This window comes from Luteolibacter flavescens, assembly GCF_025950085.1.
GTDB classification, from domain to species: domain Bacteria; phylum Verrucomicrobiota; class Verrucomicrobiia; order Verrucomicrobiales; family Akkermansiaceae; genus Haloferula; species Haloferula flavescens.
The window spans coordinates 57,672-115,342 of sequence record NZ_JAPDDS010000016.1; the positions used below are offsets into that span (position 1 = coordinate 57,672).

The window sequence follows — 57,671 nt, forward strand, 5'->3', positions numbered from 1 at the left end:
GACCGTGGCATCGGCAGCCACGCTGGATCTCTCCGCTCACGCCGGCGGCGGGAATGCGGGCACGCTGGCAATTTCGAATCCGAACGGGAACTTCACGCTCGCGGGCACCCTGCTTGGCAGCGGTGGCAGTGGAGGGATGGATGGCAGCTTCTCGCTCGATACCTCGGTGCTGCCTTCCTTGTCGGGCCTCGCCGCCAGTTTGAGAAATGCATCCTTCACGGGTTCGCAGGATTTCCGTGTCCGCAGTGGCGACGTCACGCTCGATGGGCTCTCGGTGGCGCGGGACTTCGTGCTCTCCGCGGATCGTGGCGGCATCACCGTCACGGGCACTGTCGATGTCTCGGGTGCGACGGGTGGCAGTATCCGTCTCGCGGCCAATGGGGATCTAGTCCTTGCGGCGGGATCGCGTCTCGATGCCTCCGGCGATGATTTCAGCAATGCGGGCAAGGGCGGCGCGATCACGCTGGAAGCCGGATCCTCGCGCGATGGCGCGGCGGGACCGGGCGCGCTCACCTTGCGCAGCGGCTCCTCGATCGACCTCTCCGTGGCTGCGAACAACGCGGGCAGCGCCGCGCAAGGGAAGTTCACGGGCAAGCTCCACCTCCGCGCGCCACAGATCGCGGGCGATATGGCGGTGACCTCGCTGGACTCCACCGTGACCGGTGCCTCCTCGATCCTCGTCGAGGGCTACAAGATCTACGATCTCACTAGTACCAACGGGACAATCACCACCGCGGTCCAGAACGAGATCAAGGCTGACGGGGAGAGCTTCCTCGGTGCCGCAGGCACGGCCAGCGCCGCCTACATCTCGATCTCCAATCGACTGCTGGCGAACAACGCGGGCCTCGCCTCAGTTCTCGTGCTCGCGCCCGGAGCGGAGATCGTGCACCGCACGGGCAATCTCACGCTTGGCACCAGCACCTCCACGAACACCTCGGACTGGAACCTCGCGAACTACCGCTTCGGCGCGAAGGGCGCGGCAGGCGTGCTGACCCTGCGGGCTGCTGGAAACATCACGCTCTTCAATGCGATCAGCGACGGCTTTGTCTCCAGCGCCTACAATTCACTGCTGCTACCGGACAATGCCACGCTGCCGGTGAATACCCGCAGCTACTCGTATCGCTTCGTTTCCGGTGCGGACCTCGGTGCCGCCGACCATGGACGGACCCTCGCGCTGGATGCCCTCGCTGCGGGCACCGGTTCGCTGCTGCTGGGCAAGAACAACACGAACAACTTCTCCAACAGCAACGGCTCCACCAACAACCCGGGCAACAACGCGACGACCGCGCTCGCCGTGGGGAACCGCTTCCAGGTGATCCGCACCGGCACTGGCGACATCGACATCCGCGCGGGCCGCAGCGTGCAGTTGCAGAATCACTTCGCGACGATCTACACCGCGGGAACGGTGGTCGCGGACCCTACGATGGGCGGCACCTTCGACCTGCCCATCCTCGACCAGACGGGCGGGAATATCACGCTCGGCGCGATCCAGCAGAGCCCGTCCTATCCGGCGCAGTACACGATGGCGGGCGGCGATGTCTCGATCTTCGCGGGGCTGGACATCGAGCACATCTCGCGGACGAACCAGAACGTGCCGATCGCGGACTCGCAGCGCCAGCTTCCAAACAACTGGCTCTACCGCCGTGGCTACGTCGATCCTGTCACGGGGCAATTCGGCACGTCGCGCTTCGGCGATACCGCCTCGACCACGTGGTGGGTGGACTTCAGCAATTTCTTCCAAGGCGTCGGTGCCCTCGGTGGCGGCGACGTGAGCCTCGTCGCCGGTCACAACGTGAACAACGTGGATGCCGTCATCCCGACGAATGCCCGCATGCCGAAGGGAACGCCGAATGCGGCGAATCTTGTCGAGCTCGGCGGCGGTGACCTGATCGTGCGAGCCGGGAACAACATCGATGCCGGCGTTTACTACGTCGAGCGTGGTCGGGGCACCCTCGATGCCGGAGGCAGCATCGTCACGAATGCCACGCGCTCTCCGTCCATCCCGCAGCTCAGCGGCGCGGCGAATACCTTTGACCCGCACACGTGGCTGCCGACGACGCTCTTCCTCGGCAAGGGCGGCTTCGAGGTCACCGCGCTCGGCGACCTGCTGCTCGGCCCCGTCGCGAACCCCTTCCTGCTGCCTCCGGGAGTGAACAACACGTATTGGCTGAAGTCCTACTTCAGCACCTACTCGCCGGAGAGCAGCGTCAGCGTTTCCTCGGTCGGTGGCTCCGTCACCTTGCGGAATGGCACCACGCTGCCGGTCTCCGGGGCGGGCAGCTCGACGAATATCCTCTACGCGTGGATCGACCGGCAGCAGGTCCTCCGCACCACGCCGGCCTCCGCATCGTACTACCAGCCGTGGCTGCGCATCGCGGAGACTTCCGCGGCGCCTTTCAGCACGCTCGTATCGCTGTTGCCGCCGACGCTTGATGTGACGTCCTTCAGCAGCGACATCAATCTCGCGGGGAATGTGACGCTTTTCCCGTCCGCCACGGGCAATCTCGAGTTGCTCGCCGGGGGCGCGATCAATGGCCTCCAGCGCAATGGTCGCGTGACCTTCAATGGCACCAGCACCTCGTGGGGCAGCTCGCGCATCAATGTCTCGGATGCCGATCCCGATGCGATCCCGGGGATCACGTCGCCGTATGGCTACACCGCGCTCGTCGGCTTCGACCAATCGCTGGCCCGCTCGACCCGCAGCGGCTTCCTCGACTTCGTGAACAAGCTCTTCCGCGAGACCGGTGCGACGCAGGGTTCGCAGGCCATCCTGCAGGTAAAGCAGGCGCTCCACGATGCGGGGCTGCTGCATCGGGACGACGAAGAGCCGGTGCGCCTGTATGCGGGCTCCGGAGATATCTCCGGTCTCACGCTTTTCTCTCCGAAGGAAACGCTGGTCTATGCGGCGCGAGACATCGTGGACGTGTCGCTCTATCTGCAAAATGTCCGCGCGTCCGACACGAGCGTGGTGGCCGCGGGCCGCGACATCATTCCGTCGAATGCGAATTCACTGCTGAGGCTCCTAGCCAATGCCGCGGGCAACGTGGTGAACAACGACAGCTCCGCGAATGCTGGCGACATCCAGATCTCCGGACCGGGGACGCTGCAGGTGCTCGCAGGCCGCACGCTCGACCTGGGAACCGGTGCGGAGCTCGCCGACGGAACCGCGGCGGGCATCACCAGCATCGGGAATGCGCGCAATCCCGCGCTGTCCGCGACGGGGGCAGGCCTGATCGTCGGCGCGGGTGTCAGTGACGCTACGTCGCTGGTGGACAGTTCGCTCGATTTCGCGGCCTTCATCGCGCAATACGTCGATACCGCCGAGGGTGCGGCCTACCTCAAGGAGCTGGCTCCGGGGGTGAATTTCGCATCGCTCGACGCGGAGAATCAGGCGCGTCTCGCGCTCGGTGTCTTCTACCTCATCCTCCGCGATGCGGGCCGCAACTATGCGGAGGATGGCAACTATGACACCGCGCTCGCGGCCATCAAGGTGCTGATCGGTGAGAACCGGGCACCGGGAGACATCCTCACGCGTGGACGCAGCATTCGCACGACCCGTGGCGGCGCGATCAATCTCATCACGCCCGGCGGTGGCCTCACGCTGGCGAATACCGCGATCGGAAATCCGCAGTCGCCTCCGGGCATCATCACGGAGAGCGGCGGGGACATCTTCACCTACGCGAACAACGACGTGAACATCGGCATCGGCCGCATCTTCACGCTGCGGGGTGGCAATCAGGTGATCTGGTCCACAAAGGGCGATATCGCCGCGGGCTCATCCTCGAAGACGGTGACGTCAGCGCCGCCGACCCGCGTGCTCATCGATCCCCAGAGCGCCGCCGTGCAGACGGACCTTGCGGGCCTCGCGACCGGCGGTGGCATCGGTGCCCTCGCCACGGTGGCGGGCGTGCCGCTTGGCGACGTGGATCTCATCGCTCCGGAAGGAACCGTCGATGCGGGCGACGCGGGCATCCGGGTCTCGGGCAATCTCAACATCGCGGCGAACCAGGTGCTCAATGCCGGCAACATCGCCGTCGGCGGCTCCAGCGCCGGAACACCGGCTGCCCCGTCCGCGCCGAGCGTCTCCACCGTGACCAATGCCTCCACTGCCGTGGCCGCTGCCGGGGAAACCGCGACGGCTCCGCAGCAAACCGCGCCGACTCCCGAGAACGAGCCCGTGGTGGAAGAGATCGAGACGGTTGTGACCGTCGAGGTGCTCGGCTATTCCGATGACGACGACGAGGAGGAAGAGGACGGAGAGGAAGATTCGCAGTGAATGAAAGCTCCACCGCGAGGCTGCCGTGCCGGTGGCCTCGCGGCGTCTTCAGATCTGATAGGCCATTTCCGGAGTCCGGTAGCTGTCCGTCGGGGGCGTCGTCTTCTGGGGCCTGGCAGCATGCTTGAGCACGCTTGTGGCGGTCTCGGCGGCACGCAGGCGCAGCTCCGGTACGGCGGTGCATTCCCAGTAGCGGGCGCGCAGCATCGGGCCGACGTAGTAGATGCCGCCGATGACCGAGCCGTCTTCTTCCACGAGCCGGAAGTCGGATGAGGTGTCCACGCCCAGGCCCAGCTCGTCCTCGCGGATCCAGCCCTTGCCGAGCAGGTCGTCCAGCAGCGGGCTGTTAGAGCCTGCGAGGCGCGCGGTGAATCCGGTGGCATTGATCACGCGGTTGAATTCACGGCTGCTGCTGCCGGTCGCCGGGCTGGTCCATTCCGCGAGGTAACGTCCGCTTGGCAGGCGCTCCAGCTTTGCGATGCCGCCGCGGTGGCGTTCGAGGATTCCAGCCTGTCGCATGCGCTCGACGGCCTCCATGACCGCGGGGGCGATGCGGTGCCGCACGGCTTCCCAGTAGGGCTTGATGTGCCTCTTGAAGCGCCGGCGCTCGCGACCGGGCAGCGCGGCCCAGATGCTGGAGGTGACGGGGCGCAGCGCATTGATCACGTCGCGCCAATCCATGCCCGCGGCCTGCGCTTCCCGGATGGCATCGCGGACCCGGCGGCAGAGGCGGGTGACCTTCATCGGCTCGCGCGCCAGTTGTTCGCGGAAGCCCTGGGCATCGAATGCCGGGCCTCCGGCGGCGGCATGCGGCACGTGGCTGGCAGGCAGCAAGCCGCGGCGGGAGATCGCGACGATCTTCCCGCGATGGCCGCGTGCGGAGAGCTCCGCCAGCACGTCCATGCAGGTCAGGCCGGTGCCCACGATCAGCACCTCATCGTCCGGGCGGACTTCATCGAGGGCGTTGGATTGCCATGGGTCCGCCATCGCGGGCCACTCTTGTCCGGCGGGGAAATTCTCACGGCCCGGCGGTGTGCCGATCGCCAGCACCACGGCCTCCGCCTGCAGCGCGCCGCCATTCGTGCTCAGCACCTGGAAGTCGCCGTCGTGGCCATCGATGCGCTCCACCTGCTCGGTGCGGACCTCCAGCCGGGCGCGGGAGTAGAGCGCCGCATCCTTGAGGATGTCGCCGAGGTATTCGCCATACCAGGTGCGCGGGGCGAAGTCGCTGGCGGCGACCTGGCGGCCCTTGCGCGCGCACCACTCGTGGAAGTGCCCCGGGGACTCGGGGAAGGCGGACATGCCACCGGCAGGCACATTCAGCAAGTGGGTCAGGCAGCGAGTGCCGTAGGCCACGCCACGGCCTACGTCCGGCGCGGCCTCGTAGAGCACCACGCGGGTGTCCGGCCCGCACTCGCGCAGCAGATGTACGGCAGTCATCGTACCTGAGAATCCCGCGCCCACCACGGCGAAGGTCCTCAGCCCCGCCTCGGCATTCACCGTGGCGTCCACGTCGTAGCAGCGCTGGATGCTGGTGCCGGAGTGCGTGAGATTCACCCCGTAGACGTGGATGGAGACCGTGGGCGTCATGTCGTCATTCGACACCTGGTGGATGTCGCCCGGAGGGTGGAGGAATTCCACCTCGCCGCGATAGCACACGGAGCTCTTGCCCGCCACGAGGCGTCCCTTCGCATCGCGCGTCCACAGCGTCTCCACCTCGCGGCCTCGCCATACGCCGAAGCAGCACCAGCAGCGGTGATCGTGCACGGGCGTGCGGTGACCCGGCAGCCAGATCAGCGCGGCGATGGAAAAGCGTCCCGCGGGATCGACGTGGAGGATCTCCTGCCGGTAGGTGGCGAAGGGTGCCGCGGGCAGCTCACCGGTGATCAGGTCGTCATCGGACAGCGCGCGTTGCAGCGCGGACTTGATGTTGCCCTCGGCCCACTCGGCCGCGCCATGGCTTCTGTCCAGCGCTGCGGAGATCTCCTCCGCCAGCTTGGCGATCCCTGGTCCCACACAATCCGGTGACGCGAATGCGGTTGGCATTCCTTCCTATCCCTTCCTCGAAGTGGGAATTCAATGGGCAAATCAAACCTGAATAAAAGGAGTATTTCAGTAAGGATTAAAGGAGCGTTTTTCCCGTAAAATGGCCGATTTTGCGAAGTGATTCTTCTGGCCATTGCTGGATACCCCATTTGGTCGGCGAATAATCCCACAAAACGATAGGAATAAGGGGCCTCAAGAAGAGTGGTGGAGAATCATGCGGACCTGAAGGTGCCGAAGTATGATCGCCGAGTTCCACAAGTGGTGGCGGCGCATGCGAGATACTTATGGGTGATGTGCGACCCCTCCCTTGGCAGGCACCACAACTGCTTTTGGTAAAGATCGCCTGACATCGAACGCGGATCCACTCCGTCCGATCACATTCCTTTCCTCGCAATGCTCTCTCTCATCCACCATGGCGCGGTGATCTCCCGGATCGCCGAAGTGGAGCCTGCCCGTCCGGAACTCTGGACCCGCGGGCAGATCGTCTATTTCACCATCGATGCGCCTCGCCTCGGCGACGACGTCGAGGATGCATTCCTCGTGAATCGCGCGGGCTTCGTGTGGCATGTTGAGGTCCTCGCCTCGGGTCCGCCCCGCGACTCGGCTTCCCCTGCGATGGCGGGAGTCATCGTGCGCATCCTGCGGAAGACGGAAGCGACTCCGGCGCTGATGCATCTGGTCGGCAGCGGACAGGCTCCGACCCTCGTGAGCATTCCCGCGATCTACGGTGGGGACGAGATTGCCGCGAAGGCTTCTTGAAGGAACGCCGAACTGGTCAGTCGGCGCGGAGAAGATTCTGGCGGGCTTGAGCGAGGGTCTGGAGCATTTCGCTCTGGCCTTCGACGATAAGCAGCGATCCGCCGATCTGCTTGGAGATGCGGTCGAGTTTCATCGGCGGCATGGTGGCGAAGGTGAAGAATCTCTGACCGCTGACGGCGGACTCGGTGCGGTTCGCGAGCTTGCCGGTCGTGGCAGCGACGAAATTCTCGAGCTGTTCGGGCTCGAGGAAGGTGGCGAGGCCGGCGACGAAGGCGGGGTCCTCGCAGGGATTCTCGGCGCCGAATTGGATGGGGCTCGCGCTACCGTCGATGTTCACCGGATTTTCCAGTGCGGTGAGATCCGGCCCGAAGTCGCGGCGCAGGGCCTCATACGTTTCCACCGGCATCACGCCGCGGGCGCAGGCATCACCGGCGAGGAGGATTTCCATCGCGGGGAGATTGTTTCCGGCGATGCGATCCAAGGCTTCGAGCTTCGATGCGGCGATCGCGCGGAGCTTTTGGAAACTGAGTGCCGCGAGTTTCTGCCGCTGCTCGATGGTGAGCTGGAGGTCGGGGCTCATCTTCGCGGTCAGGGGCAGGTATCCCTGTCGCTCATAGGCGGGGAGGATCTGCTCCGTCAGCATGGACTGGGTGCCGCGGGAAATCTGGATGGTCTGCTCGATGAGCGTCTGGGAAAGCGCGGTCTCTTCCACGCCATAGGTGGCTTCCAACCGGCGGCGCTCGACTGCGGCAGTGGAGCTGCTGGAGACCGTGCGGGTGCTGCTTTCGAATGCCGTGCTACCGAGGGCTCGTCGCCTTTGAGGTTCGGCGAATGCGGTGGCCTGGGGCGAAGGATCGTGCGGAAGCGGCGCAAACAAGGCGACCGCCGCGACGAACAGCAGAATGGTAGCCACGATGGCCACGGGTGACTGGAAGAAGGAAAGGATCAGCCCGACGATCCCGGAGGCCCCGGCCGTGGGTGCGGCGCGCAATGCCTGCGTGGCCAGGCCGGGCGCGAGCAATGCCGCCGCTTGCGCGTCGCTCGCAAATCCCGCGAGCAGGACAGCCCCGAGCGAGGTGCTCGTTGCAACACCGTGGCGGGAAAGCTGGTGGCGCAGCCGCTCCATCGCGCGGTCGATCCGCTTCTGCGCGGCGTCCACGCTGATGGCCATCACCTCGGCCACCTCGCGCACGCTGAGCGAGCGATAGTAGCGCAGCAGGATGGTCTCGCGATCCCGGGTGGAAAGCGCGCCGAGCGCCTGGTCCAGCACCGGCTGGATCTGCCGCCACGTGCTCGCCGGGGCGGGGGACGCGCCTGCGTTGAGATAGACGCCCAGGTTGCGCAGCTTGTTCGCCTCGCGTTTGCGGAGTTGCAGCAGGTTCTTCACCTGCATGCGGGAGGTGACGTGCAGCCAGCCGCCGAGCGAGTCGCGGCGGGAGAGGGAGGACGCCTTCCGCGCAAGGGTGATGAAGGTGAGCTGCGACGCCTCTTTGGCCATCGCATCGTCCGCCCCGGTGCGCTTCGCCGTCATGTAGACGAGACCGGCGTAGCGCTCGACGATCATGCGGAAGCCCGCTTCGGAATCGGTCTCCAGCCAGCTTGCGAGCAAGTGAGTATCAGAGGGTGCGTGCATCCTTCCTAGGTTCCAATCGGGGTAGTCCTACCGGTTTTCACCGCGGAGGACAGGAGATTATCGGCACCCGCTGAGCCGCATTTTCCACGCCAGCTTTCCGATGAATGTGAATCGCTTGGGTGGTCGGGATCGGGCGCTCGAAAGATTGTTGAAAATTTTTTGTCCGGTCTCTGCCGTGGCTCAACAGTGTAATGCGAAACCCCGGCTGGCACGGCGTCACGGCGCGGCCACCGGGGCCTGATGCGGACGGGCGCGTGCCCGGTCCTCGCCCCATGTGCAGGGCGTCCGGCTCCCCTGGATGGAGCTGTCACCCCGGTATCCCCGGAGAATCACGACGCCGTGCACCTGACGCTCACTGTCCCTTCCCATGCCCCTCAATCCATCAATCCCATGAAGTGCAAGTCCACGTATAAATTCCTAGCGGCACTCTTGCCGACGCTTCCCCTCGCCACCCTCCATGCCGACAACCTGCTCTGGTCGGACAACTTCGACGTGCCGGACTCCGGCAGCTTCGACCTCGCCGGCTTGGATGGCCGCTTCTCCGGTTTCCTGGCCGAGCAGGCGGTCGCGCGCTCAGCGGCCCAGCAGCACTCGATCGTCTCCGGCATGCTGAATCTCGCCGGTGGTGCCTCGGCGGCAGGCAACGGGCGCATCCGCTTCGAGCAGGCTCCGGGCGGGGCTCCGGTGATGAGCTTCGACTTCGCATCCGGGGATGCCCTGCCCTACATCCTCAGCGGTGGCGGGATCCGCGTGGAATTCGACGCCTACACCACGAACACCACTCTGAACGCGCCCTTCGCGACCGTGTGCATCGGCTTCCCCGCGATGAATCTCTACGCGGAGCCGACCGGCCAGCGCTCGTCAAACATCGAGACCGACTTCGCCGTCCGCCTGCGGAACAGCGGCACCAGCCAGATCGTGAAGAACGGCGCGCTGACGAATACCTCAAGCCACACGCCCACGATGGAAAAGCGCCGGGTGGTGGTGGACTACGGCTTCACCAGCCTCGCGAACGATAGCCCCGTCACCATGAATGTCCGGGTCAATGGCATGCAGGTGGTGCTCAATGAAACGCACAAGTGGACGAACAACTCGAACCAGTTGCTGCTGGAGATCGGCGAGGCGGTCAGCGGCTCGCGGATCGACAACCTGCAGATCTTTGACAAGAGCCCCCTGCGGCTGGAGATGAAGTTGACGGGAGAGTTCCCCTTCAAGTCCGACATCACGGCGGGCAGTGAGATCGGCACGCTGAGCGCCAGGCTGGGCGGCGTGACGGACAATGTCTCCTACGAGCTGGTGGCGGGCGAGGGGGACACGGACAATGCGAAATTCCAAATCAGCGGGAATTCCCTGCTCACCGCGTCCTACAGCTTCATCGGTGCGAATTCGACCGAAGGGCAGCAGTTCTCCGTGCGGGTGCGCGCGACCAGCACCACCGGCGGCGGAGCCACGGCGGACAAGGTGCTGCTGCTGGCCGTGACGAAGGAAGACGACTCGGACGGCCTGCCCGATGCTTGGGAAATCGCGAAGGCAGGGAACATCACCTCGCTTAGTGGCAATGGAATCGCGGACTTCGACGGGGACGGATTCACGGACCTAGAGGAATACGAGATCAGCCAGGGCACCTCGTGGCTCTACCCGACCGCGCTGCCGGCCCTGAATCCCGCGCTCGCCGACAGCGATGGCGACGGCCTGAACGACCGCGAGGAAGTGGAGCCCGGATTTGCACTCCCGTCGAATGCCCGCCCGCCGACGAATCCCACGCTGGCGGACACCGATGGCGACGGGCTGAACGACTTCGTGGAAACCGCGACCGGGACCTATGTCTCCCCGACGAACACGGGAAGCGACCCGCTGATGGTGGACTCGGATGGTGACGGTCTCAGCGACGGCTTCGAGGTGACCTACGTTGCCGACGGCTACCTCCCGACCCGCGACGACTCGCTGCTCGATACCGATGGCGACGGGCTCACCACCGCCCAGGAAGTCTCGCTGGGCACCAGCGTGGTCCTCACGGACTCGGACGGGGATGGATTGCGGGACGATGTCGAGCTTGCGGGCACGGCTGGATTGCGCCCGCCGACGAACCCGGCCAAGGCAGACACCGATGACGATGGCCTGAGCGACTTCGAGGAGTCGAATACCGGCGTCTATGTGAATGGCTCGGACACCGGCACGAATCCGGTGAAGAACGACACGGACGGTGACTTCATCCGCGACGGCATCGAGATCGCGGCAGGCAGCAATCCCTTCTCTGCAACCAGCCGCCCCGCCATTCCGGCCAGCGTGAAGATCGTCCCTCTGACCACGGACGCCAGCACCGGCATCAGCACGGCGAAGACCTACACGCACATGATCGCTCCGGGGAATTCCGTGATCATCAATGGCAAGTCCATTGCTCCCTACCACAACCCTCCACCGGTGCCGGTGCCCAATTTCACTTGGGCATCCTACACTCCGACGGGCGAAGTGGCGGACCGCCTGACCATGAGCAGCAATGGATCCTGGTTGCCCGCCGATGGCGGCGTGACGGGCACCGGGCTGAAGGAACTGCTGCGGGGATTCGCCTACTCGAATGGAGGAGCGGGCAACGGAGGCGCGGGACCCGGCAGCAAGCAGACCTTCACGCTGAGCGGACTGACCCCGGGACAATACTATGACCTGCGCCTCTATCAGCGGAGCTGGGTCGTGGATGGCTCCGGCTCCGGTCGTCCGATCGATCTGGTCTTCACGAATGGCACTGAAGTCGTGGCACCCTTCCAAGGGCTCGGCGCGGACCGTCCGGACGTGATGCTGCGCGGCGGCAACATGCATCAGGCGTATTATATCAGTTTCCGCTACTTCGCCCAGTCCACGAGCATGACGGTCGATGCCATCGTGCCACTTGGCAGCCCGGCGAACAGCGGCAGCTATCACTTCTACGGCCTGACCAACGAGGTGGCAGTACCGCCGAACCTGGCGATCACGTCCGTGCAGCGCGATCTGCAGGGGAACGTGGTGATCGACTTCGTCGGATCTCCGAACACCACCTACCGCGTCACGAAGTCTCCGGACCTCGCGACCTTCTTCGGTGAACTCACCACGCCCATGACCACGGTCACGAATGCGAGCGGGGTGGGCGAGGCGATCGTCCCGGCGTCCGAGGCATCGGAGGAGAAGGAATTCTACCGCATCGAGGACTGAGGCCCCTGGATGTCGGTTGATCGCAGGCCGGTGCGTCACAGCGCCGGCCTGCGTTTTCATTTTCCGGCGACGGCTTCAGTCCTCGGCAGGACTGGCGCTGGCCTGGAGATTCTCGGTCATGCATTCGAGGATGAGCAGGGAGCCGTCGGTTCGCTTGGCGAGGCGGCCCAGCTCGATCGGAGGCATCATCGCGAGCGAGGTGAATTGGTGCCTTGCCACCGCGTCCGCGGCCCGGGCATCGAGGCGTGCCTGCGTGGCGGCCACGAAGCTGGCATACTGGTCATCGCTGAAGACCGAGCGGAGCCCGGTCATGAAGGCCTCGTCGGAAAGCGGGTCCTCGGTGCCGAGTCGCACGAGTTCCGTCTCCAGATCGACCGGGTTTTCCAGCGCGGCGAGCTCCGGGCCGAGACTCGCCCTGAGACTTTCAAAGTTATCCTCCATGGAGAGGTCGCCGCGCGCGCACGCATCGCCCGCGAGAAGGAACTCCATCGCCGGGAGAGGATTCGTGCGGATCTGTTCCAGCGTCTCCTTTCGCGAGGAGACGAGCCGCTTCATGTGGTCGATGGTCAGGTCGCGGACCTCTCGCCGCTGCTGCGGGGTGAGATCGAGCCCGGCCACCTCCGGGAGCAGGGCATGGCGCTCGATGCCGGGCAGCACTCGCTCGGTCAGCAGGCTCTGGCTAGTGAGCGAGATGCGGATGCTCTGCTCGACGATGGCCTGCGAGAGCGCGGTGTTTTCGATGCCGTAGGTGGCTTCGAGCACACGGCGCTTTTCTCCCGCAGGAGAAAGCGGTCGCGCGCCAAGAGTGGCGGCGGAGGGTTGCCGGAGCGGAGCCTCGTTTCGTGCGATCTCCGATGATGCTGCATCGCCATCGCGAGTGATGACCTTCGTGACCGCCGCGAGCGCGAGCACGGCAACGGCGGTGAGCGCGGCTTCCTTGCACAGGAGCGAGCGGAGGAAAGCGGCGGCAGCGGGTGATCCTGCGGCAGCCGCGGATTTGAGCGCCCTCTCCGCAAACGCACCCGCCAGCGGGGCGGCGGCCTGCACGTCGCTGGCAAAGCCCGCGAGGAGCAGCGCTCCCAGCGATGTGCCCGCAGCGACGCCGTGGCGGGAGAGCTGGTGGCGCAGCCGCTCCATCGCGCGGTCGATGCGTTTCTGCGCTGCCAGCGCGGTGATGCCGAGGATGCCGGCGATCTCGCGCACGCTGAGGGTGCGATAGTACCGCAGCAGGATGGCTTCGCGGTCGTTCTTGGAAAGCCCGGCCAGCGCCTCGTCGAGCACCGGCATCACGCGGCTCCACGCTTCCGCCGGCCGGCCCTGCGGCGCGGTATTCAGATAGACGCCGAGGGTTTCCAGCTTGATCGCCTCGCGCCTCCGGTGCTGCAGCAGGTTCTTCGCCTGCATGCGGGAGGTGATGTGCAGCCACCCGCCGAGCGAATCGCGGGAGGAGAGGGAAGACGCCTTTTTCGCGAGCGTGATGAAGGTGAGCTGTGCCGCCTCCTCCGCCATGGAATCGTCCGCTCCCGCACGCTTCGCCGTCATGAAGACGAGCCCTGAGTAGCGCTCGACGAGCATGCGGAAACCGGCCTCCGAATCGGAGTCGAGCCAGCTTGAGAGCAAGTGGGCGTCTGATGGTGCGTGCATCCTACAAAGGGGGAAGTCGAAGCTATTTCCGGGGGAGTGGACAGGAGTTTTATCGCCCCTGCAGGGGTGCATTTTTCAGGCCAGCTTTCGCGGATGAAAATTTTGTGTCTCATCCGGTCTCCGGCCCGACAGTATATTGTGTGACCTGTGCCCATGCCGGGCGGAGGTCATATTCCACGGATCGGCCGACAGTCCCGGATGGGGCCGGCGATTCACTCCGGAGCTCTTCTTGTTCCGGTATCGCACCGCTTGCCCATGCTCCCTAAGAGCGTGGCCGTCATCCATGATGACGGGCGGGCACCTGGCTGCACCACGGCCCGGATCGCGCGATGCCGTCAAAGGGGAGGGGGCCGGATGGAATCCACTCCCGCCATGCATTTCCGCCTTCAGCCCCTCTTCCATTTCCATGAAGTTCAAGATCCTCGCCGCGCTTTTTCCCGCCCTGCCCCTCGCTCCGATCCACGCTGAAAACCTGCTGTGGTCGGATAATTTCGACGCGCCGGATTTCGCCAATTTCGATACTGCGGAAACCACCGGCCGCTTCAATGGCTTCCTGGTGGGGGATCTTGTCCCCCGCTCTGCGAACCAGCAGCATTCGATCTCGTCGGGGACGCTGAATCTCGCCGGAGCGCCCTTGGTCGTCGGCTCGGGGCGGCTGCGGTTTCTCGCCGCGCCTGTCGGTTCGCCGGCGAGGAGCTACGACTTCGCCGCAGGACGGGCGGGGGCGCACATCCTCAGCGGAGGCGGGGTGCGGGTGGAATTCGACGTTTACCCGACCAATACGACCTCGCTCAACGGGATCTCCATTTCCACCGGATTCCCGTCGTCCCATCTCGTGGCGGAGCCGACCGGCTCGCGGGCGACGAATGCGAACACTGACTTCGCGATCCAATTGGGAAACAGCGGCCGCATCAGCATCCAGCGGAACGGCCAGCTTCACACGGCGTATAACAATTCCGTGGGCGCGGTGGTGCCCCGTCGCGTGGTGGTGGATTACAGCTTCACCAGCTTCGAGGACGGCAGCCCGCTCTCCGTGTCGGCCACGGTCAATGGCGTCTCGGTAGTGAGCAATCGCACGCATACCTGGTCGAACAATTTCGGGCAATTCCTCATCGAGATCGGCGAGTCTTTCACCGGCACGCGGATCGATAACCTGAAGATCTATGACAAGAGCCCGCTGAGGATCGAGACGACGCTTTCCGGAGATGCCCTCTTCAAGTCGGACATCGCCACCGGCACCGCGATCGGCACGCTGGGCGCGCGCCTCGGCGGTCTGCCGGACCAGGCAAGCTATGAGCTCGTGGCGGGGGAGGGCGACGCGGACAACGGGAAATTCCAGATCACCGGCAATTCGCTGCAGGCGGGTGGATACAGCTTCATCGGCGCGAATTCCGCGGAGGGCCAGGTCTTCTCCCTGCGCGTGCGTGCGACCAGCGCGGACGGCCAGACGACCGGGGAGCGGGTGATCCTTCTCAAGGTGGAGAAGGAGGACGACTCGGACGGCCTGCCGGATGCCTGGGAAATCCGGCATGCGGGCAATATCACCTCGCTGAGTGGCAATGGAGTCGCGGACTTCGACGGCGATGGGCTGACGGACCTGGACGAATACCAGATCAGCCTGGGCATTGCGGATGCCTTCTTCGGGATCAAGCTGCCCGATCTCAATTCGGCGCTGGCGGACACGGATGGCGATGGCTTGAATGATCGCGAGGAACTGGAGCCGGGCTTCCGTCTCGCAGGCAATGTCCGCCCGCCGACGAATCCGACGATTGCGGATACCGATGGCGACGGTCTCTCGGATCATGCCGAGTCGGCCACCGGCGTCTATGTCTCGCCTGCGAACACCGGCACGGACCCCATCTACCATGATACGGACGGCGACGGGCTCTCGGATGCCTTTGAAACCGCCCACGTCAGCGAGGGCTACAATCCGACCCGGGATGACTCCGACCTCGATACCGATGGTGACGGCCTCACCACCGCGATGGAAATTTCCTACGGCACCAGCGTGCTGCTGGAGGACACGGACGGCGATGGCCTGCGCGACGACGAGGAAATCTATGGCAGCGCGGGACTGCGCCCGCCGACGAATCCCACCCTCGCGGACACCGACGGCGACGGCTTGAGCGACCTCGTGGAAACGAACACCGGAACCTACGCCAGCGCCTCGGACACGGGCACCAATCCGGCGAAGAACGATACGGATGGCGACTTCATCCGCGACGGTGTTGAGATTGCCGCAGGCAGCGATCCCTTCTCCGCGGACAGCCGCCCATCGGTGCCGCCGGGAGTGACGATGGTGCGGATAACGAGTGATGCCAGCACGGGGATGAGCACCGAGAAAACCTACACGCATCTCATCTCACCGGGCGTGGGTGCGACGGTGAATGGGGTGAATTTCTCCAGCTTCCGCCCAACCCAGCCTCCGGCGAATTTCTCCGCGATGGCCTACCTCCCCACCGGGCAATCCACCGATTTCTCGACGGGCAGCAATGCCAATTCGTGGCTCCTGACCGAGGGCGGAGTGACGGGTACCGGGATCGAGGCATTGCTCCGCGGCTACCTGCAGTCAAACGCAGGTGGCTCGGCCGGGAGTCGGCAGACTTACACGCTCACCGGACTGACGCCGGGGAGCTACTACGACCTTCGTATCTACCAGCGCAGCGGGAATCCCGAGTTCTCCGCCAGCGGGCGGCCGGTGGATCTGACTTTCACGAATGGCTCCGAGGTCGTCACCCCGTATCAAGGTCTCGGCGCGGATCGCCCGGACGTGATGCTGAGTGGGGGATCCGTCCACCAGGCCTACTACCTCAGCTACCGTTATCGCGCGCAGGGGACGAGCCTCACGGTGGACGCCGTGGTGCCCCCGGGTAGCATCCCCGGCAGCGGAGGCTATCAGCTCTACGCGCTGACAAATGAGGTCGTGGACATGACCGTCCTCGCCATCACCGGTGTCCGGAAGGACGCGGAGGGGAATGTGGTCATCGACTTTACCGGCAGTTCCTCGACCACCTACCGGGTGACCAGGTCGCCTGATTTGGCGACGCCTTTCGGTCCGCTGGCATTGCCCCTCACGGCGACGACGAATTCCGCAGGAGTGGGCCAGGCGATCGTCCCGGCCTCCGAGGCGTCCGAGGACAAGGAATTCTACCGCATCGAGGACTGAGGTTGAGACTCGCGGGCTGGCGGGGAGGCTGACCGTATCATGGTCGGGCTGCCCTCCGCCGGTCACGCGACGTTTTCCTCGGGCAGCGCCCTGTCCGTGGGGAGGAGGTGGAAGCTCCGGAAAAGGTGGTCGCCGGAGAAATCGCTGAAGGCGCGATGGGCGATGGAAGTGAGCTCGCGTGGCGGGATGAGGGTCGCCTCGCCCCGGTCGGCGAGCAGCAGGCCGATCGATTCACAGCCCCTCCCGGCGGCGAGATGGAGCGCGCGATCGATCGCTTGGACGGCGAAGTTCTTCTGCGCCGGGTGGCTCGCTTCCTCCACCACGCACCAGATGGGCAGCGGCCGCACGCTGGCATACCCGGCCGCGGCTTCGCCCGGCTGCCCGATCTTCCCCCCGGCCCCTGGCAGCAGGTGGCCCTTTGGCACCATCATCAGGATGGCATCAGGCATCGCAGCCTGCGGGACGGACGGAAATGCGGGAGGAGCTTCGGTCGTGAGTGTGGTGGTGTCGGGGAAATGTGGCATCTGCTGGGGCGACGTCAGGTCGGCTGACCGCATGACGGCGGGCCTGAGGGTGGTGGCCGCGAATCCGCACGGGCAAGGGTAAAAGCCGCCGGAGCCTGTGACGCACATGTTACAAGATCCCCCAGGTGCATGAAAACCAATGGATAGTGGATGCCAGTTGCATTACAAAATCCGGGCGAGGTCGTGTTATAATCCGCGAATCGCAATTGGTGTCTATGAGCGGGAAATTTTGTAATGCGGCGGAAATCGGCTCTCGGCCCTTTTCCGCGAGGGTGCGAGGTGGGCGGATTCCCCCGTCGCTGGGGGGCTCGTGAGGATTTTCACCGGGCCGGATATCGTGGCCGGTGAGTTATTGTTAGATGATAGTAATGACTGTGGTTTGACTCGCCGGAGCAGGTCTTGCGGGAACTTTTCCTAGCCCGGCGGAGGAGGGGTCTTATCGTCGGGTCCCTTCGCCGCCGGTAGGTGTCCTGGATTTCCGGGAGGGACGGAAACGTTCCGCGAAGCTTCACGCGGAACGCGCAGCATGGAAGAAACACGAAGATCACGATGGTTGTTGGTGAGCGATCTGGACGGCACGCTCACCGGTCACGAAGAAGGAATCAGAGCCCTCGCCGAGCTGGGCCACGAGATCACCCTGGTGGTGAACTCGAGCCGTCCGCGGACAAGCGTGCAGGCCACGCTGGATCAACTCCCGACCCGGCTTCCGGTCACGGCGCTGATCACGGCGATGGGCACGGAAATCATGGTGAGGGGCGAGGATTGCGCGAGATGGTCCCGGCGCTTCGAGGGCTGGGATCGTGCGCCCATCGATGCCTTCATGGAGAAGGTGGGCATCCTCCCTCATCTCCCGGGGCATCAGGCGAAGTACAAGGCGAGCTATCATGTGCCGGCTGACCGCTGGGAGCAGTATCGCAGGAGCGTCCTGGCTTTGGAGCCGGACAGCGTGGTCGTCACGTCTGGTGACAGCGATTTCGATGTTTTGCCGGCCGGTGCGGGCAAGGAGAAGGCGGCGGCGTGGCTGGCAGGTCTGCTAGGCTACGCGCCGGACAAGATGATCGTGGCCGGTGATTCCGGCAATGATGTGGCGATGTTCAACGCGGCATCCATGGCCATCGCGGTTTCAAATTCACGTCGCGAGCTGGTGGAAAGGGTTGACCCACGGAGGACCTACTTCGCGAAGGGCCCCTCCGCGCTCGGAGTCTTGGAGGGACTGCGTCACTGGGGTGCGCTGCCGGTGCTCGCTGGAAAGGAGGCGCGATGAGATCCGCATCGAAGCCATCGATCCTCATGCTTTCCATCCACGGCTACGTCGGCGCGGAGCCGGAGCTGGGCAAGCCGGACACGGGCGGCCAGGTCGTCTTCGTGCTGGAACTGGCAAAGCGGTTCGCGCGGCTCGGCTACAAGGTGGATCTAGTCACCCGGCGCTTCGACCGGCAGCCGGAGATGGATCGCATCAATCCCAATCTCCGCGTGTGGCGCATCCCCTTCGGAGGAAAGGGCTTTGTCCGGAAGGAGGACATGCACGGCCTGCTGCGCGACTTCGTCACGAATTTCATGACGGAGGCGAAGCGACGCGACCTTCGCTACGATGTGGTGAATTCCCACTACTGGGATGCGGGATGGGCCGGGCAGAGGATCGCCGAGGAACTCCGCATTCCCCATGTCCACACCCCGCATTCGCTGGGATCGTGGAAGCGGAAGGACATGAAAGGCTCCCGCGAGGAGGCGGAGCGGGTGTATCGCTTCGCCGAGCGGATCGAGAAGGAATTCCTCGTCTATCGGAACTGCGACCACATCATCGCGACCACCGAGCAGCAGTGTGACTTGCTGGGTGCGGACTACGGCATCCCGAGGAGCCAGGTGACGATGATCCCGCCGGGCATCGACGAGCAGCGCTTCACGCCGGTGATGCCCACCCGCTTGCACGAGATCCGGGAGTCGCTGGGCTTCACCCCGCACGATGTCTATTGCGTGGGACGGGCCGCGACGAACAAGGGGATCGACCTGCTGATTTCCTGCCTGCCCGGCTTGCGCAAGCTGGTGCCGGACGCCCGGTTGAAGCTGGCCATCGGGGCGGACTCGGAGCGCGACCGGGAGCGGGTCCAGCAGTGGCAGGCGCTCTCCCGCGAGCTGGGTGTGGAGGAAGCGGTGCAGTGGATCGGCTATGTGCCGGACGAGGCGATGGCGGACCACTATCGGGCGTCGGGCGTCTTCGCGCTTTCGTCGCGCTACGAGCCCTTTGGCATGACGGCGATCGAGGCGATGGCCTGCGGGACGCCCACGGTGGTGACGACGCATGGCGGCCTGCACGAGGCAGTCGATTTCGGCACCCACGCGCTGTATGCGGATCCGAAGGAGCCGGGCGAGTATGCCACGCTGCTGGCGATGCCGATGCGGCATGAGCGTCTGCGCGAGCGCCTGTCGGTGGAGGGTGCGCGTTTCTCCCGCCGGCAGTTCGGCTGGACCGGCATCGCAAGGCGGACACTGGCCGTCTTCGACCGCTACCGCGGCATCTACGAGGTGCCCGAGGAATACTCCGAATCAATCCCCTGATCCGATGGAAGAGACGACATCACCATCACCATCACCATCGCCGCGCATCCTTTTCCGCCCGGAGGAATACCGGGCGCTGAGCGGGGACGAGCGCAGCCTGCTCGCGGAGGGCTACCTGCGGGCGATCGAGACGGTCCGGAAGAACATCACGCCAAAGGGCTTCAGCGCTTGCTCGCTGGAGGACAATACCGTCTATGGCACCGATGCGAACTACCGCTCGGTATGGGCGCGGGATGGGGCGATCACCGCGCTGTGGACGGTGGATCTGGAGGATGAGGACATCCGGAAAGCGCAGGTGGATACCTTTGAGACGCTGCTCTCCCATCAGGCGGCGAACGGGCAGATCCCCGCGAACGTGAACATCGACACGGGCCTGCCCGAATACGCCGGTGTGGGGGGCATCGCGAGCATCGACAGCGTGATGTGGGTGATCGTCGGACTCGTCCACCTGTGCGAGGCGAGGCAGGACTGGAGCCTGGCATCCCGCCATGCCGCGCGCCTGCAAAAGGCGATGGATTGGCTGGCAGCCCATGACTCGAACAACTGCGGCTTGCTGGAAATCCCCGAGGCGAGCGATTGGGCGGATCTCTTCGGATTCAGCTATCACGTCCTCTACGACGAGGTGCTGTGGTACCGGAGCCTCGACTGCTACTCGCGGCTGCTTCACCATCTCGGCGAGGAGGAGAGGGCGGCGGACTACCGCAAGCACGCGGCCTTTGTCAGGACGAAATTCCTCAGCACCTTCTGGCCGACCACGCGGGCGGATACGGACGGCGAGGGCGGTCCGGGCCACACCTTCACCGACACCCAGTACGAGCTGGGAGATGCCCGCTACCTGGTCGCGCAGGTCTCGCCCTTCAGCTATAGCTGGCGGTGCGACGTGTGCGGGAACCTGTTGGCCTTCCTCACCGGCCTGCTGGATCACGAGCGGGCGCTGATGACCTTCCGCTTCCTGTGGGGCTGCGGGGTGAATGATCCGGGTCCGGTGAAAAACCTCTATCCGCCGGTGCAGGCCGGCGATCCCGAGTGGCGATCCTACTACACGGTGAACCTGCTGAACCTGCCGAACCACTATCACAATGGCGGCATCTGGCCCTTCATCGGTTCGATGTGGGTGCGCTTCATCCACCGGCTTGGCTTTGACGAGCTGGCCCAGCGGGAGCTGGTGAAGCTCGCGCGGACCTGCCAGCTCGGCATGTCATTCCCCTGGGAATTCAACGAGTGGCACCATGGTGTGACCGGTCGGCCGATGGGTAAGGCCCGCCAGGCCTGGAGCGCGGCCGGCTTCATCCGCGCCTGCCATGACCTCGAGGCGCTGCCGTCAGATATCTCGCATGCCATCTGAAGCCACCGCTCCCGCGGCATCCATCGGCGATCTGCCTGCCGCCACGCTTTCCCTTGAACCCGGGGCGGAAGGCGGCAGCAGGTTGGCGGGTTGGCTGCGGAGCCGCTTCAGCGACGGACATCGCTTCCTGGTGCTTTGCATTGTCGTCGGGTCGCTCTGCGGACTCGCCGCCGTGGGATTTCACCTGGCCATCCACGGGCTTTTCGAGTGGCTGTGGGGCTGGGCCTCCGCGGGAAGCACGGGGCGATTTTGTGCGATCCTGCTCGGGGCTCCGACACTGGCCGGCCTCGCGGTGGGGCTGGTGGTGAAGTTCCTCGCTCCGGAAACCGCCGGGAGCGGCATCCCGCAGACGAAGGCGGCCTACTACAATCACGGCGGGAAGATATCCACGCGGACCGGAGTCTTCCGCTTCTTGCTGGGGATGATCTACGTGGGGCTCGGCAATAGCCTCGGCCGTGAGGGTCCCACGGTGCATTTCAGTGCGGCCATCGCCTCGCGGATCGGCCGGTGGGCCTTTCGCGATCCGGTGCGGGTCCAGGCGATGCTGCCGGTGGGGATGGCCGCGGGGATTGCGGCAGCTTTCAATGCCCCGCTCTCCGCGTTGACCTTCGTCTTCGAGGAGTTGCTCGACAATTTTTCGATGAAGTCGCTCGGCGGCATTGTCGTGTCGGTGGTCATCGCCGCTGCCATCTCCCGCTCGATCCTGGGGGAGGACCCGGTGCTGCCGGTCCGCCTGTCGGAGGATTTCCAGACATCTCCCTGGATGCTGGTGGCTGTGCCACTGGGAATTGCGACCGGGCTCGTGGGGCATGGCTTCGTTCGCGGAATCCTGACCTTGAGGATGTGGTTCCGCGGCCGGGGCACGGCCCCGTGGCTGGCCCCGGCGTGGGGTGGCCTGGCATGTGGTGCCGTGGCGCTGGCGGCGTGGTTCCTCACGCAGGGAATGGGGGATGCCCGCCATTCGGTTTTCAGCATCGGCTACGATAGCCTGGTGGCGGCATTTGACGGGCACCTCGCGGTCGGGGTGATCGGGGTGCTGCTGGTGGGGAAATTCCTCGCGGTGCTGGTGGCGTATTCCAGCGGAGGTTCGGGCGGGTTGTTTTCGCCCACGCTTTTCCTCGGCGGCATGCTGGGCGGGCTGGTCGGGATGGGGCTGGTGAGCAGCCAGCATGCTGGCCACTGGATTCCCGCCCTGCCGCCGGACTCGCAGGCGGTGGGAGGCTGCGTGCTGCTGGGGATGGGGGCGATGTTTGCCGCGGTGGTGCGCTGTCCCTTCACCTCGCTGATCATCATTTTCGAGATGACGGGGAACTACTCCCTGATCCTGCCGCTGATGGCGGGGAACATGATCGCGTGGCAGATCGCCCGCCGCCTCCAGCCCGTCGGCATCTATGATAGCCTGCTGCTGCAGGACCACATCATCCTGCGGAAGCTCCCTGCGTATCGCGGGATGCAGGACTATCGGAAGCTCCCGGTGCAGGCCATCATGAGCTATGAGGTCTTTTCCCTGAGGGAAAGCGAGTCCGCCTGCGCCGCCCTGCTCAGGAGCTCCGGCGAGCAGCGCTCCTTCCGCGCCTACCCGGTGCTCAATGGCGACGGGCTGCTGGCCGGGGTGGTCCTCCGCGAAGATCTGGCCAGAGCGGGTGAAGATGAAACCGTGGGAGACATCGCCTCCCGGGAGCGGCTGCTGACGGTATTCCCCGAGACACCCATCCGCGACGCTGCCCGGCAGATGGTCGACCGCGGCCACCGGCAAGTCCCCGTCGTCAGCTCTGCCGACCCACGCAAGCTCCTCGGTTGGCTCACGCTGAATGACATCGTCCGCCGGCAGAACGAGGCGGAGGGGTGAATGGCGACGGTGAATTGCTGCCACCGATGAAAGGCAGACATGGCCATTACCGGCCTCCCGGCGACGCAAGCGCCGGGTCCGCCGAACTATCGTAGTATTAAAAAGGGAGATAATCCGGTGCGGGTTGCCGCAGGTTTGCCCCTTATGGCAGGGCCTCGGTGGCGGAGGTGTCAGGCAGTCCAAAAGGGGGAAATTCGGTTAATCCAGAAAGGATTACGAATTTTTCGCACCATGATCACGTAATGGCCGGGATTAAGCCTTGCGGCATTTTAGTGCAGTTAATACGTAGCACCGCGTCCCAGCAGAAAGGTCTCACTTAGGCTCTCCAAATGCTTCTCTGAGATCCGACTGCCGAAGCGGCAGCAATGTCGAATCGCGACCCACTTCCCTCCTCATGTCAGAAACAACCTGGTCTTGGCTGACCTTGGCACTGCTGCTGCCAGTGTCACTCGGATTCACGCGCCTCATGATCTACCTCGGCCCGAAGCTGGGATTGATCGATGTGCCGGACGAGCGTCGTATCCACACGAAACTGATCCCGCGTGCCGGGGGCATCGCGGTCTTCCTCACGATGTTGATCGGGATGGTCCTGCTCCATGCGAAGGGCCACGCGGGCATTCTGGGTGGGAAGTGGATGATGCATTTCCTGGCAGGCTCGACCATCCTGGTGGTGACCGGCATTGCGGATGACCGCTACGGCATCTCGGCGTGGGTGAAGCTGGGCGTGCAGATCCTCGCTTCGGCGGTGATGTTCAGCCACAATCCGTCTTCGGCGGGACTTTTTATGGGCTTCCAGATCCCGTGGTTCGTTGATCTGGGCATCCATGTGTTCTGGACCGTCGCGCTGATCAATGCCTTCAATCTCATCGACGGGATGGATGGCCTGTGCGGTGGTCTTGGAACCATCGCGCTCCTGATTTTGGCCGCGCTCGCCGCGGTGGGGGATCGTCCGGAAAATGCCTTCCTGATCTCGATCATGGTGGTCGCCCTGCTGGGCTTCCTCCGTTACAATTTCCATCCCGCCCGCATTTTCCTCGGTGACACGGGGTCGATGCTCGTGGGCTTCTTCCTCGCTTCGGTCGGCACGGAGACCGTCGGAAAGCACGCAGTGGTGGCGGGCTTGCTCATGCCGCTGCTGGTGGGTGGCATCCCCCTGCTGGATGTGGGCTTGGCCGTGTGGCGCCGCGGTGCGCGCCGGATTGCGGTTTCCCGTCCGGGTCAGGCCACCATCAAGATTTTCGGTCCGGACCGGGACCACCTACATCACCGGCTGCTGAATTGGGGGCTGACCCAGCGCCAGGCAGTGGTCGCGATCTATGCTTTCGCCGCCGTGATCTCCCTGATCGCGCTTCTGCCCATCCTCGGTGGCGCGAATTTCCTGACGCTCTCGGTGGTCGGCATCGTGATCATCGGCCTTGTAGGCCTGCGCTACATCGCTCCGGTCGAGTTCCTGGAAAGCGGTCGCGGATTGCGCGCCCTGATCCGGAAGCCCCGGTCGAGCCGGATGATGATGCTGTGCTACCTGTGCTACGACGCCGCCGCCCTTGCCGGTTCATTCTTCGCGGGTTGGTGGATCTTGTCGAAGGCCTCCAGAATGCCGATCGACTGGATCGACGCGGTCTCGAGCGCTTCGATTTTCACAGGCTGCACGGTTGCCGCGATGGGATTCGCCAAGGCGCACGCCCGCCGCTGGACGCGGGCCTCCGCCCATGACTTCGCCGAGTGCACCACCTGGCTCTTCTGCGGGGCCGGCATCAGCTTCACCCTGCTGGGGATGTCGCAGTCGGACTTCAGCTTCCATGACCTTGCGGTCCATTGCATCGCGCTCTGCATGGGTGCCACGGCCTTGTTCGCGCCGCGCAGCGTCGGCTTCCTCCTTCAGGAGAGCGTGATCGACACCATGCATCGCAAGCGCCGCCTCCGGAGCAGGAGTTCGAAGAAGGGCGTGATCATCTACGGTGCGGGCGACCTCGGTGAACTTTTCGTCTGCCACCTCCGCCTGACTCCTCCGGATAGCTGGATGGATTATCACTTTATCGGATTCATCGACGACAACGAAAGCCTGCGCGGCCGTCGCCTGCGGGGCTTCCCGATCCTCGGTTCGCTGGAGCATCTGCCCACCGTGGTGAAGCAAACGGGAGCGACGTCGATCATGGTGACCTCCAGCGTGATCTCCGAGGAGAAGTGGCAAGCCTTCGAGAGCCTCGCCCGCGAACTGGGTCTTGAGGTCCAGCGCTGGCAGCCCGCCTTGGAGCCGGAAAACCTGATCCCGGGCCGGAATGCCTCGACCCAGGCCGTGGCGCCTCCGACCGGGGAGATCCAGCCGGCTTCGGAATCGGCAGCCACGACCGGCCTGACGCCAGCATGATGGGCCGCTGAGCAGCATCTCCGGACGCACCTTGATGTCCTGCAGTGTGAATCCGGAGATTGTCGGGGAGCAGGGTGGACGCGCCGTCCTGCCTTGGCTCGTGCTGGTTTCCGGGGCGTGGTTGCAGCTCTACGTCGCTTGCACCTACGGGTGGCTCCATGGGGACTACTATGCCTATGGCTGGTACGTCCCGCCGCTGGCGGCCTTCTTCTGCTTCCGGCTGCGGCATCTCTGGTGGAATGCCCGGCCGAAGCCATTGCCGGTCTCGCTGGTCGTGCCGGGTCTGGTCCTTCTTTTCGCCGCGCTGACGGTCCTTCGCGTGATCAATCGCGTCGATCCCCGCTGGACGCTACCGCTGTGGATTCAAGCCAGCGTGGTCATCGGGCTCACGTTTTTCGCCCTTCATCGTATTGGCGGCAAGGTCATCGTCAGCCGGTTCGTCCCAATCGTCGTTTTCGCCGCGAGCGCGATCCCTCTTCCTTCGGAAGTCGAGCGACTGGTGGTCTCGAATCTTACCGACAGCGTGATTTTCACCTCGGTTCGACTGTTGGAATGGAGCGGCCAGCCCGTCCAAGCGATCGGGGATCAAATCGGCAGGATGGGGGATGTGGTCCGTGTGACGGAGGGCTGCAGCGGGATCAAGTCCGCACAGAGCTTCCTGATGGCGGCTCTTTTCTTCGGGGAATGGATGACGCTGCGGCTTGGTGGCCGTCTTCTGATGGTCGCGGCGGGGATCGTGATTGCCTGGACGCTCAATGTGCTACGTGCGTCCTCGCTCGCGTGGATCCGCTTCGAGCACGGCAGCGATGCCTTCGACCGGGCGCATGATCTGGCGGGCCTCGCTGCTTTCGTCGCAGGCTCCTCGATCCTCCTGATCATCTCCCGCTTTCTTGATTCAGGGAAACAAGGGCGACGTCTCGTCCGTCGCTCGGTAGGAGGGAGTGCGGCATGAAAGTGACCCTGAAGATTATCTTGGTCCTGCTACCTCTCGTCGGGGCGGAACTGGTCTCCAGATGGTGGATGAATCCCAAGCAGCGGGAGGCTCACGAACCTGTGCTCGAATTCAGTCCTCCTCATGATCAGGGTTGGCAGTTTGATGATGATGAGTTCCGGAAAGTACGCCCCGCACTTCAGTGCAGTAGGGGATTGATCGCAGACATCGCCGAAAAGGACCGCCCTGATGTGAGGGTGGCATGGTTTGCTTGGGACAATACAAGCACTGGCAATACAATGGAGGCATTCAAGCACATGCCTGACCAATGCATGGGAGGTATCGGGATGAAGCTCGAGAAAGCCTACGATGCACGGCGGTTCGTTAGTTCGGGGAACACGCTGGTATTCGACTCCACCCTTTTCCGCCCGCTCGGCGGAGGGGTTTCCGTCCACGTTTTCAAGTGCGTCTGGGTAGAGGGCTTGGAATCGCCCGATCTCAGAAACGGGATCGTATGGGGCTCCTCCGGCACCCAACTTCGGAGGCTCAGGCTCTCCTCGGCCGCCACCCGGTTCAAGCCTAGGCATACCCGCGTCGTGATGGGAGCGGTGGTGGGTGTCCCATCGGAGCAGTTGGCCTGGCATCGGTTTTCCACCGCGGTGCTGGGAAACCTGAAGTGGCAGGAAGCTCCATCGAAATGATGTGTCTTCGATCGGCTTCCCGTTTTCCTGAGTTCAGTTTTTCGCCCGTTCGAATCACGACTTTGGAGCCGATGGCCACCGGCGCTTGTCGGAACTGTTTTGGACGTCCAGAATTTCGAGGTTCATGAGCTTCGTCGAGAAATGCCACGACCGATGGGCGGACCTGCATCCGTTCTGGAGGTTCCTCACGGTGACCACGGTCGTTGCTGGCATTGCTTTTGTCGCCGGGAAGCCGGCCATCGGCTTTTATCGTGGCTGGCAGGATGACCGCCGGTTTGCGGATGCGGTCAAGGCCGACCAAGCCGGCAATCACGCGGAAGTCCGTGAACTTGCGCTCGCCGTGCTTCGCCGCGATGCCGGCCGCAAGGAGGCGATCCCGCTTCTGCTCCGGGCCACCGAGGCGCTTGGGGATCCTCGCCGCATCGAGGTCGCCCTTTCACTGCTGATGGATAAGACGGCCGCTGCGGATGAACGGCTCTTCGCCTGGAATATCGTGCGCGAAAACGTTCCCGCATGGATTCTTCAAGTGAGCTGGTCGGGTCTGGAGCCCGAAGTTCATGCGGATCCCCGGTTCGTCGCTCCGCTGATTGATCGGATGCTGTGGGATGGCATGTCGGGTGAAGCTCTGGCTACTCTTGACTCCCTGAAGTCACCGCTTCCACCGGATCTGGCATCTCGGCGGATGAAAGTCCTCGTCTCGATTGGGACCGACCAAGCATACGATACTTTCCAGCGGGAGTTGGTGAGCAGCCTTCCTCAACTGCCATCCGATTCGGAGGTCGTTGCCTTGCTTGATGATGTGCCCCAGAAGGCACTTCGGCCTGATCTTCACCGGGCCTTTCAGCAGTGGATGCAAAAAAGTGACGGTCCGACATCAGGAGTGGAGATGGAGTTCCGGCTCATCCGCTGCCAGATGGCAGCAGAGCCCGAGAGCGCCGACGAAATCTTCACCTCGGCATTTGCCAGGCATGGTGAGTCGCATCCTCTCGAGACCGCCCGCTGGTGTCTTCAGGTCGGGCGCTATCCGGAGGCTGACGGATTGCTGGGAAAGCTCGGCAGTACCGGGAATGAAGAGTCATTTCAGCTCCGCCTTCGTGCTTTGGAGGAGCTCAAGCAATTTGACCGATATGCCGAGGTGCTCGCTTCACCCCCATCGGGGACTTCGATGGCCTGGGTCCAATGTGAGACAGCTTTCGCTGCGGAAAATCGCCAGGATGCGAAAGCCCCAGACAGTGCTGCCGAAGCGGCATTGCGGGCAGCGAAGGAGGCGAATTCAGGCAAGGCCCTGATCGAGCTTGCCCGCCAGGCCGAGAAACGTGGATTGCAGGCTCTCGCTCAGCGGTCCTGGCTGGAGGCCATCCGCCGAGGTCCGGGACCACTGCCGTTGGCCAGCTCTCTCAAAAGCCTGATCGAGGGATTGGCTGAGGAGAAAAAGGAAACCGAGTTGTTCGAAGTACTTGCCACCTATCGGTCGCTGGAGCCGGGAAATCCGGTCGTCATCGTGCAGCACGACTATCTGGCGTGTCTTCTGGGCAGGATGACACCGGAGACGGTCGTTGCGGATCTCGAACCGATCCACACGCAATTTCCGGATGCCCTGCCCGCCGCCTGCACCCTCGCTCTCGCGCATCTCCTCCTTGGCGAATCGGCGAAAGCTGAATCCCTGACAAACAAGGAGATCGACTGGTTTGCGGCCAATCCATCCTACCGAGCGATACGTGGATTGGCCCTTCAAGGGAGAGGCAACAGGGAAGAGGCTCTCGTCTTCTTCGAGGACTTTCCTTGGGACGACCTCCTGCCTTCTGAAAAGAAAGTGCTGAGCGAACTCAACACGATGATGTCCGCGCCTCCCTTGAAGTGATCGCTCTCAAATTTCAAAAATAGTCCCAACGGTGTCGGATTCTTTAAAAATCATGAACATGCGGAGTCCTTTTTTGTCCGAATTAGCGAAAAGCTGCCATTTGCCTTGCCTGACGCTTTTTGAAGTTGGCTGGATGCTGGCCTGATCCGATTCGCAAGCCTCTCTGTTCTCCCGCTCCCTCAATTTTTTGATGAAACGCTTCTTTCTCCCACCCGGGCTCTTTCTGATCGCCAGCGCGACAGCTCAAGATTTCGAAACCGCCATCGACGATCAGGTTGCGACAGAAAGCGAAATCGTGACGGAAAGCGCTCCGATTTCCGCACCTGTGGCGGCGCCATCGGACGGTTTCCCCCAAGGAACCGGGCTCAGTCTGCCACCGGGCGGGGAAATGCTGCGCGGCTTCAAGCTCGGGCTTACCGCTTCTGCCGTGTTCGATTCGAACGTGGACTCCGGCCTCGGCGGATCGAAGAATGAGAGCGACCTGATTTTCACGGTTGGTCCTACATTCACCTATCGGGCTGAAGGTGGCCTCTGGAGCTTGGGTGCTAGCGGTGGCTTGAGCTATGCCAGCTATTTGGACAATTCGGATCTCGGGGGATTGGGCTACAATCTCGGAGTGAATTTTGGCTACAGCCCGAGCCGCCTCGATCTGAAGGGCTCATTTGGCACCAGCTTGACGGCCGGGAACAATCGCAACTACGGCGGGTATTCGGAGACCGTGAATTATAACACGGCGTTTTCCGCGTCCTACAAGTGGAGTGCGAAGACTTCCTTCGACGCTCGTTTCAGCTACAGATGGACAGATCCGGGCGACGTCGTTTCCGCCGTCGGCAATAGCTTCGGCGGCACGCAGGCAACCACCTTTGATTTGTCGGCCATGTGGCAAGCCACACCGCTGATACGGGTGGGTCCCGGCGTCGGATGGTCCTGGGAGAGCGGCGACAACCAGGTGGACCGCGAAACGGTGGGGCCGATCCTGAGACTCCAGTATCAACTCGCTCGCAAGATCTCCTTGGACAGCACCTTCGGGATGGACTTCGTCGATTACGCGGGTTCTGGCGGTGGCGATGACACCGCATTTTCCACGCGCATTGGCTTGAATTATCAGGCATCCCAGCTTTGGGGCATGAACCTATCGGTGTATCAGGGCACCACGGCAGACGGAGCGACCGCAGGAAACTACCGTGAGACGTCATCGGTCAATCTCGACTACCATCGTCGGATCCGGCGGGCCAATCTGGCCCTCGGGATCGGCTATGAGGCCAATGATCAGGTGAGCGTGACTGGCGGTGCCGTTGGCAATGGTGTTGGTGATTTCCTCATTTTCAAAGCGTCAGTTGGGATGCCGGTGTTCGGCCAGCGGGCTAGAGCGTCCACATTCTTCGACTGGCGTGAGGAGATGGAAGGTGGAAATGGGAATGACGATGGGTATCAAATCGGAGTCAGCCTCAGTTCGGGTTTTTAATCCTGAATAAGTTGCGTGATTTGGGAGCGTCGGGCGCATAAGGTGGATCATTAACTATCGAGCAAATCGGCCAAGTGGCCATTGGCGGGAGAATTGGCATGATCCGGGCTTTTGGCCGGGGGAGAAACCCGCCTTCCTCACTTGTTTCTTTTTGCCGATCGTCTAGAACCGCCTCGCCATGAACTTTCCCCTCCTCACTCGCTGGAAAACTCTGGTGTCGATCTTCTTCACGGTGGCAGCAGCGGCTGTTTCGACCGGAGCGGAGGATGATCCAGTCCTGAAGCAGGATGATTTGATCCGCATGTCGGTCTTCGAAGAGCCGGATTTGGATGCCAATACTCGCGTGATGAGGTCGGGAAGCATAGCTTTGCCTCTTATCGGGGACGTTCCTGTTGCAGGTCTCACGGTTTCGGAAGCGAACAAGCGAATCCGCGAACTCTACATTAGCGAAGAGTATCTGGTGGATCCCAAGGTGACGCTGACCGTTGAAGAATACTCGAAGGATTTCGTTTCCGTCATCGGATCTGTCCGCTCTCCCGGCGAATTCGCCCTCCCGCAGAATCGGAAATACGATCTCTCTGCCGCCTTGGCTGCCGCGGGCGGCCTGAGTCCTGAAGCGGATCTGAATGGGATCGTTGTAACCCGTGCCGATGGCAAGCAATCCACCCATTCGTCCGCCTCGCTTCAGGGAGGCGGAATGGTGCCTCTCTATCCAGGTGATCGGGTCCGTGTCGATCAGAGTCCTTACGTGAACAAGTCGGTCAAAGTGCTTGGGCAGGTGCGCAAGGCAGGTCCAGTGGCTTTCCCTCTCGATGGTCGCCTCGACATTGTCTCCGCGATCGCCGGGGCCGGCGGGTATACCGAGTTGGCGAATGAGAAGAAGGTGAACGTCAACCGCAAGGGGAAGGTCACTAGCCTCAACGTGAAGGAAATGACGGACAGAGGAGAGAAGCCCTACTTTCTGCTCCCAGACGACATTGTCACCGTTACCGAGCGCATGTGGTGAGCCTCATGTGAAGAATCCGCACCTCACGATGGGGCAAGCGGAAGTTCTGCCAAGGTTGCGAAACGCAATTGTCACAGCCGTAGTTCCTAAGTCTTTGTTCTCTCATCCCTGAATCTTCTAGGCTTGCGTAACAATCCTGAGAAGGGCATGGATCGCTCGCCCCTCCCCACGGGAAACTTCATTTTTTCATGTCTCGTTTGCCTACCTTTCCGTCCGCGCATTTCGATGAATTCGACGAGGATCCTCACGGCGAGGATCCAAAGCGCCAGGAATCCGGAGATAAGATGAAGCGGCTCGCGCTCGACCTTGTCGGGCGTTGGTACTGGATCGTCCTTGGACTGGTTCTCGGATATCTGGGGGCCTCTTACTACCTGTCAAAGGCCCCGAAGCAGTACTCGGCAACGACCACACTGCTGGTGAAACAGCAGACTTCGAGTGTGATGGCGCGTGATCAGGTGGACGAGATCGACCTGCGTACGCAGGAGGCCATGAACACGGTAGCCGAGCGCATTCGCCGGTTGGATTTGATGGAGCGGGTGGCATCGCGCGAAGATGTCCGCAGCCTTCCAGGACTGATCCCTCCCGTGGTCGATTGGCGCCCAGACTGGATGAAGGAGAAAGTGGATGAAAGTTCCGCGACTCCTGAACAATCGGTAGTCCCTCCTCCTGCCGCTCTGGGGGGATTGATCTCTCGCTGGACCACTGTTTCCATCCGCCGGATGACGCGGCTCATGGACGTTGCCGTTACGCACCCGGTTCCCGAGGTGTCCAAAGCCTTGGCCGATGCCATTGCCGACGAATATCTCAAGGAAGTTGCTGCCGCGCGGACTACAGGTCGTAGCAATTCGATCGATCTTCTTGGAAAGGGAATGGACGAAGCTCGCGAAGGCCTTCAGGCCGCGCGAGGCGCATTGGCTACCTATGCGCGAACACTCCAAGTCCAGCAGGCGCTTGATGCGAAGGAAATTGAAGTCACTGGTTTGCAGCGAAAGTACCTTCGGCGGCATCCAAAGATGATTACGGCAAATGGCGAGCTTGAGCGACTCAAGGAGAACTTTCTCGGTGAATTTGAGGTCGCAAGAAAGTCTCCGAGTGACCGGGTTTACTGGGATTCGGTATCCGACACTTTGCCTGATCGCGAAGCGTCGCCTGCCGAGTATCTGCGCACTGCGCGACAGCTTCTCATATCGCGCGCCAATGTTCTTCAGAGCGAGACTGACTCCCTGAACAAGGTCTACGAGACGATGATCGCCCAGCAAAAAGAGGCATCGGTCAACCAAGAGTCAGAAGAATCCAGCACCGAGATCAGCAGTGCCGCTCGGGTGCCCGGCTTCTCTTCAGCTCCAATGGCACGAAAGGTACATACCAGCGGAATTGCCGGAGGTCTGGCTGGCGGCCTTTTGATTGCTTTGCTGTTGGTCCGCCTCGACAACAAATACCATACAGTTGCGCAGATCGTCAGTGACACCGGCGAGACCGTTCTCGCAGCGGTTTCGGATATCCGCCCCCATCATCTCGCTGCTGCAGAGAAACAATATCTGAAGAGGCACCCGGATGCGGCCAAAAACGAAGACTTCCACGAGAACTGGGATGAGCGCATCATCTTCCGTCCAGGGGTATCATCCACGAGCTATGCTGAGATGTATCGCGTACTGCGTGCATCGGTGACCCTGCTTGGCGAGGAGGCCCGTCGCAAGATCACCCTGTTCTCCAGCGCACTTCCAGGGGAAGGCAAGACCTCCACGTCCACCAATTACGCCTTGGCCGCAGCAGGTCAAGGCCGTAAAACACTTCTCATCGATCTCGATCTTCGCAAGCCGTCTGTCCATAAGATGTTTGGTATGCAGCGTGAGCAGGAGAACGGCGGCATCACCGAATGTCTCGCCGGGATAGCTCCGTTTGAAAAGGTCATCATTCGCAACACCGGCCAGGAGAACTTTCACCTGATCTTGTCAGGCCGCCGAGCACCCAATCCTGGTGAACTGCTTGATACCGGACGTCTCAAGGCAATCCTCGCCCGAGCATGCCAAGAATATGATGTGGTCGTTCTCGACACGGCGCCTTTACTAGCAGTCCCGGACACCCGCATCGTCGCGCCTTTGGCCCACAACGTCTGTCTCGTCGCCCGCGCCGAATATACGCCGAAGGGGGCTGTCCGTCGCGTCCTCGACGTTCTGCGAGAAGATGGAACCACGCTCAGCGGTATCGTCTTCAACGGCTTCAAAGAAAAGCGCCGTCTGATTGGCGAAAACTACTCCTACGGCTACTACCGTACTTCACGCTACGGTCGAGCCTACCGTTACGGCTACGGCAGCTACGGGTCCTATGGTGCCGACGATGAGGATGAGAAAGATTTGCCGAAGCGCGGGAACCGTCGCAAACGGCGCTAGAATGGCAGCTCGCTTTTTGCCCATCGAAATACGCGGCAACAAATAGTTTGCAAAGTTCGGAAATTCTTGAACCAAAGGCATGGAGTTGTTATCCATCTTCCATGTCCGCGCACTCCCACACAGCAGAGATCCAGACCCGGGAGTTGCTGGGAGCATACTTCTGCCGAATGGCGGATACGGTGGGGTTACCCCGCTCAGTCGCAATGATCTATCACCTCCTGTTTCTCTCCCACACACCTTTGAGTTTCGGCGACATCGTAGAGCAGTCGGGATTGAGCAAGGCCAGTTCCTCCATCGGATTGCGCTTCCTTCAGCGGATGCGGGGTGTCCAGATTGTTGTGTTGCCAAACGATCGGCGCACATTTTACCAAGCCGAGTTATCAGTTCGGTGCTTGATACACGGCTTCGTCCGCGAAAATTTGCAGCCTGGCATGGACGCCGGGCAGCAACTCCTTGACCGCGCTGCGGCAAACGCATCGGCAATGGAGCTTTCTCCTCTCCTTCTCGAACGGCTCGGGAGCCTCCGTAGTTGGCATTATCTCGCCCACGAACTCCTCCCCTCTTTGGCCTCGCTTGAGCAGCATCCAAGCTCATCCAACACGCCGCCTCCTGCCAAATGTCCTCCCCCGACGACTAGCGACCCCATTGACTTTTCCCACATCAATCCCTGACGCATTTCGAGCGCATCAGGCAGACTTCCCATCAGGTTCTCTGCAATCGATCGAGGCTCGATCCCGTCGATTCCGCTACATCCAGATTCTCGACCAAAGGTTTTCAGGCCTAGAGCCCTGAATCGACCAAAGGCGGCAGCGTGCAATTCACCTCTCAGAGGAAAATTTGCCAGGAGGATAACTCCATGCTGCCATGGCTAGAAGGCATCTCCACTCGCCGCCTCCTGTTCTTTCCCGCTTCCCCTCGATTCCCCGGCCCCGAATCCATGCGCATTCTGGTCACCGGAGGAGCCGGTTTCCTCGGCTACTATCTCTGCGAACGCTTGCCTGCCGAAGAACATAAATCCTTAGCCTCGATAATTTTCACACTGGTCGAGAGCAAAACGTGGAGCAACTGCTAGGTTGCCGCTAGAGCCCTTTCTAGGGTGGCGGCGAGGCCGATGGCGGGCAGTAATCCAGCCGACGCCAAGGCGCGGATTCCCTTCTTCCCGTGCCTCGCCGGCATGGAATTAACAGCAGGTTTCCCCCTTTCATGAATATCCTACTCACCGGAACCGCCGGCTTCATCGGCGCACGTACTGCAGAGTTATTGCTCGACGACGGCCATCAGGTGGTCGGGGTCGACAATCTGAATGACTATTACGACCTGCGCGTCAAAGAGCATCGTCTCGACAGACTCGTCTCGCGCCCCAATTTTCGCTTCGTCCACACGGACTTGGAGGACAGGGATGCAGTGCACGCCCTGTTCAAGGGAGCGTCCCACGATGCCGTGGTGAACCTCGCGGCACGCGCGGGGGTCCGCGCGAGCATTGAGGACCCGCATGCCTACGTGGCCACCAACGCGTCCGGCACATTGAATCTCTTGGAATCAATGGTCTGCAATGGAGTGGGCAAACTCGTCATCGCCTCCACGTCATCGCTCTATGCGGGACAGCCGATGCCCTTCGACGAAAGTGCCGTTGTCACCCGCCCCATTTCCCCCTATGCCGCGAGCAAGCTTGCGGCGGAATCACTATGTTATGTCTGGCATCATCTCCACGGCCTGGACGTCACGATACTGCGCTACTTCACGGTTTACGGTCCCGGCGGCAGGCCTGACATGGCGCCCTTCCGGTTCTGTGAATGGATTCGCCGCGGCGAACCGATTACCCTCCATGGCGATGGGAACCAAACCCGCGACTTCACTTATATCGACGACATCGCCCGTGGGACGGTGGCGGCGCTGCGACCGGTGGGCTATGAAATCATCAATCTTGGCGGAGGCAATGATCCGATCAGCATCAACGAAATGATCAGAGAACTCGGAGGACACTTCGGCAGGGTCCCCGTCGTGAATCATGCACCCGCTGTTTCCGCAGACATGCAGGACACCTCCGCCAATATCTCCAAGGCAGCGCGACTGCTGGACTGGAAGCCCCGGATTCCGTGGCAGGACGGCTTCCGCATGACGGCCGCATGGCACGCGGAGCAAGGCGCGTGGCTGGACGACATCGTGATGTGATTCGCCACCGGATTCCCCGCCAGAATCAACGACAGATCAATGAGCCGTATCCGGACCGCCATCAAGACGACCGCGATCAGCCACGCCTTCGCGTTGACGGGAATTATCCTGTCGGCGGTAACGGTCCCGCTCTACCTGACGTGGCTGGGCGCTGAAAGATACGGAATCCTCCTGACGGGCCTGTCTTTCGCGGGATACCTGATGTTCTCCGACGCCGGTCTGTCCTGGGCTTCGATGCTTTTGATCTCCCAAGCCCACGGGCGTGGGGACAAGCGCACGATCCAGTCAATCCTCAGAACCAGCTTCGGCCTGGCCGTCTGCTCAGCCATGGCGGTGCTGCTGGTCGTCGTCGCTGCCTATGCCGCTTTCACCCATTCAGCGGGCTACCTGCCCTCGATCTTTCCCAGACACAGCGAGTTTCCCGGTCTGGCTCTGTCCATCGGCGCCTCGACGATTCTCACCCTGCTGCTCTCTCCCATCTACAACCTCTTCGTAGGACTTCAGGAAGCGCATGTTACTGCAGTCTACCAAGGTACGGGACGCCTGATAGGCACCGCAACAGCGATCGGAATGGCTGCTGCCGGGGCACCACTGGGGTGGATCTTCGCTACCAACGTGGCCGCTTCGCTGGTTGTTGGAATTGTCGCTGTCGTGCATTGCTGGAAGCGGCACTCATGGGCTTTCACAAGGGAAGGGCCGCTCTGGGACCCCGCCCAGATAAGACAGCAAGTGAGAGTGGGAGCCAAGAGCTTCATGATGCAGATCGGCGGCGTGTTATGGGGCACCGCACCCGTAATGGCCATCAGTTCGATGGCGGGCCCGCAGTTCGTCCCCTTTTTCACGATCCCCCTGACACTGATCAACACTCCGCTCGCGATCGTCTCCTCCCTTAGTTCCAATCTCCAGGCAGGTTATGGCGAGGCCATCGCCCGGGGCGAGGTCGAGTGGATCGCCACCACGGTGACACGGTTCCTCCGCAATACCATTGTTATCCTGGGACTATTGGGTTGCGGCTACCTGTTGCTTTCACCGGCACTGATCGACCTCTGGACTCACGGCAAGATCACCACTTCCCCGCAGATGCTCGCAAGCGTGCTCATTTACGCGGCGATGGGATCCGTTCTCAACGTCTTCCGCTTCGCACTGACGGGAATCAACCGCCACAAGGTGGCCGCACTCAGCGATCTGGCGTGCGGTTTGCTCGCAATCGTCCTGGCACACGTGGCAGTGAAGTCCTTCGGTCCGGACTTCTTCGGGCTGGGAATCCTAGCAGCATGTCTCCTCACGAGCGTGTGGATCATTCCCTACAGCCTGCGGCGGGCCTTGTCCTCGTCGCAGCTGTGGCCCACGGTCGGTTTCTGGTCGCGCATTGGGCTGGTAGTTCTCCTCACTGGCAGCGCGGGCACGGCGTTCTCGATGTTGAAGCTCTCGTCCGGAGCCATTTTCCTGTCGGGAGGCGTGGTTGTCGTGCTGACGGTCTACTGCTTGCTCATCTGGAAACTCCTGCCCGAGGAGAATCAGTACTTGCGGTCGATAGTGCGAACCTTCCGGAGGAAGGGTTGAAAGACATCCGCGCCAGCGGTCAAAGCCCGGTGAATCCACAGGGCGACCCTCCGGGCCTCCTCATCCTGTTAGCATATCCTTGAACTCAAATTCATAACCTGTTGAAGATTCTCGTCATTGCCGACCCCAAGATCGCCGTCCCCCCTCCTCAATATGGAGGAGCCGAGCGGATCATCTCGTACCTCTGCAGCGAGTTTCACAAGTTGGGCCATGACGTCGTGTTGATGGCCGGACCAGGGTCCAGACTCAACGGCGGCGAGCTGATTGTTCATCACTCGCCGGCACCAGGGAAGATCTCCCGCATCCACCGCCGCCTTCTCTTTCATATGACGAGCATGCGGCAAGCCTTGACCGCTGACGTGGTTCTCAATTTCGGAAGGCTGGACTACCTGACCCCGATCCTAGCATCTAAGATTCCGCTCGTCTGCAGGTTTGGCAATCCGGTTCCCCAGTCTCAAATCGACTGGTTGTTGGCCAGGCGTTCCTCGAACCTCCGGCTGATCGGAGTGAGCCTCGATCAGATAAAGCATCTCAAGTCGACCGCGGGCTGGGATGTGATCTACAATTCGACCGACCTGGAGAAATTCAAATTCCATCCGGCCTGCAGCGAGCCCCGCTATCTTGCATTCTTGGGCCGCATCACTCACAACAAGGGTGCCGACACCGCAATCCGGGTGGCGAGGCAGGCTGGCTTGAAGCTGAAAATAGGAGGCAATATCGGAGATGAGGCGGGAGACGCCGAATTCTTCGAAAAGGAGATCCGGCCTCATCTGGGAGAAGATGTCGAATGGCTGGGCCCCGTGGGCGACGCGGCCAAGCAATCGCTGCTCGGAGGAGCATTTGCCACGATCTTCCCCATTCGCTGGCCTGAGCCCTTTGCGAACGTCGTGGTAGAGTCGTTGGTTTGCGGCACACCGGTGATTGCCACGCGATGTGCATCAACTCCGGAGATTATCACAAACGGGGAAAATGGCTTTCTTGGAGATGACGAAGAGGCTTTGGCGGGCCTGGTGAATCGTATCCCTTCGGTCAGCCGCATGACATGCCGCCGCGGTGTCGAAGAGCGTTTCTCTGCCCACGGGATGGCAAGGGCTTACGTCCGTGTGATCCAGGAATTGGTGGAGAAGGGCAATGCCAATTGAAATCACCGGTTCCGCTTGATTGCACGTCGCTCCCCGGCTACGGGCTCCCCACATCTTCCGGCCTCCGCCAACGTCCTCCTCGAGATATCGCATCCCTTCGACCCGGCAAATCAACCTTGCTCGAACATCAGGAATCTGAAGCACGCAAATTGACAAAGATTGTCCATATCCTGCTTGGAGCTGATCGCGGCGGCTGTGAAGCGAATTCCCTTTGCCTGATCCGTGAAGCTGCCGGGGTCAGCCATCAGGTGATGATTCTTGGTCCCCCGGGTGAAATGACTCCCGAGATGGAGGCTGCAGGGGCCACTGTCACGCATCTGGACTCAGCCAGAAGAAGGCGCTCCATCCGCTCGCTTGCCCGGAAGGTTTTGGAGGATTCCGTCGACGGGGTCGTCATCTGGCACGGCATGGTATGCCTTCCGGAAATTCTCGCCGCACTGCGCGACTTCAGCGGCACCGTGCTCGTCCATGGTGGCAATCCGGCCAACAATCTCTCCTCCAGGACCGACCTGCGCTTCTTGATACGCGAAAAATGGCTGGGGCGCCGCGCACAGGCCACATATGTCTGCTGTACCCGGTATGTTGCCGACTCATTCCAGCGCAGCGCCTACCTCAAGAGGTTCCCGGTGGTCGTGGTTCCCAACGGGATCAAGAACCCTCCCGCCCTGCCCTACGCTCCTCGCGAAATTATCGCGGGAGTATCGCCTGTCATCGGGATGGTTGCCCGCCTGGACGCGATCAAGGATCACCGCACGCTGCTTCAGGCATTCTCGTTGCTGCTCGCCCAGTGGCCCGGCGCCCGGCTCGAGCTCGCCGGCGACGGTGACCAGCGTGAGGCCTTGGAATCCCACGCAACCCGTCTCGGCATTTCCGCCAACGTCGCCTTCCTCGGCATGGTGCCTGATGTTTACCATTCGATGCGCCACTGGGATCTCTTCGCTTACTGCACGACTGAAATGGAGGGGCTCGGAAACGCCTTGGCCGAAGCAATGGCTTATGGCCTCCCTTGCATCGCCAGCGAAGTCGGACCGGTGAGGGAAGTTGGGGAAAATTCCATCCACTATGTTCCCCAAGGGGATCCCACGGCACTTCGCGACGCCATGGTCCGGTTGATGAACGATTTCAAGACGAGACAGGCACTGGGAAGCATGGCGCGGGAGCGGGCGCTGGAGCAATTTTCCGCCCGATCGTTCGCAAGGAAATATGTCTCCCTGATCCGGGCGGATCACGATCCTGAAACGATCCGGCCCGAAGACCGCGACATCCGATGCGGCTCCCGCGAGACAGGCTGATTTCCCTTGGAGAAACCTTGATTCAAGCCGGTCGCCGGTATCCCATCGCCGATCACACCGGCGGATGGTATCCAAGCTCCCAAACAGAGAGTCCACCATGAACCACCTTCTCTGCATTCCGGCTTCCGGGCGCATGCCCGCTGGCCAAGCCTCCGGAAAAAAAAGGATTTCCGGCACCACAATCGAGCCCGGGACGCATGTCAACGGCAGCGTCCACAGGGACATGATCTCCCGCTGATGACCACCTCACGCAAATTCGTGGCCGCCTTTGCCGGTCGCCGGGATGGTTACCAGGTTCCCCTAGCCTTGGCTGAGTCCAACACCCTGGAGAAATTCCTGACCGGCCTCTACTTGCGCCGGAGCGACGCCTGGGCAAACCGCTTGCCAGAAAAGATTCGCGGCAAATTCGAATCGCGGGTTTGTGACGGCCTGCCCGACCAGCTCGTGCAACCGTCGCTCCGCATCGAGTTGATGCAGCACCTTTCCCGCATCGTGGGAGACCCGACCAACCGCTCTTGGCAGTGGGCCAACCGGGCCATCTCCGTGGCGGCCCGGGGCGCGGCTAGGCGTTCGCGGAGCGATCTTCTGCTCTACGAACCCTACGCCTGGGAAGCATTCACCGCGGATTACTCGCACCGCCCGCGCAAGGTTCTGTTTCATTTCCACCTCCATCCCGTCTTTGAGAGGGACCTGACAGAGCAGCAGGAAAAGGCTCATTCGCTTGGAATCACCAACTGGCTGGCGACCGACGCGCGCCAGGAAGATGACAATCGTGTGATTGACGCCTGGCGCCACTCGGACCTGGTGATTTGCGCGAGTTCGTTCACGAAGCGCAGCCTGACCTCCCAAGGGTTGGCACCCGAGCGCTGCATTGTCGTGCCCTACGGAATCGACGTGCCGCCCGATGATATGGATGTTCCCGTTCCCGACGGGTTCTCGGTGCTGTTCGTCGGATCCGGCATCAGGCGCAAGGGTTTGCATCATCTCCTCAATGCGTGGTCCCGGGCGAATTTGCCAAAGCGGTCAAGCCTGACCCTGGTTTGCCGTAGCCTTGACCCAGCCTTGGTTCCCCTGCTTGGCGAGATGCCACCAAACGTGCGGCTCCTGAGAGGCGCTTCCGCCAGCGAATTGAAGGAACTGTACCAGAAAAGCTCGCTCTTTGCCATGCCCTCCCTGGTCGAGGGGTTCGGACAGGTCTATCTGGAAGCGCTCTCGGCTGGCTGTCCGGTTCTGGGCACGCCCAATACCTGCCTTCCGGATCTGGGTTCGGAGGAGGACGGGATTTTTATCTGTGATGCGGGCGACGTTGCTTCGCTCCAGTCACGCCTTGAAACCCTTTCGGAAACCCTGACACGCCCGGACTCTGACCGCTTGCGGACCAGAGCCAAGGAAATCGCACGCAGGCATTCGTGGAGACGTTTCCGGCAAGGAATCAACGACGCGATCTCTACCCACCTCCCCGAATGAACGGCAGCAAAATTGCAGCGGTGGGCGACGCCTCTGAAGTCGGATGCTGGAGTGGCATCCCGTTTCACTTCTTGCAAGCGTGTCGTCAGGCAGGCTTCGCGACGGAGCCGTGGCGGATCGACCTCTCGCAAATCACCTGGCAGCGCTATGCTTGGAACGGGCTTCAGGGCCTTCGTGGCAGAAAAGGCGGGTTTCAATACTCTCCCTGGTTCCTGCACATGATCGAATCCCAAATCCCTAGCGAACTATGGGAGGGCGACATCATCACCTTCAATCAACACTTTCCGCGTGCCACCACGGTTGCTCGCCGCGGCGGCCAGCTCAGTCACTATCTCGATGCCCCCTTTGTCGCCTTGGCAAGCGGCAGGGGCCTCGACCTCCGCCTTCCGTCCCGTGTCGTCAGACAAGCCATCGCCCTCGAACGGGAAAACTATTCCGCGAGCAAGAGGGTCATAACCATGGGACGCTGGGCTGCGGAAGCCATCAAAGCGGAATGCGGCGTGCCACCCTCCAGGGTGCATGTCATTCTCCCCGGTGCCAACCTTGAATTACCCGACGGCTGGATGTTCCCGGAGCATGTCTCCCGCGCGGGTGTGGAGCGCCCCTTTACCCTGGGATTCGTGGGCAAGGATTGGCTGCGAAAGGGCCTCATGCTGGTTATCGCAGTCCGCGATGAGCTGGCCCGGCGCGGATGGCAGGTGCAGGTGCGCGCGGCTGGGGATGCCCCCCACGAACTCCAACGGCGCGAGGGGGTGGAATTCGCGGGGTTCATCGACAAGTCAAGGAACCCGGAAGACTTTGTCCGCTTTCTCGCCTCTTGCGATCTGGGCTGCCTGTTCTCGGAACGCGAGGCCCTCGGAATCTCCACCCTGGAGTTTCTCCGGGTCGGAGTGCCAGTGGCAGGCTTCGCGCATGAAGGAATGGCTGACACCCTCCCTCTGGATGCCGGCTTCCGGTTCGAATCGGGGAGCGACTGCCGCTCGATTGCAGATGCCGTGGAATACTATCTCCAGGATGAAGTGCGCCAGGCCCGCTTCCGCGCCAACGCGCGATGCTGGTCCGAAAAGGTGACTTGGGAACGATGCATCGGTGAATTCCAAGAGCTCTGGACCACCGGGACAGTTGCAAATCCGGTCCAGCCGTGGCGAGGCCTACCCACGGTCGCGACCCCATGACAATCCCCTTCTGCTAATGAAACAGACCGTTCAGAACCTGAAATGGTTGTCCAGCCATCCCTTGACACGCCAGAGGCCATTCACGACTTGGGGACGCTGGTTTTATTGGCAGGCTAGGCAACTCGTCACCTCCAAGCCGAAAATCGCCTCCTTCCCGGGGGGATTGAAGCTGGCGATCCATCCTCACGAGGGCCTCACAGGCTACTGGTATGTCGGGCTCGACTTTGACTTTGACGAGTTCCAGTTCCTCAGCCGCTATCTCCGACCCGGCGAGTTGTTTTACGACGTCGGATCCAACGCAGGGGTGTATGCCTGCTACGCCGCCAGCTTGGCATGCAAGGTGGTAGCCTTCGAACCGATACCAAAGGCATTCCGCCGGCTCGAGGAGAACATCTTTCTCAATGGATTTCGCGATATTGTCTCAGCGGTTAACATGGCTGTCGGCGCGTGTCCCGGGTCCTTGAATATGACCTTGGACAACGGCACCGGCAACCGGGTGGTCGCCGATGGAGAAGCGACAGAGAAGTTGATCGAGGTGAAGGTCACCACGATTGACGAAGCGGCCTCGGAGCAAGCGCCGGAGTTCATGAAAATCGATGTCGAGGGGTTTGAGTGGGAGGTTGCACAAGGGGCTCGCTCGACGCTGCGCAGTCCCCGCCTCCAAGCCCTGCTGATCGAGACCTTCCGTTCCCACAACTGGCAGCTGGAGCGGCTCCGCAAACTTGAAGACGAGTTGGCGGCATGCGGGTTCCATCCATTCGAGTACGAGGCCGAGGGCAATACCCTCCGGCGGCTCCACGACAAAGCGGAAGGAGGAAACAATACCCTCTACTTGAAGTCGGAAGAATTCGTCCTCCAGAGACTCACGGAAACACGTTCTTCGCAAGCCGGACAGGCCCCATGAAAATCCTTCACATTCTCGCAACCCCCCGGGCAGAGGGGACGCCCAACCTCGTCCTGGACTGGCTGGGCACGGGCCTGCACGAGCAAGAAGTCTTCGTTCTCCACAGTCAGCCCTCCCATCTCAGCGACAGGCTCCGGGACGCGGCGTCTTGGTATGGGGAAACCGACACCTTCCAACTCGGCAAGGGCAAATTTGTCGCAATCGCGCGGCGCGTCCGTGAAGTGTGCGTGGCCCGGCGACCCCAGCTGGTGATCTGTTGGACCACTGGCTTTTCCAATTGGGTCTGCCTAGGAGCCAAGTCCGCCGGCAACGCCCGGCTCCTGGTGCACTGTGGAAATCCCACCAATCGGAGCTTCAAGCACGACTGGATTACACGATACGTCACATGGCCCTTGTCCGCGCTGGGAGCCAAGTGCATATGCTGCTCGGATTTCGTGAGGAATTCCTACCAAGCGGTTCCGGGCGTTTCGTCAGCGCTTTTTCACACCGTTTACAACTGCTCCCGCGCCGAACAGGTCTCCCGCATTGCCGCGGAAGCGCGCCGGTGCAAGACGGCAGACCAGGCGCCGACGGCGATCATGGTCGCCACGCTTGAGCGCCACAAGGATCACGTGTCGCTCCTCCAAGCGCTTCCGGCGATCATCTCCAGTATCCCGGACTTCCGCCTCTGGCTGGCGGGAGAAGGCTCCCTGAGGGAAGAACTCGAAATTCTCGTCGACCAGCTCGGGATGCGGTCTTGCGTCAGCTTCTTGGGAATGCGGGACGACGTCCCTTCGCTCCTGGGACAAGCCGACATGTTCGTGTTCTCCACCACCCGGCAGGAAGGCCTGGGATCCGTCCTTCTTGAAGCCCTGGCCGCGGGCTTGCCCATCGTGGCCACCGATGTGCCTGCCTGCCGCGAGCTGCTCCGGGACGGTGCTCATGGCACCCTCGTCCCCCCTGCGGATGCCGCAGCGCTCGCGCGCGCCATCATCGCGGTGCTCTCCGGGCCGACCTGCGAGGCGGCCCTGTCGCAAGATTACGCCCAGGGCTTCACCGCGTCGCGCATGATCGCGGGCTACTTGGAAATCGCCAATCCGCCAGCCGATGATTTATCATGATCTGAGCGCTGCTCCCTTCGCGCTGTGGATGTCACTCGCCCTTTGCGTGGGGCTGGTCGCCGAGGCTTTCACAAAATGGACAAGGGCCTGGGCCAAGCCCGCGGTGACGGTCTATGGAACCGTGATCTTCTGGTATTTCGGCGACTACATTCTCTCAGAGCCGGAGGATTACGCCGTCTACGATCCGCATGTCGTCGTCATCGCCTTCCTCCAGATCGCGCTGTTCCTGGCTGCGTTCCGGGTCTTTTTGCCATCCTTGGCGAAAAGGATGGGCCGGGACGCGCAGCATGCCCGGCTAAACATGGCGCGGCGCGGCACCCTCAGGCCGACCGGCGAATTCTCGCCCGTCTTCATGAACCGCACCCTGGTCATCGCCATCGCAGGGTGGGTGGGAATATTTGTCTGCGGGATCTACCACAATACGGACTTCTGGCCTGCCCTGCTATGGCCGCCCCTCCACCATGAAAAGCTCGGGATGTATCCCCTCACGGGAGTGGGCAGAGGCAACTCATTCCTGTTCGCCGCGCTCGGCTATCTCCACATCCTCGTCTGCTCCATGTTGGGCGTCCTTGCCATCATCGCCCGCGGACCGACGCGCTGGGTCGCCTGGGCGATGATTTGTGTCACTTGGCCCTATTTCTGGTTCGATCGCACCAGAAGCAAGATGCTTGCCCTTCTCCTGCCCGGCTTCGCCGCCTTCTGGCTCATCGACCGGCGGGGCATCGTCGTCAAGTCCGCGGTCTCCGCCCTGCTCTTCCTCTTCGTCCAGCTCTGGTTTTCCCAGGTCATGAGCTACCGGGGAAACGAGAACCTGCAGGACATGGCAAGCTTCGAGTCATCCAAACCGGTCAAGCATCTGGGCCAAGACATGATGAAGGAGCTTTGCTGGATCAACACCTTTATTGCCGATGGCAGCTACCTTCCCAACTGGGGTGAGCGCTACCTTGCCGAGATTGTGGCCCCGATACCGCGCGCGCTATGGCCGGAAAAGCCGTTGATCGGGATCGACTACGCGATTGCCCGCGGCTTCGGCGGCTCCGACATAGGCCACGGCGTCTTCGCCACCGTGTCAACCGGCATGATCGGGCAGGGATGTGTCAATTTCGGGCGATTTCCCGGCGCGATCGTCGCTGGCTTCCTGTTCGCAACCTGGGCCGCGTTCCTGAGCCGCCTCTGGCACCAGCGGGCGAGCCCACTGCGCCTGGCACTTTTCCTCGTGGGCCTGGGGCTCACGTTCAATACCGGTCGCGACCTCACCCTGCTCGTGCTGTTCCCCTTCCTCTTCGGTTACATGGCTACACGCTTGTATGAACGCATGCGCCCCCAGCTGGCGGGGCGTGAAACCCCGCGGACTATCCCGCCTTCCAAAATGCCCCGGCGGCATCCCTTGGCATGAAGCTCGTCGCTCTGGCCTATCTTCAGTTCGGCCCATATCATGCCGCGCGGCTCCGTGCCTGCCAGAACCGCACCCCCGGCTGGCAGGTCGCCGGGATCGGCATGGCCGCGACACAGTCCGAGTATGCGTGGGAACAAGCCTCGCAGCCGGATGTCTTCCACGTCGCGCAAGACGTTCCACTCGAGCAGGTCTCCAAGTCGTCCTGGCCAGGGCGCGTCCGTGCCGCACTTGCTTCCATCAAGCCGGACGTATGCGCCGTGGCGGGTTACAGCCATCCTGCCATGCTGTCGTTGATCCGGGAGTGCTCGCGCAGTTCGATTCCCTGGATCCTGATGAGCGATAGCCAGGAAATCGACGAGCCCCGCCGCGCAGTTCAGGAGTTCCTCAAATCCCGCATCGCCGGCCTGGCCTCGGCGGGGTTTGCCGCCGGCAGTCCACACGTGGATTACCTGGAAAAACTCGGCCTGCCGCGCGAACTGTGCAGCACCGGGTATGACGTGGTTGATAACGACCATTTCTCCACGGGTGCAGCACGCTGGCGCGCCATCGGGGCCGGCCCCGGAAGCCGGAACTACTTTCTGGCATCAAACCGTTTCATCGCGAAGAAAAACCTCCATCGTATGCTCGAGGCCTACAGGGATTACAGTCATGATCCCGTGGGCGGAAAGAATGCAGGCACCTGGGACCTCTGCCTGTTAGGCGACGGCGAATTGAAAGCGGAACTGTTGACAGCGTGCGGCGATCTCGGCTTGCAAGCTGCTGGGTGCGCGCCATGGGAGCAACAATCCCCGCCCGGCACGGCCATGATTCCCACGGTATTTTTCCCGGGCTTCCGCCAGATCCAGGATCTCCCACGCTTCTACGCTGGAGCGGGTGCATTCGTTCACGCGAGCACCACCGAACAATGGGGACTTGTTGTGAACGAGGCCATGGCAAGCAGCCTGCCTGTCCTGGTTTCCGAGCGTTGCGGCTGCGCTAGGGATCTGGTAAGCGAAGGGGAGAACGGATGGACCTTTGCCCCGTGGAACGTCGCGGCCCTGTCCTCGCTGATGGCAAGGGTTTCCGCGCTTGGCGAAGCCGCGAGAAAAGAGATGGGCGAAGCCAGCCGGAGAATCATCGGCAGTTGGAGCCCGGAACGCTTCGCCGACGGCTTGATTCAAGCTGCCGGAACGGCATTCCAGCAAGGAGCCAAACCCGCTTCAGCCATCGACCTCGCATTGATAGAATTGCTCATTAGACGATGAGACTAGCTTTCGTGACCGATTCCGCAGGCCGCAGGGCCGGAGGCATCCATGCCTGCCTGCCCCTGCTCGCACGAGCCCTTGCAACACAGGGGTGCGGTGTGACGACCTTCGCGATCCGCGACCTTGCGGATGAAGATCCGGCCAGTGACTGGGAGCCCATCCCGCTCCACCTCTTCCCGCCGACGGGACCGCGTGCGCTCGGCATGTCGCCGGGGCTGGTGCGCCATCTGACACGTTCGGATGCCGATGTCCTCCACACGCACGGTCTTTGGCAAGGAGCATCGCTGGCCACACACCTTGCATCGAAGCGTCGCGGTCGTCCGTATGTGGTATCGCCCCACGGCATGCTCGATCCATGGGCGCTCGCCCATTCGCGATGGAAGAAGCTTGTCGCGAGTGCACTTTTCGAACGCAAGCACCTGGTACATGCGGCATGCATCCACGCCCTTTGCGAGTCCGAGGCGCGCTCCATCCGCAGCTACGGGCTGCGGCAGCCCGTGGCGATCATCCCGAACGCGGTGGAGCTTCCTGCAGACCCTGTCGGCTCCCCCGCGCCGGCACCCGCAAGAGCCTTGGTCTTCCTCGGAAGGCTTCACCCGAAGAAAGGCCTCTTGAGCGCCCTCGACGCGTGGTCAAAAGCCTACAGCACGGCCGGAACCACGCGCGGCGACCGTTGGCAGTTGGTGATCGCCGGATGGGACCAGAATCGCCATGAGGATGATCTCAAGATGCACTGTGCCGCACTCGGGCTTCCGTTTGCAAGCATTCCGGCAGCAACCTATCTCGATCCATCCCATGACTTCGGGGATACCGGTGTCGTATTTGTCGGTCCTGCCTTCGGCCCCGACAAGGACCGCCTGCTCCGACGCGCGGACGCTTTCATCCTTCCGAGCCTCAGCGAGGGCCTTCCCATGGCGGTGCTCGAGGCGTGGGCCTACGGACTGCCCGTCCTCATGACCGAGCACTGCAACTTGCCGGAGGGCTTCATTGCGGAGGCGGCGATTCGCATCGGCACCGACAGCCATTCCATCGCAGCGGGTCTGGCTGACCTGTTTGCGGGTTCCGGGGACGCGCTCCGCTCGATGGGCTCAAACGGGCGCCGGCTTGTGGAGGAACGGTTCACTTGGGATCGCGTGGCCGGACAAATGAGGCAAGTCTACGAATGGATCCTCGGCGGAGGTGCCGCTCCGGCATTCCTCCACGATCCATGAACAGATTCACGTTCATCCTGGTCCGGAGGAAATGGATCGCCGGCGTCCTGGCCAGCCTGGTGGCCATGGTTCTCTGCTGGGCGATGTGGGGCAACTGGCCCGATCCTGAGCGGCAGCCGGTTCCCTGGTCCCCCGATCTCATCGTCATCCTCGGTGGAGGCGACCGCGCAAGAGTGCGCGAAGGTCTTCTTCTGGCCCGGCAGTACGACCGGGCTCCCGTGATCGTGACCGGGGACGGCAGCACGATCATCAGGGAGATGCAAGCTCTCGGCTTTCCTCCGGAGCGCCTCATTCACGAGGCCAGTGCGACCTCCACGCTTGAGAACGCCCAATACTGCAAGAACCTCATCGCCACACGCCAGCACGCGACGGTCTTGTTAATCACCAACTGGTTTCACGCTCCCAGGGCCCTTGCCGTGTTCAAACAAACATTGCCGGAATGTGCATGGGCAGTCTCTTTCGAGAGCAAGCCCGCCCCCCCAACCAAATGGGATCTTGCGTCCCAGCGGCGCGAGCGTTTCGCCGCCATATACTATCTGCTGCGCCACGGCATATGGAGCTGGTAAGCGGCGTTTTCATCAGCTCCTCAACCCGGACAACCCGTCGAGCCCACTGCACCCATGAATCTTGATATCGCCGCCAATCGCGCCGCCCGGAAGTGGTCCCGGAAGGAACTGCTCGGACGCGTCCTCTGGGCCGTGTGCCAGCCGCTCTTCCGTTTCAGTCCCCGCCTCCTATGGGGGTGGCGCTGCATGATGCTGCGGGTCTTCCGTGCCAAGATCGGCAAGGGGGTCCAGATCCATCCTTCCGCAAGGGTCTCTATCCCCTGGCAGCTGGAAATCGGAGACTGGTCATCCGTCGGCTTCGATGCCCTTCTTTACAACCTCGGGCCCATGAAAATCGGTTCGAAGGTTACGATCTCCCAACGCGCGCATCTGTGCGGCGGCAGCCACGATTTCCGTGATCCGGCTATGCCTCTGATAAAAAGTCCCATTGAAATCGGGGATCAATGTTGGATCTGCGCCGATGCTTTTGTTGGTCCTGGTAAAATCATTGGCGAGCGCGCTGTCGTAGGTGCCAGGGCTGTGGTGATGAAAGATGTAGCTGCTGGGGCCATCGTTGCTGGAAACCCAGCATGCCAGGTCGGGACGAGATAATCCACGCTAACCTAGATTTCATTCGAGTGCTCGATGGGAGCTTGCCTGCATGTTGTCATAATCACAGGTGCTTGACAAGGGTTAGGATGTCGCCGGCGGCGTATCAATAATTCAAGGTATTTCTATAATTTTAAATCTTCACAAGCCGCTCGGCGCTGCTTTTGGCGCGAGCTTATTTTCGTCCATGTCTTCACCTCTTCCTATCACTGTTTGCATCCCCGTCCGCAATGAAGAGAAGAACCTTCCGTTTTGTCTCAATGCCTTGGGCGACTCGTTCACAGAGATCGTAGTCATCGACTCCGGGAGTACCGACCGGACCCGGGATATCGCAGAAATCGCAGGAGTGAAGGTGATGGACTTCGCTTGGGATGGGAAATTTCCGAAGAAGCGAAACTGGGCACTGCGAAATTATTCATTCAGCACCCCATGGGTGCTGTTTCTTGACGGTGACGAAGGAGTGACTCCTGCGTTCATCGAGGAATTGCGACGAGTCATTCCTCAAAGCCCGCATGCGGGTTATTGGATCTCCTTTGAGAATTGGTTCATGGGGCACCCACTGCGACACGGTGACGTCTTTCGGAAGCTGGCTCTTTTCCGCGTGGGAACCGGTGAGTATGAGAGATTCCCGGAGGACTTCTGGAGTCACTTGGACATGGAGGTGCATGAGCATCCTGTTCTGGAAGGGACCACCGGAGAAATTGTTGCCCGGCTTGAGCATCATGATTTCCGCGGCCTGAAGCATTATATCGCCAAGCACAACGAGTATTCGACATGGGAGGCAAACCGTTACCGTTGGCTTCAAGGAGCTGGGCAAAACGAATGGGCGAAGCTGAACGACAGGCAGCGCTTCAAGTATCGTAACTTGGACAAGTGGTGGCTCGGCTGGGTCTATTGGGGGGTAGCCTACTTTCTGAAAAAAGGTTTTCTTGATGGCTCCACGGGCTGGACTTTCAACCGGTTGAAGCGCCGGTATTTTGATGAGATCAGACTTAAGATCCTTGAGTCCAAAAATTGAGCAATTTGGGTGGCTTCGCTTACATTCGGGTTTGTGCCCAAGAACTCCATGGGATCGGTAGCGCGAAGCTGGGATGGTGGTAGGTCAGCCGAGAATGTGTGGCGGTGGGTATACGGGGCGGTCTTATTCTCTCGCGAGACAAGCGACGGCAGGGAACGTTAGCTGCGACACCGCGTTCTCGTATTTCGTGGATGGTGATGGCACCCTTCATGCCCCTTCGCGATAACGGCAAGGCGCCCGGGACGCCTTGGTACCCAGACGCGAGCCCACGAGATTATTTCATAATAGAATCGTGATTTTCTTCCTCTTACTGATCTTCTTCGGAGCCTTCACTGCGGGGGCTCCTTGGCAGACGACCCATGGCGTTTTGCTGGTGGGGGCGGGCGTGCTGATGATGGCGCGGCGGCAAGTGGAGGTGCTGCCGCGTGGGTGGTGGTGGCTGATGCTCGGGTTTGTCGTTTGTGGGACGATGGCTTTTTTGCCGGCGGAAATGTTGGGTGGGAAGCCGGCTTGGCGGGTTGGATTGGAGGGGCTGGGACTGCAGACGGGATACCTAACGACGACACAACCCTGGTTGGCTGCGGAGATGCTGGGGATGTTCACCATTGCGCTGGTCTTGGGTGTATGGATGGCCGGGCAGCGGGTGTCGGATGAGTCCCGCCGTTTGATGATGATCGCGTTTGTGGTCGGCGTTGCTGCTTATGGGCTTTTGTCGGCGTGGAAGTCGGGTGGCCAGAAGGACCAGATGTTCGGCTTTTTTCCGAATCGCAACCATACGGCGACGTTTCTCGCGATGGGGGCGATGGCCGGGGTTGCTTCGCTCGTGCAATCGATCCGAGACCGGCGATGGGGTCTTTTGGCGACTGCCGGGGTCGCCACAGTTATTTGCTTTTGGGCGCTGTTGGCTTGGTCGGTCAGCCGATCGGGTCTGTTGCTTATCGGGATTGGTGTGGTCGCTTGGTGGGCTTTGGTTGGCCGGGGCTACTTCGGTAAGCATGCTTGGAAGGCGATGCTTCTGCTGGCTTTGGCTGTGGTGGGTGGATTCCTGATTGCGGATACGAGAATCAAGGAGCGGATTTCCGAGACTGCGGGGCGTTGGGAGGAGGTCTCGACTGCGGCCGAGGATGCCGGGAGTGTCGATTTTAGATTGCCGATGTGGCAGGATGCGGTCCGGATGATTTCCGACCAGCCTTGGACCGGGGTCGGGGCTGGTGGATTTTGGAGTGTTTTTCCCCAATATCGCGAGGCATCCGCCTCGGCAAATGAGTCTGACGGCTTTCATCCGGAGAGCGATTGGCTTTGGCTGGCGGCTGAAACCGGGGTGCCAGCGACGCTTTGTGTGGCTGCCCTGGTGATTTGGGCCACCTGCTATTCCTTGGCGCGGATTCGCCACGGGCATTCCCGGGCGCTCCGCATGGGATGTTTGGTGGCGGGTCTGTTGGTGGCGGTTCACGGAGTTTTCGATGTTCCTGGTCATCGGCTGCCGCTGGCTTGGGCTGCGGCGTGGTGCTTCGCGCTTTCTCTCCCGGCGGGAAGGGGGGGTGACAGGGAGAGCATTGGGCGGCGACCGTTTGTCTGGCCTTTCCGAGTTGGGGGATTGCTTATTCTTCTGACTGGGCTGGCGCTGCTGACACTTGGAGAAAAATATACTCCAGCAGTGGTTGCGGGAAAAGTGGCGCGGTCTGAGGCGGATCGGCTTTATCGGCAGGACCAGGAGGCTCAAAAAGCTGCCTCGGAGCAGGGGAGGGAATATTCACCGTCCGAGGATGAGGATCCTTTGTTGAAGGCGCTGGCGGCTGTTGATCAGGGACTGGAGGCGCGTCCCTTGGATCGCGGGCTTTGGTTTAGGAAGGGCTTTCTTGCCCTGCACTACGATGATCGGATTGAGGAGGCCGATCGTGCTTTTGCCATCGAGAGGGCGCTCGATCCTTCGTGGGTTGGAGGGCCATTACGGCAGGCAAAAGCATGGTCGACCAGCGACGTGGAGCGAACGAAAGCGCTGTGGCAGGAAGCCATGAGGCGCGTTGATGCTCTTCCTCCTGAGTATCGAGGGGGGCCATCATGGAAAAGAAGTGCAATCGTCGAAATCCAACGAACCGCAAAAGGTCAGCCCGATCTGGAGTTAGAAGCCAAGAAGTGGAAACAGGATGCTCAATGAGCTAGGTGAGACGTTCAGCATCAATGCCTACAAATGTCTTGATTTTTCTCATCTGGGCACGGTGCGTGCTTCGTCTTTCGCCAAATTAAGTTTCCGTCTCGTCACCATCTGCGTGGTCTTTTGCATTGACCCCTAACACAAAATCCCTAACTTCCACCCGTCATGACCCTCTCCAAAAAGAAATCGTTTCTCGTTTTGGCCCTTCTTGCCTTGAGCTGCATTTCGGCACACGCGTCGCGCCGCAACGTTATCACGAGCCCGCCGCCAGTCATTGGTAACTTGGACAAGCCTGCGATCAGCGCGGAATAATAAGCTCCGCCATTCGCTTTTCCCTCCTTGTTTCATTCCCACCCCGAGCATTCTCATGTACCGATCTTTCGTTCTCGCATCGGCCCTTTCGCTGGGTCTGACCGCAGCTAGTTCAGCTGCCTCGATCTTTGTGTCGGATTTCACCGGCACTTCTTCTGGTGACGCCCTCAGCGGTACCAACGGTTGGGGCCAAAGCGAGGCCAATGACGATGACTTGGAGCCGCTTGCTTGGGTGAGCAGCCTGACTGGTACTCCTGCGGCTTCCGTGGGTGCCTATTACGCTGCACCCGGTTCCACTTCCTTCTACGCTTCCAATTCGGTTGGAACGGCATTCACGACGTCCACGATCAGCTTGCAGTTTGGTCTTCAGGATAGCACCACCGACTACCCGTTCCGCAACAACTTCGGATTCAGTCTGGTCAATGGCGCTGGGGATAATCTTTTCAGTGTCAACCTCACGACCACCAATCAGGGAGGGATTTTCGACGATCCAAGCAATCCAGTCGATCCCGAGACGTCCGACGCCAATTGGAATCTCAGTGTGACCTCAATTGGAATGGCTGCCGAGCCTGCCTTTGTGGCGGTTGGTGAAGACAGCTTCTACACGGTTTACGTCGAGTTCACGTCCGTTGGTGCGGACATCAATTACAAGCTCTACTTCCAAGGAACCGTCGGACCAACGGTCATCGACACGGGAACATTGGCTGGTCTGTCCTCGGAGACGATCTCTCAGTTCCGGGTCAACTTCTCTCAAGGAACGGGTCAGGATTGGGGTGATAACATCCTCACTTTCCGTGCAGTTCCTGAGCCCTCGGCTCTCTTGTTGAGTGGCCTTGCAGGTCTCGCTTTCCTTCGTCGTCGCCGCCGCTGATTCAGGATCGAGCGTCGATATCAATTCGAAGAAAACATTTTGCGCCCGCTTTGGTTTCATCCAAAGCGGGTGTTTTTGTTTTCGGGTTTCCGCCCTGCGCCTCCACCTTGCTCCACATCAGCTCGATCGGATTGCAAGCCGGCGAGTAGGCGGGCAAAAACCGCATCTTCACCCCGGCGCACGCCAGCATTCCGAGCGCTTTCTTGTCCTTATGGGAGCCGAGCTTGTCCATCACGAGGATGTTCACCGGGGCGAAGCTCCGGCAGCAGGATGTCGCGGATGTAGGTCCGGAAGATCTCCGAATTGATCGCTCCTCCCACCATCATGCAGGTGGTGCTGCGGTTCTGGCGTACCGCGCCGATCATGATGGTGGTCTTCCACCGGCAGCACAGGGAGCGGCGGCATGCAGGCGCTTGCCGCGCGGCGAGCGCCCGCGCAGGCGGGTCATGTTTGTTTTCGCCGCCGATTCGTCGAGGAAGACGAGGCGCGAGGGTTCGAATCCTTCCCGGATCTTACGTCAGTTCCTGCGGGCACGGGCGACATCGGGGCGGGATTGCTCGGCGGCCCGGAGCGTCTTTTTTATAGGTGAGCCCCATGTCGGCGAGGACGAAATGGATCGCCTGGATGGTGCAGGAAAGCCCGAGGTGCGCCTTGATCTCTTCCAAGGTGAGGTCGGGGGGGCTCACGCATCTCGCGGTGATGGGAGGCAAGGATGACGGGCTTGCGATCGCTGCGGTGGTGGAGCGGTTCGATGGTCCCGAGGTGTTGGCACTGGGCGAGGCGCTTCTTGCCCATGCCCGAGGAAACCTCGAAGCGCTCGGCGATCTGGGCGCGTGTGGCGCCACCGCGGTCGTAGGCGTTTATGATGCGCTGGCGCAGATCGAGTGGTTGGGAAGGCTGCTGGAGCGCGGCTTGTTCCCGTGGCTGGAGGAAGCGCAGGTTCGCGTCGGTAAGTTGTAAACCGGCTTGATGATGGATCGCCTTCGGTAACGGGGAGACGGTCTGTCAACGGCGTCAATCGTTCAGTCTTTCCACCTTGAGGCGTGCGAAGCGGATGGAGGCTTCGGGTTGGTCGGGCAACTTTGCTTGGACAGTTTCCACGTCGCCGTCCGTGCTGAGGACGGTGTCCTCGGTGGGAGATTGAGTCCAAGTGCGGCCGTCGGTGCTGGATTCGACGATGATCTGCAGATCCACGGCGTGAATTGACCGGTGATAAACGAGAGCCATAGAGGTGCCGTCGAGTTCGACGTATGGTTGCCGACGGTCCTCTGCGCCGCTTTGCGACTCGCCGGGATGGAGGCCGAAGGCATACTCAAGGAGGTTGTCGATGCCGTCGGCGTCGGGGTCGGCTTCGTCTCCGGTTTCTCCGGCGGGGATGGCTCCTGAGTCCAGCAGTGGCTGCAGCCAACTGCTGATACTGGTGCCGAGTTGAAGAGTGCCGGAGGCGATGCCGGTGTAGTTCGGATCGGTAACGGACACGGATACGTCATAGGAGCCCATTGCCGACGGTGGTGTGGCACTTCCAGCGTAGAGAATTTCCAGTGGCAGCCCCTCGGGGCTTGAGGTGACGGAAACGGCTTTCGGTGAGCCGTCCGCCACTTGTTTGAGATTACCAATCTCGACCTGTGCGGTGGCGGGTGCGATTTGGAATAGTGTCGTGGCGCTGCCTGTTCCCTCCGAGCCTGCAACGGTAGCTGTCACTTGATACTTGCCGGCATTCACGGGCGGGGTCGGGTTCGACTGCACTGTCTCACTTGCCACGATCTGGATCAGCGGATCGGCCGTCTGGGTCGTGGGATACGACCACGAGCCGGTGCGAACCCAGAGCACCGTGCGAGATTCCACATTGCTGCCGACCGTGGCGGGAAGGCCGGCGGTGGCCACATTGAGTTCATTGTAGGGGCCTGGGGTACCGATGGGTTCGAATCCGGACTTCTCGGTATTGTACGAGATCATCACCATCGCCCGGTTGGGAAGCGTGATGCCCGAAGGGAAGGGAATGCTGACGCGGAAAGCGTAGCCATTGCTGAGATAGGCAGAGCCGTCCGGATTGGTCATCGGACGCCATGGGACAAACACTGTCTGGGTCTTTTCGGCGACGTAGCTGAGTGCTCCATTCGAGTTCATCGAGTAGATCACCACTTTGACCGGATGCTCCCAGCCTTCCGGATTTCTCGCGGCGAATTGGGGATGGCTGGCGGCCTTTGCCCAGGTCACGAGGACGGCGTCAACGGACTGGAGCTTGCGGGCAGTCCCTCCGAGATTGACGTAGTCGCCGAAACCCTGTGTCTGCTGGGTGGCGAAAGAAATACTCGTGTAGGACGAGGCCAGCTTCGCCGGGATATTGGAATAGACCGTGGAGCTGACCGTTCCGGGCAAGGCGCCTCCGGGCGCGGTGATGTGCCACTGCACGGGGAGACCCGGTGGCTGGGTCAGCACGGTTGGCAGCTTTGGCGCACCGTCATAGGTCTGCGTCAAATCCGAGAATGAAATGTCCGCAGGTTCTGCTGCGGCGAGGAGGGAATTACAGCCAGCCCACATGAGGGCAAGCATCAGAAATGATGGGAGATTCATAACGATGATTAAATCGCATGTGCAAATGCGATGGGGAGGATGCGAGCTGACCGGAGGGCGAGCGAAGGAAGCGGAATGCGTGCCTTAAGACAAGTCTGCTCTGGGTCGGTTAGATTGTGTGGAAGTGGAGTGCTGATTTTCGAATTTCGGATGGATATCCTCGTTCTTGTATTTGCAGGCTTCGCTCAACCTTATCTAGGGACAGCGGGTCGGCGTTTGTTGTTCAATGAATATGAAAAATCGGCGCTATCTTAGTGGGGTGGGGTAAAGATGCCATTTTCTAACAAACGGCTGCACCGGCCAGTCACCGGCTTGAAAATGATAGATCCGGCGGAATCGGCTTCACGGCGTGGGGATTTTGAACCACTGACCCTCGCGTGCATTTTGTCCTCCTGAATCAATACTATCCTGCCGACGAGGCCCCCACCGGGCTGATGCTGGAGGCGGTGGCGGAATCCCTGCTGGCGGAGGGGCATCGGGTTACGGTGCTGTGCGCGGCCGGGGGCTACGCGGGAGATGCAGGCGCGCCAGAGAGTGCGCCCGAAAATGGGACGGCGCGCTCTGACGCGAGGCAGGTGCAGGTGGTGCGGATCGGTGCCACGAAGTTCGGTCGCGGGACCTTCGTTGGAAAACTCGCGGACTACGCTTCCTACTATTTGGGAGTGGCGTGGAAGCTCCTGACGCTCGATCCCAAGCCGGACCGGGTCGTGGCCTTGACCACGCCGCCCTATCTTTCGGTGCTGGCGCGCCTTGTGACCAAGTTCCGCGGTGCGGACCACGCGCACTGGGTGATGGACTTGTACCCCGATGTCATGGTCGCCCACGGCATGCTGCGAGAAGGAAGTCTCCAACACCGGATTCTGTCCGCGTTTGCCCGCTTCGGCTTTGGCGGGAAGCGTTGCGCGACAGTGATCACCCTGGGGCCTGACATGGCAGAGCGGGTGGGGCGTCACATGGATGCGGGCAAAACCGTCGAGTGGGTGCCGCTGTGGGGCACCGGGGAAAGCAGCAATGAAGAAGCAGGGGAAGTGCCGAAGTCGATCGGCGAGCTTGAGGCTGAAGGACGTGCGCTCCGGCGCGAACGTGGCTGGGCGGACGATGAGGTCGTCCTGATGTACTCCGGAAACATGGGCCTCGGCCATCGCTTCGGAGAGTTCCTGGCTGCGGTCCGGACGCAGGTGGCGAAGGGAACCGCGGGAAAACCGGGATTCCGGTTCG

General features: G+C 61.7%; 39 protein-coding genes and 1 pseudogene (2 of these 40 cut by a window edge). 34 read left to right on the forward strand and 6 right to left on the reverse strand.

Going from position 1 to position 57,671, the window contains the following annotated elements:
• On the forward strand, window positions 1-4,276 hold the 3' portion of the coding sequence (locus OKA04_RS21335; protein ID WP_264503248.1) for a filamentous hemagglutinin family protein. 6,881 nt of this gene lie to the left of the window's left edge; 4,276 of the gene's 11,157 nt are visible here — the last part of the coding sequence; its start codon lies beyond the left edge, outside the window; the stop codon is at window positions 4,274-4,276.
• A gap of 48 nt (window positions 4,277-4,324) precedes the next feature.
• Here the strand turns inward: OKA04_RS21335 and OKA04_RS21340 are convergent, their stop codons facing one another.
• Window positions 4,325-6,292 carry an FAD/NAD(P)-binding protein gene (locus OKA04_RS21340; protein ID WP_264503249.1) on the reverse strand — a complete coding sequence of 656 codons (1,968 nt, stop codon included), beginning with the start codon at window positions 6,290-6,292 and terminating at the stop codon, window positions 4,325-4,327.
• 423 nt (window positions 6,293-6,715) lie between these two features.
• Between OKA04_RS21340 and OKA04_RS21345 the strand changes: the two genes are divergently transcribed.
• Window positions 6,716-7,081 (forward strand): hypothetical protein, encoded by a 366-nt coding sequence (locus tag OKA04_RS21345; RefSeq protein ID WP_264503250.1) that lies wholly within the window; start codon window positions 6,716-6,718, stop codon window positions 7,079-7,081.
• A gap of 16 nt (window positions 7,082-7,097) precedes the next feature.
• Here OKA04_RS21345 and OKA04_RS21350 read toward each other — a convergent pair whose 3' ends face one another.
• A complete protein-coding gene (locus OKA04_RS21350; RefSeq protein WP_264503251.1) occupies window positions 7,098-8,714 on the reverse strand; it encodes an RNA polymerase sigma factor in 1,617 nt (538 codons plus the stop codon).
• A gap of 390 nt (window positions 8,715-9,104) precedes the next feature.
• Between OKA04_RS21350 and OKA04_RS21355 the strand changes: the two genes are divergently transcribed.
• Window positions 9,105-11,897 carry a hypothetical protein gene (locus OKA04_RS21355; RefSeq protein ID WP_264503252.1) on the forward strand — a complete coding sequence of 931 codons (2,793 nt, stop codon included), beginning with the start codon at window positions 9,105-9,107 and terminating at the stop codon, window positions 11,895-11,897.
• 75 nt (window positions 11,898-11,972) lie between these two features.
• Here OKA04_RS21355 and OKA04_RS21360 read toward each other — a convergent pair whose 3' ends face one another.
• The gene (locus tag OKA04_RS21360; protein ID WP_264503253.1) at window positions 11,973-13,541 is read right to left on the reverse strand and encodes an RNA polymerase sigma factor; all 1,569 of its coding nucleotides are present in this window, start codon (window positions 13,539-13,541) and stop codon (window positions 11,973-11,975) included.
• A 406-nt stretch (window positions 13,542-13,947) separates the two neighbouring features.
• Between OKA04_RS21360 and OKA04_RS21365 the strand changes: the two genes are divergently transcribed.
• Entirely contained in the window at window positions 13,948-16,707 is a 2,760-nt protein-coding gene (locus OKA04_RS21365; RefSeq protein WP_264503254.1) for an RHS repeat domain-containing protein, read from the forward strand.
• Window positions 16,708-16,769: 62 nt separating this feature from the next.
• Here the strand turns inward: OKA04_RS21365 and OKA04_RS21370 are convergent, their stop codons facing one another.
• A complete protein-coding gene (locus tag OKA04_RS21370; RefSeq protein WP_264503255.1) occupies window positions 16,770-17,264 on the reverse strand; it encodes a hypothetical protein in 495 nt (164 codons plus the stop codon).
• Between the two features lie 526 nt (window positions 17,265-17,790).
• On the opposite strand from OKA04_RS21370, the gene OKA04_RS21375 reads away from it, so the two are divergent.
• The 28 genes and pseudogenes from OKA04_RS21375 to OKA04_RS21505 all read left to right on the forward strand — a co-directional run bounded on the left by OKA04_RS21375 (window position 17,791) and on the right by OKA04_RS21505 (window position 53,879).
• Window positions 17,791-18,495 (forward strand): HAD-IIB family hydrolase, encoded by a 705-nt coding sequence (locus OKA04_RS21375; protein ID WP_264503256.1) that lies wholly within the window; start codon window positions 17,791-17,793, stop codon window positions 18,493-18,495.
• A gap of 26 nt (window positions 18,496-18,521) precedes the next feature.
• Window positions 18,522-19,787 (forward strand): glycosyltransferase, encoded by a 1,266-nt coding sequence (locus tag OKA04_RS21380; RefSeq protein ID WP_264503257.1) that lies wholly within the window; start codon window positions 18,522-18,524, stop codon window positions 19,785-19,787.
• A 4-nt stretch (window positions 19,788-19,791) separates the two neighbouring features.
• Window positions 19,792-21,132, forward strand: a complete 1,341-nt coding sequence (locus OKA04_RS21385; RefSeq protein ID WP_264503258.1) for an amylo-alpha-1,6-glucosidase — start codon at window positions 19,792-19,794, stop codon at window positions 21,130-21,132.
• Window positions 21,122-22,981, forward strand: coding sequence for a chloride channel protein (locus OKA04_RS21390; RefSeq protein ID WP_264503259.1), 1,860 nt, complete (start codon window positions 21,122-21,124; stop codon window positions 22,979-22,981). The genes OKA04_RS21385 and OKA04_RS21390 overlap by 11 nt, the downstream gene beginning before the upstream one ends.
• 394 nt (window positions 22,982-23,375) lie before the next feature.
• Window positions 23,376-25,349 carry a hypothetical protein gene (locus tag OKA04_RS21395; RefSeq protein WP_264503260.1) on the forward strand — a complete coding sequence of 658 codons (1,974 nt, stop codon included), beginning with the start codon at window positions 23,376-23,378 and terminating at the stop codon, window positions 25,347-25,349.
• A gap of 34 nt (window positions 25,350-25,383) precedes the next feature.
• Complete coding sequence (locus OKA04_RS21400; RefSeq protein WP_264503261.1) at window positions 25,384-26,301, forward strand: exosortase/archaeosortase family protein; 918 nt, start codon at window positions 25,384-25,386, stop codon at window positions 26,299-26,301.
• Window positions 26,298-26,981, forward strand: coding sequence for a hypothetical protein (locus tag OKA04_RS21405; RefSeq protein WP_264503262.1), 684 nt, complete (start codon window positions 26,298-26,300; stop codon window positions 26,979-26,981). Before OKA04_RS21400 ends, OKA04_RS21405 begins: the two co-directional genes overlap by 4 nt.
• A 124-nt stretch (window positions 26,982-27,105) precedes the next feature.
• Window positions 27,106-28,842, forward strand: a complete 1,737-nt coding sequence (locus OKA04_RS21410) for a tetratricopeptide repeat protein (protein WP_264503263.1) — start codon at window positions 27,106-27,108, stop codon at window positions 28,840-28,842.
• 190 nt (window positions 28,843-29,032) lie between these two features.
• A complete protein-coding gene (locus OKA04_RS21415) occupies window positions 29,033-30,307 on the forward strand; it encodes a TonB-dependent receptor (RefSeq protein WP_264503264.1) in 1,275 nt (424 codons plus the stop codon).
• Between the two features lie 178 nt (window positions 30,308-30,485).
• Window positions 30,486-31,313: a polysaccharide biosynthesis/export family protein gene (locus tag OKA04_RS21420; protein WP_264503265.1), complete on the forward strand. Its 828-nt coding sequence runs from the start codon at window positions 30,486-30,488 to the stop codon at window positions 31,311-31,313.
• 188 nt (window positions 31,314-31,501) lie between these two features.
• Complete coding sequence (locus tag OKA04_RS21425) at window positions 31,502-33,703, forward strand: polysaccharide biosynthesis tyrosine autokinase (protein WP_264503266.1); 2,202 nt, start codon at window positions 31,502-31,504, stop codon at window positions 33,701-33,703.
• A 937-nt stretch (window positions 33,704-34,640) separates the two neighbouring features.
• Window positions 34,641-34,774, forward strand: a pseudogene (locus OKA04_RS24690) (NAD-dependent epimerase/dehydratase family protein); the annotation flags it as partial.
• Window positions 34,775-34,906: 132 nt separating this feature from the next.
• Window positions 34,907-35,875, forward strand: coding sequence for an SDR family NAD(P)-dependent oxidoreductase (locus tag OKA04_RS21430; RefSeq protein WP_264503267.1), 969 nt, complete (start codon window positions 34,907-34,909; stop codon window positions 35,873-35,875).
• 39 nt (window positions 35,876-35,914) lie between these two features.
• Window positions 35,915-37,438, forward strand: coding sequence for a lipopolysaccharide biosynthesis protein (locus OKA04_RS21435; protein WP_264503268.1), 1,524 nt, complete (start codon window positions 35,915-35,917; stop codon window positions 37,436-37,438).
• 101 nt (window positions 37,439-37,539) lie between these two features.
• Window positions 37,540-38,580: a glycosyltransferase family 4 protein gene (locus tag OKA04_RS21440; RefSeq protein ID WP_264503269.1), complete on the forward strand. Its 1,041-nt coding sequence runs from the start codon at window positions 37,540-37,542 to the stop codon at window positions 38,578-38,580.
• A 116-nt stretch (window positions 38,581-38,696) separates the two neighbouring features.
• A complete protein-coding gene (locus tag OKA04_RS21445) occupies window positions 38,697-39,872 on the forward strand; it encodes a glycosyltransferase (RefSeq protein WP_264503270.1) in 1,176 nt (391 codons plus the stop codon).
• A gap of 237 nt (window positions 39,873-40,109) precedes the next feature.
• Window positions 40,110-41,339 carry a glycosyltransferase family 4 protein gene (locus OKA04_RS21450; protein WP_264503271.1) on the forward strand — a complete coding sequence of 410 codons (1,230 nt, stop codon included), beginning with the start codon at window positions 40,110-40,112 and terminating at the stop codon, window positions 41,337-41,339.
• Window positions 41,336-42,514: a glycosyltransferase family 4 protein gene (locus OKA04_RS21455; RefSeq protein WP_264503272.1), complete on the forward strand. Its 1,179-nt coding sequence runs from the start codon at window positions 41,336-41,338 to the stop codon at window positions 42,512-42,514. Before OKA04_RS21450 ends, OKA04_RS21455 begins: the two co-directional genes overlap by 4 nt.
• 16 nt (window positions 42,515-42,530) lie before the next feature.
• The gene (locus OKA04_RS21460; protein ID WP_264503273.1) at window positions 42,531-43,418 is read left to right on the forward strand and encodes an FkbM family methyltransferase; all 888 of its coding nucleotides are present in this window, start codon (window positions 42,531-42,533) and stop codon (window positions 43,416-43,418) included.
• Entirely contained in the window at window positions 43,415-44,518 is a 1,104-nt protein-coding gene (locus OKA04_RS21465) for a glycosyltransferase (protein WP_264503274.1), read from the forward strand. Before OKA04_RS21460 ends, OKA04_RS21465 begins: the two co-directional genes overlap by 4 nt.
• 28 nt (window positions 44,519-44,546) lie before the next feature.
• Window positions 44,547-45,914 carry a hypothetical protein gene (locus tag OKA04_RS21470; RefSeq protein WP_264503275.1) on the forward strand — a complete coding sequence of 456 codons (1,368 nt, stop codon included), beginning with the start codon at window positions 44,547-44,549 and terminating at the stop codon, window positions 45,912-45,914.
• On the forward strand, window positions 45,911-47,158 hold the full coding sequence (locus OKA04_RS21475) for a glycosyltransferase family 4 protein (protein WP_264503276.1): 1,248 nt from the start codon (window positions 45,911-45,913) through the stop codon (window positions 47,156-47,158). The genes OKA04_RS21470 and OKA04_RS21475 overlap by 4 nt, the downstream gene beginning before the upstream one ends.
• Before the next feature lie 11 nt (window positions 47,159-47,169).
• Entirely contained in the window at window positions 47,170-48,369 is a 1,200-nt protein-coding gene (locus tag OKA04_RS21480; RefSeq protein ID WP_264503277.1) for a glycosyltransferase, read from the forward strand.
• Entirely contained in the window at window positions 48,366-48,935 is a 570-nt protein-coding gene (locus OKA04_RS21485) for a YdcF family protein (RefSeq protein WP_264503278.1), read from the forward strand. The genes OKA04_RS21480 and OKA04_RS21485 overlap by 4 nt, the downstream gene beginning before the upstream one ends.
• 54 nt (window positions 48,936-48,989) lie before the next feature.
• Window positions 48,990-49,526, forward strand: a complete 537-nt coding sequence (locus OKA04_RS21490; RefSeq protein ID WP_264503279.1) for an LbetaH domain-containing protein — start codon at window positions 48,990-48,992, stop codon at window positions 49,524-49,526.
• A gap of 184 nt (window positions 49,527-49,710) precedes the next feature.
• Complete coding sequence (locus OKA04_RS21495) at window positions 49,711-50,541, forward strand: glycosyltransferase family 2 protein (RefSeq protein WP_264503280.1); 831 nt, start codon at window positions 49,711-49,713, stop codon at window positions 50,539-50,541.
• Between the two features lie 292 nt (window positions 50,542-50,833).
• Entirely contained in the window at window positions 50,834-52,699 is a 1,866-nt protein-coding gene (locus tag OKA04_RS21500) for an O-antigen ligase family protein (RefSeq protein WP_264503281.1), read from the forward strand.
• A 364-nt stretch (window positions 52,700-53,063) separates the two neighbouring features.
• Entirely contained in the window at window positions 53,064-53,879 is an 816-nt protein-coding gene (locus OKA04_RS21505) for a PEP-CTERM sorting domain-containing protein (protein ID WP_264503282.1), read from the forward strand.
• A 1-nt stretch (window position 53,880) separates the two neighbouring features.
• Here the strand turns inward: OKA04_RS21505 and OKA04_RS21510 are convergent, their stop codons facing one another.
• Complete coding sequence (locus tag OKA04_RS21510; protein WP_264503283.1) at window positions 53,881-54,126, reverse strand: transposase; 246 nt, start codon at window positions 54,124-54,126, stop codon at window positions 53,881-53,883.
• Window positions 54,127-54,473: 347 nt separating this feature from the next.
• Here OKA04_RS21510 and OKA04_RS21515 point away from each other — a divergent pair, with 347 nt between their 5' ends.
• Entirely contained in the window at window positions 54,474-54,839 is a 366-nt protein-coding gene (locus tag OKA04_RS21515) for a hypothetical protein (protein ID WP_264503284.1), read from the forward strand.
• 54 nt (window positions 54,840-54,893) lie between these two features.
• On the opposite strand, the gene OKA04_RS21520 is transcribed toward OKA04_RS21515, so the two are convergent.
• Complete coding sequence (locus OKA04_RS21520) at window positions 54,894-56,453, reverse strand: MBG domain-containing protein (protein WP_264503285.1); 1,560 nt, start codon at window positions 56,451-56,453, stop codon at window positions 54,894-54,896.
• A gap of 377 nt (window positions 56,454-56,830) precedes the next feature.
• Here OKA04_RS21520 and OKA04_RS21525 point away from each other — a divergent pair, with 377 nt between their 5' ends.
• Window positions 56,831-57,671 carry the 5' portion of a glycosyltransferase family 4 protein gene (locus OKA04_RS21525; RefSeq protein WP_264503286.1) on the forward strand. 446 nt of this gene lie beyond the right edge of the window, so the window shows 841 of its 1,287 coding nt (coding positions 1-841); it begins with the start codon at window positions 56,831-56,833; its stop codon lies off the right edge, out of view.

Excerpts from the sequence above, each read along its gene's own strand:
- OKA04_RS21360 (WP_264503253.1), bottom strand. The coding sequence starts at position 13,541 with ATGCACGCACCATCAGACGCCCACTTGCTCTCAAGCTGGCTCGACTCC.
- OKA04_RS21435 (WP_264503268.1), top strand. The coding sequence starts at position 35,915 with ATGAGCCGTATCCGGACCGCCATCAAGACGACCGCGATCAGCCACGCC.
- OKA04_RS21455 (WP_264503272.1), top strand. The coding sequence starts at position 41,336 with ATGAACGGCAGCAAAATTGCAGCGGTGGGCGACGCCTCTGAAGTCGGA.
- OKA04_RS21400 (WP_264503261.1), top strand. The coding sequence starts at position 25,384 with ATGTCCTGCAGTGTGAATCCGGAGATTGTCGGGGAGCAGGGTGGACGC.
- OKA04_RS21485 (WP_264503278.1), top strand. The coding sequence starts at position 48,366 with ATGAACAGATTCACGTTCATCCTGGTCCGGAGGAAATGGATCGCCGGC.
- OKA04_RS21350 (WP_264503251.1), bottom strand. The coding sequence starts at position 8,714 with ATGCACGCACCCTCTGATACTCACTTGCTCGCAAGCTGGCTGGAGACC.
- OKA04_RS21355 (WP_264503252.1), top strand. The coding sequence starts at position 9,105 with ATGAAGTGCAAGTCCACGTATAAATTCCTAGCGGCACTCTTGCCGACG.
- OKA04_RS21365 (WP_264503254.1), top strand. The coding sequence starts at position 13,948 with ATGAAGTTCAAGATCCTCGCCGCGCTTTTTCCCGCCCTGCCCCTCGCT.
- OKA04_RS21465 (WP_264503274.1), top strand. The coding sequence starts at position 43,415 with ATGAAAATCCTTCACATTCTCGCAACCCCCCGGGCAGAGGGGACGCCC.
- OKA04_RS21460 (WP_264503273.1), top strand. The coding sequence starts at position 42,531 with ATGAAACAGACCGTTCAGAACCTGAAATGGTTGTCCAGCCATCCCTTG.
- OKA04_RS21345 (WP_264503250.1), top strand. The coding sequence starts at position 6,716 with ATGCTCTCTCTCATCCACCATGGCGCGGTGATCTCCCGGATCGCCGAA.
- OKA04_RS21505 (WP_264503282.1), top strand. The coding sequence starts at position 53,064 with ATGTACCGATCTTTCGTTCTCGCATCGGCCCTTTCGCTGGGTCTGACC.
- OKA04_RS21390 (WP_264503259.1), top strand. The coding sequence starts at position 21,122 with ATGCCATCTGAAGCCACCGCTCCCGCGGCATCCATCGGCGATCTGCCT.
- OKA04_RS21475 (WP_264503276.1), top strand. The coding sequence starts at position 45,911 with ATGAAGCTCGTCGCTCTGGCCTATCTTCAGTTCGGCCCATATCATGCC.
- OKA04_RS21410 (WP_264503263.1), top strand. The coding sequence starts at position 27,106 with ATGAGCTTCGTCGAGAAATGCCACGACCGATGGGCGGACCTGCATCCG.
- OKA04_RS21370 (WP_264503255.1), bottom strand. The coding sequence starts at position 17,264 with ATGCGGTCAGCCGACCTGACGTCGCCCCAGCAGATGCCACATTTCCCC.
- OKA04_RS21415 (WP_264503264.1), top strand. The coding sequence starts at position 29,033 with ATGAAACGCTTCTTTCTCCCACCCGGGCTCTTTCTGATCGCCAGCGCG.
- OKA04_RS21420 (WP_264503265.1), top strand. The coding sequence starts at position 30,486 with ATGAACTTTCCCCTCCTCACTCGCTGGAAAACTCTGGTGTCGATCTTC.
- OKA04_RS21380 (WP_264503257.1), top strand. The coding sequence starts at position 18,522 with ATGCTTTCCATCCACGGCTACGTCGGCGCGGAGCCGGAGCTGGGCAAG.
- OKA04_RS21490 (WP_264503279.1), top strand. The coding sequence starts at position 48,990 with ATGAATCTTGATATCGCCGCCAATCGCGCCGCCCGGAAGTGGTCCCGG.
- OKA04_RS21425 (WP_264503266.1), top strand. The coding sequence starts at position 31,502 with ATGTCTCGTTTGCCTACCTTTCCGTCCGCGCATTTCGATGAATTCGAC.
- OKA04_RS21405 (WP_264503262.1), top strand. The coding sequence starts at position 26,298 with ATGAAAGTGACCCTGAAGATTATCTTGGTCCTGCTACCTCTCGTCGGG.
- OKA04_RS21450 (WP_264503271.1), top strand. The coding sequence starts at position 40,110 with ATGACCACCTCACGCAAATTCGTGGCCGCCTTTGCCGGTCGCCGGGAT.
- OKA04_RS21495 (WP_264503280.1), top strand. The coding sequence starts at position 49,711 with ATGTCTTCACCTCTTCCTATCACTGTTTGCATCCCCGTCCGCAATGAA.
- OKA04_RS21395 (WP_264503260.1), top strand. The coding sequence starts at position 23,376 with ATGTCAGAAACAACCTGGTCTTGGCTGACCTTGGCACTGCTGCTGCCA.
- OKA04_RS21515 (WP_264503284.1), top strand. The coding sequence starts at position 54,474 with ATGTCGGCGAGGACGAAATGGATCGCCTGGATGGTGCAGGAAAGCCCG.
- OKA04_RS21470 (WP_264503275.1), top strand. The coding sequence starts at position 44,547 with ATGTCACTCGCCCTTTGCGTGGGGCTGGTCGCCGAGGCTTTCACAAAA.
- OKA04_RS21520 (WP_264503285.1), bottom strand. The coding sequence starts at position 56,453 with ATGAATCTCCCATCATTTCTGATGCTTGCCCTCATGTGGGCTGGCTGT.
- OKA04_RS21385 (WP_264503258.1), top strand. The coding sequence starts at position 19,792 with ATGGAAGAGACGACATCACCATCACCATCACCATCGCCGCGCATCCTT.
- OKA04_RS21430 (WP_264503267.1), top strand. The coding sequence starts at position 34,907 with ATGAATATCCTACTCACCGGAACCGCCGGCTTCATCGGCGCACGTACT.